This is a genomic window from Actinomadura sp. 6K520, from assembly GCF_004349245.1.
In the GTDB taxonomy this organism is placed as follows: domain Bacteria; phylum Actinomycetota; class Actinomycetes; order Streptosporangiales; family Streptosporangiaceae; genus Spirillospora.
Genome location: NZ_SMLC01000058.1, coordinates 1 through 40,705, shown reverse-complemented (window position 1 = coordinate 40,705; position 40,705 = coordinate 1). Strand labels below are relative to the sequence as shown.

The window sequence follows — 40,705 nt, the reverse complement described above, 5'->3', positions numbered from 1 at the left end:
CACGCAGCCTTCAAGGCCCACCCCGAACGATTCCGCGGCCGGTGCCCCACTCCGCCTCCACTACCGGACAAGGTGTGGATCAACCCACCACCCGCACCACTTCAGACCGACAACGAACCACAAACCACGCACGCAGCCTGACGTCTCACCAGCATTGACAGGTTCCGACCACGGCGAAGACCTCACCGACGTACTCAGTCGCCACGGCCATGCCCTGGCCGATGCAAGGCACCACACCCAAGCGCTCTGCACGGCCCTCAACGAGGCACACGCTGCCATCAACGCCGTCCACTCTCGCCCCGCCCCAGAACGAGAGTCTGCCTCCACAACCCAACACTGGGCAAGCGATCAAGATGCTGGCGTAGCTGCGGCGGCCGAAGACTTCCCGAGACCAATTAGCGATTTCACGCTCATCGAACGGCCTCCCCTCAGCGAACGGCACAGCCCGATCCGCTCCCGTAGCACGAACACCCCAGAGGCCTAAGCATGGAACCGATGAGCCGCGAGGAACTCGCCGCCCTTCCCACCACAACCACCATCGAGACCGCCGCCCGAGCCCTCGGCCTCGGCCGAACCCGTGCCTACCAACTGGCTCGCGAGAACCGCTTCCCCTGCAAGGTCATCCGAATCGGCACCAGCTACCGAGTCGTCACCGCCGACCTCCGGCACCTCATGTCGAGCAATGACGACCCTTGATTCCAGACAAGCCGCTTATCTTACGCACGCTTGCCAGCACCGACGCAGCGTGACAGCTTTGGCGTGGGTGTCGGCTTGGGGCAGCGGGCGGAACCCGGCACTGTGCGAAATTGCTGCTCAACCGCTGGCAACTCAACCAGGGCTAATCGCCAGCGGACACGAGAGGTCCTGATGGCCCGTGAAACTGACATTAATCCCGGCCCCGGACCCGCGATGCCAAACGGACATGCGAGAGCCAAGTCGAACAGACACCTGCCAAGCATGTGATGGGACAGATGTGTCGAGCATGTCCTGGATACGACGGCAGCGACCTCACCCGCTGGATGAGTCTTCGAGGGCGCCCGCTACGCGTTGTCGCCGGTCGGGGGCTGGGCCGGGCGGGCAGCCTCTCCGGGCCGATCCCGTCCCGGGCCGTCGGCAGTCCCCGCGAACACTACCGTCGGGCCAGATTCGGTCGGTCGTCAGTGGCATCATGTTTCGTGCTGCGCACTGCTTCCCCTGAGATCGTGAGACAGAACCTGTGGGAAGGTCGAATCCTTGGTACCAAAGGACCGTTCTATCCGGAGTTCCGGGGAGCGGTGTGTATTGTGAAGGAAACCGGATGGCCAGTTGCGCAGGTGGCTCGTGATCTGCGGCTCAACGAGTGCAGGTTGCACAACTGGGTGAAGAAGGATTGGCTGGCCGATTCTAGCGGGAACGGAGGCGTGCACGCTGTCGAAGTTGTCCAAGGACGCGTGGTTGAACGAGTCCGAACGCGAGGAGCTTGCACGGCTGCGTCGGCAGAAGGCCGAGATGGCCGGCTGGGCGTGATCCGCACCATGGGCCGAGTCGGCGAGCACTCGACAACGCTCCTGCCGAGGCGGTCAACTCCACGCTAAGAGTCGAGTGCGTACGCTGGCAACGGTTCGCGACCAAGGCCGAGTCCCGCTTGAAGATCGCGATTTGGAACACCGGGTTCTACAACGTCCGTCGGCGGCACAGCGCCAACGACAAGCGCACCGATGGTGTTCGAAGAACTCATGCTGGACAGAGAAAGACCGCAGAAGCCGGCTACGCCAGGGCGGAGGTGGGATACTATTATCCACATTATCAGGGGATTGATATACCAACTGGCAGAAGACGAAGCGGGCCACCCAAAGGAGCCATGTGAATAGGAAGGTCTACCCAGGTCTCAGCGATACGGCAGATACGGTTGATCATATTCCACACCTCGTGGAAGGAATCACAAGTCTGCAATCTGTTCGTTTCTACGTCCTGAGCAACGTCTCTTCTGGCGAACGTGTAGTCGACCTACCGCAAGTTCGTCCGATTGTGGACGAAGCACTAGACCTTAGAAGGAAGTATCGAGTGCCATTTTGGGAGGCGGTGCTCCTCCTTGCCCGCCGTGAAGGCGGGGAGACGCTAAGGCTAGTCCTGGATTCTGCAGCTCGGCACCAACCGATGTCCGAGCATGCAAAGCATATCGATGTGCCAGGCGTTGACCTGACCGTTAAAAATATAAGACGCCTGCTGGCTGAACGCAGTACGGATGAAATCCTAGCTCTATCTTCCCGGGTGCGGCTCAAGTCGCAATCTGAGTATGTCCATATCCCGATGTTGGACTTTCGTATCCGTCCGAGCGCCGAAAACGAGAAGCTCGCAGTCGATGTTCTCACACGAATGTCCGCAAGTGGGATATTGTTCAATTCTGGAAATTCGTATCACTTCTACGGCGACGATCCACTCACTGAGAAGCGGCTGCTAGAGTTCCTCGGCAAAGCGGCTCTATTTGCACCCTTCGTCGATCAGCGGTGGATTGCCCATCAAATGATTGAAGGCGCCTGCGCGCTACGCATTTCGAAGGGAAAAAAGTTTACGCATGGCCCCAGGTATGTTCGCACTGTTTCAGCGATCTCAGAAGCCGGCACCAACGCGACCTAAGCATCTCTGTGGGCTTCAAAGATTCGGCCAAATTGGAAGCTCTGGGCGCGCTGCTCCTTCCACAGCCTAAGGCTAAAATCGTTGTACCCGGGGTTTATGCGGCGACCAATCGCCACAATACCTACGACAGTTGCCCCCGCAAGTTGTAGCGCAGAGGCAGCGCTCTGGCTTCTCGCACCAGTGGTATAAACGTCGTCAACGAGAAGTATCCGGAGACCGCTGACTTCCTTGGACGTCTGATACCCGACGTCGCTCATGGTTCGATGCCCGAGAGGGACGTTCGTACGGATAAGCGGTCTCCCTAGATTGGCCCCTAACCCAGCGTTTCGCAACTGTGCTTCAAGTGGGTGGCTAGTACGCGCGAAGGTCGAAGGAACCACTGCAATCTCATCCCAGGGCCCCATAACGTTCTGCATAGCCGTTAAATTTCTCTGCACCCCCAATGCCAAAATGGCGGCGATATTATCGCAGTGACTTGGTGCAAACCCTTCAGAATTTGGCTTATAAAATTTAAGCCAGTCCCGAAGTTGTGAGGGCTTAATATATAGCGAGATGGGGAAAACTTTCAGGCACGGAAGTGTCAACTCTGCGACAACTTGGGCACAGTTACTACATACGGGCTTTTCTGGGAATTTCCAGCTTCGACATATATGACAGACGCCTTCTCCAGTGCTAGGCGTCGGTACCAGATGCGGTCTCAGTACGTCGACCCATCGGTCGAGTTCGGCATCATTCATAATGCGACCTCTCTGCAGCTGCCGAAACTTCGTGAACGACCTCGTCTTCAGTATCCACCAGCTTCACGAGCGGGTCACTAGAATATAGCCTGACCCAAGAAGTGTTATTAAAGTGAGGCCGCCAGAAAAGTACCTTACGTCCTTGTCTAAGCGAATGCTCTGCCTCATTACGCGTACCACTCCTTTCATCCGCCTCCACGATCAGACTCACGAGCGATAGTCCGGCTATAACACCGTTGCGCTGAAGATAGGAACTCCTGACCGGCGGCGAGCCGGGACGAAACTGCGAAACAATTGCGCCGCTCTTAATCATAGCCTCTGCGACATCGAGATCACTCTCACGACTGAGAGGGTGATCGATGCCGGCAGCGATAGCGGCGACTGTAGAACCGCCAGAATTTATTGCGCCACGATGACCAGCTGCATCGATCCCCCTGGCCAGACCGGAGACCACCGTAATGCCGCTTCGGACAGCAACTTGGGCAACGTTATAAGCCACGGCTATACCGGACGAGGTCGCTTTTCTGCTGCCCACGATCGCAAGAGCTTTTTCTTCGTTCTCGTGAAACTTGCCGCGCACAAACAAAAAGGGAGGGCAGCCATAAGCCGCTTTGAGGTTGGCGGGGTAGTCCTTGCTATCTACCGTTACAAAGCGAACATCAGGCATGACCTCGGCCAGTCTTTCAAAGTGCTGTTGCCAATGTATAACTCTTGCGGGATCAATCGCCGTGCGTATGTAATTGAGCAAATCCGCATCATGGCCGTGCCCGGCTGCACTCGTCGAAAGGAGAGCCTCAGGGCCTCCATAGCGCTTAAGGATTGCAGCGAGATCCCGCCAGTCGGCTGGGACTACCTCCGTGGCTGCCAGGACCGCAGCATGGGCGGCTGTCGTAGAGGTCATGGGTGAACCCTACTCTCCGCGTCCGACAGTCCTAGTCTGACGCTGCCAAGAACATCGTCCTACGTACTAGGTGAGACGCTGCCATTGCCACAATTTCTGGCTCGGAGTCGTTCAGGTTTTCCCAGTCCCTACGGTCCTCATCAGTGACATCTGCGCCCAGCAAATCCTCGATGCTTACCGTCTCGTATACTCGCGCCGCCGTGCCACCTGATGTAGGTACTGGAATTACTGGGATCTGCGCTTGCCGAGCCATTTCGACTTCCTCGGAAGTCCTGTCGCCGCCCCCGAGAACCAGAACCGCCCGACATTGTGGTAGTACATCAGCGAGCATTTCCTCTCTAGTCCAGCCGGTATAGACTGCCGTGCCCATACGACGAGGAAGTAGTGGCGGGGTTTCTTTCGACTCTCTAAAATAGAAACTGATCCGATCCGGCGAGTATCGAGAGTTCGCTTGCAGAGAGTGGCCGAAGGGGAAAGATACCGCGAAGCTTGCTGGCCCCGCTAGAGAAGCGAGGCGTAGATCTAGGTCGGCGAGCCGATGGCCTATTCTCTTTCCGATTTCCTTCACAGCAGAGGGGTTAGTTCCATCACTTCCGGAGACAAAGAGAAGAGGCTGTCGTGTGCGCCGTACCAACTGCTGGAGGAGAGGAACTATTTCGCTGTAATCCGCTATTTCGTGTACCCCGATCCCAGACTCCTCCAGATCCTTTACACGCAAATCATGCAATCTCTCCTCGTCTCCTCCATTTGGCCTCTTAAGGACAGTGAAGTGCTCAGGGCCGCCGACATCGAGCAGCGTGCGGGAGAGTCGTAGAAGGATCTCAATATTGGGATCCGAAAAGCTAAAACCAAGGAATAGAAATGCGCGAGTCATGTAACTAGCTCTGAGTGATGCCCATTTGCGTGGATGTTCTCTTTCGTATTTTTCGTAATCGGATCGCGTGATTGTAGGATTTTGTAGCCAGTTTATGGGAGTCTCTTTCGTCAGACTGCCATGCATCTTTGTAATTCGCTGTCGCGTCAGGATCTGCCGCTTCGTTAGATCCTCCTCGCGGGTAACTACCCGGGCATTCGGCATCGCTTCCTCTAGAAGACAGTCATAATTTGTAGTCCAGATATCGTCAATCGTCAGCTCCGCGACGAGTCGATGTCCTTCTGTAGGCGTAGTAGAAATGTGGCTCATCTGTGCCAGGATATGGCTTTCCAGTGCCTCTCTGCCGCCAGGTGTCAGAAGCACATAATACTGTGCCAGGAGTGGCATATCTGTCATGTTGGGGATATTAGCTTGCTTTTGTGGGACGGCGAGAAGCTGGCCCCAAGTCGCGAAGCCGGCGTCGAGACTCATCCCTGCCCCAACGAACAGCGAGGCGTTTCGCGACAACACGGCGGCCCCGTACTGGCTCAGAAGGTCGCGTTGAGGGATCGGCATGACCGTACTATATAGTACATTTCGGACTTTGTGGAGACCTGGCTATCTCCGCTCCAAGATCCAATTTTAGTAGCTTACGCCTTAGGGGCTCTTAGATGCCCCCCACATATACTCAAATTGTCGCCTCCAATGGGTAAACCATTGCGCGCTATCTTCTCGTCGAAGTTCGATAGGCATTCGCGTCGTCGTAACGTCGTGGTAGTAGCCGTGAAACTCAACTATGACGACGCCATCTGGAGAATTGGGGTCAATCGCTACGATACTGAACCCCGGGTTGTAGTCCAAGAGTCTATACTCGTACCTTCCGTTGACGTCCCAAGCCGCCATGCGCCTCAACTGGTTTATCGTCGCGTTGAGGGCTGTTCGAAAGAGTTGCATCGACGCACCCGCGGTGTCGTCAAGATGACGCGATGCCAGTTCGATAGCGGTGTTGTCTGAAGGATCAAGGACAACTATACGAACCACTCCGTTAGAATTGCTTAGTACGGTGTCACGAAGTTCATCGCAGTGGTGGGGGGCGAGTATGTTAACAGCCGATGGGGCAAAAATCCATACTTCTCGCGCGTTTCGAAGCCTTGACGCGAAAGGCGCAGCTTCGAAGGAGGTCCGATCTTGTAGTAGTGCTTCAAGATTTGTTTCAGGAAGAGTGGTCCTATACACCAGCAACCTATACCGGCAAGAACGACTGCCCAACGGGGTCCCTGAGGAAGAAGGTCTCCGATTACGGATAGGACGGCGAACACGCTAGCTAGGGCTGTGACTGCATATGCGTCGAGCTTACGTCGATTAGCGATGTCGCCTCTGATGCGACGAAACGTGCTTCGCAATATTCCTCGCTTTGTATGTCACCCATAGTTGCAGGGGATGTACAGGCCGACCTCCGCTGATCGCCTCCTGGGGCCCACCGAACGATCGGGATTAGATGGCTTGAAGGTGAATACGTGACGCGCAGCTTCCAGCACTTAGGACGTGGCCTGCCCTGTGTGCTGGGTCGGCTTACAGAGGATGCGGTTGTCGTACAGAAAAGAATTCGGGAGCGGTGGCGTACCGAGGCATCGGTGCTCATGACCTCACACACAGATCCAGCTGACGGGCAGGACGTTGCAGCAGAGCCCTGCCTTGATGTGTCCTCGAACCTGCACAACGTAGGCCCAGAGTCGGCGCCTGCCTGGCGGTATAGTGGCTGAGGGAAGCACTCTACGGGACCTGAGTCCGTCGGCTGGTTGGGGCTGAGGTCAAGGTGCTGACGCACCGCTTCCGGCGTTCGGGTCGTAGCTGGCCCTGGGCTCCGGTCGGCCTTTCCTCGGATTGTATGGGTTCCCGTCCTGCGCCAGCTGGCGCCCCTCGGCTACGTCGGAGGCGTGGATGAGGCGGAGGGAAGTGGACGAGTCTGTGAGGAGCAGGTGCGCAGCCGAGAGGTCGCCGAGTAGGACCGGGACGCATTGGCCTGTCTCATCGAGCACCACGCCGATCTCTTTGGAGGCAAATAGTACGAATTGGCAGCCGGTCCGCGGAAGTTGCTGCCCGACGGCGCTCAGCGATGCCGGGCCGGACAGGACGAACGGCACGTTCGGCGGTTGAAGGACGAGGCCGGTGGGCCGGCCCCTGACGACAATGGCAGCGGCCAAGCGCCATCACGGATGCACGTTGTGAACGACTTGGGGTCTCTGGGCCTGGTGCCGGTTCGGCCGATGTCTTGGACGGTTCCGGTGGTCGTGGGCGGCCTCCTTGAGCCGGTGACCTGCCGCGAGTCCGGCGGTTTTGGCTTCACTGTCGGCCAGCTGGGTGACCTGGGGAGGTCGGGGTGCGCATCGTGGATGCGGTGTGCATCTTCTGCACGCGTTCTGGGGCTGGGCTGGGTGTTTGGTTTACGGTCGAGGGTTGGGGTTTATGGGATGCCGCAGCGGGCGGCCAAGCCTCGTAGCTCCGGGGATGTCCGGCCGGAGACCAGGAGGCTGGTCACTAAGTCGCGGACGGCGGGGCGGGAGTGGGTTTCTTGAGGGGCCGCCCGTTCTGCGTGCAGGAGTGCCTGTAGGCACTCGTCGCGACGTCCCCACATCCCGTACGCGCGGGCGATGTCGGTGAAGTAGCGGGCTCGGCGTTCGAGTGTCGGCAGTGACCGGGGCGTGAGCCTACGGGCGGCTGCGATCGCGGCAGTGGGGTCGCCTGCGGCGTACTCGGCGGAGATGAGGTGGAGCTGGACCGCGGTGGTATTGAAGCCTCCACCGTGGTCGCGTAGGAGCACTCCTCTGCCGAGTTGCGCAGCGGTTGCTGCTGCTTGTTCTGTCAGCTGTCGCATGCCGGAGCGGTCGCCGGCGTGGGCGGCGGTGTAGGCGGCTGACATCACCAAGAGGCCGCGTTCGGCGGTGAGTGTGGAGTTGTGGCCCCGGAGCATCTCGTCTTCGGCCATGTCCAGTGCGATCTCCGTCGCTTGGGTGTGCCATCCCGCGCGGCGGGCCAGCACTGCGAGGTTGCGTGCTGCTTCGCCGGCCACCAGTGGGCTGCCGGACGTGGCAGCGAGGGTCCGGGCTCGGTCGGCGGCGATCCAGCCGAGCTGATCGTCCAGCTTGATCATGATTCTCGTGACGAGGTTGTACGTCTCGGCGAGTACGGAGCAAGCCGCTTCTCCCGCAGAGTGTCCGCTGTAGATCAGACGGGGCAGGGCGTTGGCGAGTCGGCTGTACTGGCAATCGTCGTAGTCACGGATTGTCGCTCTGAGCGCGGGACGGAGTTGGGGCGGCGATATGGGGCTGCCCGCGTGGCCAGTTCCGAGCATGGCGTCGCGGACACGAGCCAGAAGGAAGGCCCGCGTATTGGCTTCGGGTCCGGCCGCTGCTGCGACGGCGGCGCGGGCCGGTGTGCTGGCGGCGGCAGCGGTGACCGCGAGGCCGGTCAGCAGTTGGCGGCGCCGCACATCGTCCTCCGCGGGTGGGTGGATCGTCACCGTAGCGGTGATGCCCAGTGCGGTCGGGGTGATCTCTAGAACTTCGGCGAGGCGGCGGATGGTGGCTACGTCGTCCAGCGGTTGGGCGCCCGTCTCCAGGCGGGAGATGGTGGAGCGGGAGCAGTGGAGGCGGTTGGCCAGGTCGCGTTGCGTCCAGCCGTGGGCGACGCGGGCGGAGCGTACGAGCAACCCGAGGCTCGGGCTCATGGCGGCCCCCGTGATGAGAGGAACGAGCTCGGGAGAGTTATGCCCGTCGAGGGACTCGTCCGCAGCCAGGGTGAGGTGGCCGTGTTGGGTCGGTTACATCGCCCGGGGTCGTGTGCCGGAGGCGCTGCCAGCATTGGGAGCCTTCGACCGGTTTGGGTGCTGGACGGACGGTCGCCGTTTGAACGTTGGGCGGGCGATGAAAATATCTGTCGGTGCTGGTCCGGGACGGACCGTGTCGGCGAGTAGAAGGTAAGTCTCGCGGACGAATGACGGACAAAAGATCTTGAGGCCGGTCTCCGTGGGGGAGATCCGGCCTCTGACCTGGCGTTATGTGTCGGGGTGGCGGGATTTGAACCCACGACCTCTTCGTCCCGAACGAAGCGCGCTGCCAAGCTGCGCTACACCCCGGTGGTGGCTGCCCGGGAGGTGTACGTTCTCCCGGCGCCTAGTACACCTTAGCGGATGCCCGGGGGTGGTGCGTCCCTCATTTTGCGGGCTGTGAAGGCGGTCACGGCGCCGGAGTGGGTGAGGGTGGGGTCGGTCAGGGCGGCGTCTGTCAGCCAGGTGTGGAGGTCGGTGGCTGTGCCGGGGGAGCCGAAGATGCCCAGGCGTTGGAGGAGGGCTATCTGGGTGTCGTGGCGGCGGGAGGTGCCGCGGACGAGGGTTGTGCCCTGGAGGGTGCCGCCTGGGCGTAGGACTCGGGTGAGTTCGAGTAGGGCGGCGGCGGGGTCGGTCAGGCAGTGCAGGCCGTTGTAGGTGACGCAGGCGTCGAAGGTGGAGGTGGCGAAGGGGAGGGCGTAGATGTCCGCTTGGAGGAGGGTCTTTGTTCTGCGGCGGGCTCGGTTGAGCATTGTCCGGGAGAGGTCGGCGGCTATGTGGCGGGGGTTGCCGGTCGCTGCTATGCCGCCGCCGCAGGGGATGTCCAGGGTCAGGGCGGTCCGGTCTTGGGCCGCTATTGAGTCCCTGAGGCGATCGATGTCGTAGGACCAGAGGGTGCGGGCTCCCAGGCGGGAGAGCACGGGGTTCTGGACGGCTATGTCGTAGAGGGTCGCGATGCGCGGGTTCACTTGCGGGGGACGAGGGTGAGGAGGGAGGCCTCCGGGGGGCAGCAGAAGCGCACGGGGGCCTTGGGGGACGTGCCCAGGCCGGCGGAGACGTGGAGCCAGGAGTCCTGGTGCCTGTGCAGGCCCTTCACGCGGGGAGGGTCGATGCCGCAGTTGGTGGCCAGGGCGCCGTAGAAGGGGACGCAGACCTGGCCGCCGTGGGTGTGGCCCGCCAGGAGGAGGTCGTAGCCGTCGGCGGTGAAGCGGTCGAGGTTGCGGGGTTCCGGGGAGTGCATGACGCCCAGGTGGACGTCGGCCTGAGGGTCTACGGGGCCCGCGATCCTGTCGTACTGGTCGCGGTCGATGTGGGAGTCGTCGATGCCGCCGAACTCGACGTCCAGTTCGCCGACCTTGAGGCGGCCGATGCGGTTGTTGAGGTCGAGCCAGCCGGCGGCCTGGAGGGCGGAGCCGAGCTCGCGGTAGGGGAGGTCGGGTTCGCGGCCACTGCGGTTGTAGTCGGACTTGCTCGTCCGCCAGATGTAGCGCAGGGGGTTCTTCAGGACGGGTGTGAACAGGTCGTTGGAGCCGTAGACGAAGACGCCCGGACGGTCGAGGAGGGGGCCGAGGGCGTCCAGGAAGGGGCCGATGGCGTCGCGGTGGGAGATGGAGTCGCCGGTGTTGACGACGAGGTCGGGCTCCAGCGCGTCCAGGGAGCGGACCCAGTGGATGAGGCGGGCGCGGCCGGGGGTGAGGTGCGCGTCGGAGAGGTGCAGGATCTTCACCGCGGGGCGTCCGGGGGGCAGGACCGGGACGTCGAAGCGGCGCAGGCGGAACCAGTTCCGCTCGATCACCGAGGCGTACCCGAAGGTCGCGGCGCCCGCGCCCAGCAGCCCCAGGGGCACGGTGTAGCTTTTTCGCACGGCTCTCCCTTCCCAGGGCTCCATGTTTCCAGACATGGGCACCCCGCGGTAATCCCGATGAGGCTTCCGGTGCGGACGGGCATGATGTGACCATGACCCTGAAGGAGAAGCTGGAGACCGATCTCTCGGCCGCGATGAAGTCGCGGGACGAGCTGCGCACGCGCACGTTGCGGATGGCGCTGACGGCGGTGAAGAACGAGGAGGTCGCCGGGAAGCGGTCGCGTCAGCTGTCCGACGACGACGTCGTGAAGGTGCTCACGCGGGAGGCGAAGAAGCGCCGGGAGGCCGCGGCCGCGTTCGGGGACGCGGGACGCGAGGAGCAGGCGCGGGCGGAGCGGGACGAGGGCGAGGTGCTGGAGCAGTACCTTCCCGCGCCGCTCACCGACGAGGAGTTGACCGCGCTGGTGGCCGACGCGATCGCCGCGACCGGTGCGGCGGGGCCGCGGGCGATGGGGCAGGTCATGAAGGCCGTGAACCCGAAGGTCGCGGGGCGCGCCGAGGGCGGGCGGGTCGCGGCCGAGGTCCGGCGGCAGCTGGCGGAGTAAAGCTCAGTCGCCGTCCTCGTCGTCGCCTCCGCGGCCGCTGCTCAGGTAGAGGATGACGGTGGTGCCGGGCGGGACCTCGCTGCCGGCTCCGGGTGAGGTGGACACGACCGTCCCCTTGGGCTTGTCGGAGTCGACGGAGCCGGACGCGGCCCTGGCCTGCAGGTCCGCGGCCTTGAGCCGGGCGGTGGCGGCGGCGACGGTCCTGCCCTCCACGTCGGGGACCTCGGTGGTGTCGCCGAAGTCGCGGGACGGGGTCCGGAAGCCGGGGGCGGGTTCGCCGGCGAGTGCCCGCTGCATGGACGCCTGCCAGATGCCGCCGGGGATGTCCGCGCCGTACACGCCGTACACCTTGTACTGCCAGGGGCCCCGGAAGTCCCAGTAGGCGGTGGCGGCGGCGAGGTTCGGGGTGAAGCCGGCGAACACGGCGCAGGTGAACTCCTCGCAGGTGCCGGTCTTGCCGGCGGCCGGGCGGCCGATGCCGCGGCCCCGGGCGGTGCCCTGGGTGATGACGCCCTGCAGGATCGAGTTGACCTTGTCGGCGACGTCCTCGTCCAGGACCTGCTTGCACTCGTGCTTGGGCAGTTCCAGCCGCTTGCCCTGGTTGTCGATGACCTCCGTCACCGAGACGGGCGGGCAGTACTTGCCGCGGGCGGCGAAGCCCGCGTAGGCGGCGGCGAGGCTGACCATGTCGACGTCGTTTACGCCGAGCACCTGGGTGGGGTACGGCAGCAGCGGGTTGCCGTTGCCCTGCTTCATGCCGAACTTCTCAGCCATCTTCACGGAGTTGCAGACGCCGATGCGCTTTTCCAGGGCGGCGTAGAAGGTGTTGACCGAGTGCCAGGTGCCGGTCTTGAGGTTGAAGTTGCCCTCCTCGCTGTCACCGGCGTTGGAGACCGTCCAGGGGGCGCCTCCGCCGACCATCTTGTTCTTGACCATCTTGCCGTCGAGCATCCCCGTGTAGCGGCACGGCTGGAAGCCGCTGATCGTCGTCGTCTCCGGTGAGTTGATCGTCGTGCTGACCGGGATGCCCTGGTCGATGGCGGCGGCGAGCGTGAAGACCTTGAACGTCGAGCCCGCCGACACGCCGGTGCCGCCGCCGTGGAACTTGTTCGCCGGGATGTTGATGGTCGTCTTGCCCTTGCCGGGGCCGAACGGCTTGCTCAGCCCGATCGCCTTGACGTGGCCGGTACCGGGTTCGACCATCGCCTCGGCGGCGACGCGGTGGCCCTTGGGATTCACGGTGGAGCGCAGGGTCTTGTCGACGCCGCGCTGCGCCTTCGAGTCGAGCGTGGTGCGGATCGTGTAGCCGCCGCGGTTGAGCTCGTTGACGATGTTCTGCTGCTCGTCGGGGTCCATCTGCCAGTACTTGCCGTCCGAGAGGATGTCGAGCACGTCGTACTTCACGTACTCGCAGAAGTACGGCACCTTGCTGACCTGGCAGCCGCCGACGGGGTCGGTGCGGTTCAGCTCGATCGGCTTGGCGGCCTCCTCGTCGGCCTTGGCCTTGGATATCTCGCCGAGCTGGGCCATCCGGTAGAGGACGATGTCGCGCCGCTTCCGCGCGTCCCGCGGGTTGCGGATCGGGTCGTAGGCGGTGGGGTTCTGGGTGATGCCGGCGAGCAGCGCGGCCTGCCCGAGGTCCAGTTCGGACGCGGGGATGCTGAAGTAGCGCTTGGCCGCGGCCTGCACCCCGTATGCGCCCGCGCCGAAGTAGGCGATGTTCAGGTAGCCCTCAAGGATCTCGTCCTTCGACAGCCGCTGCTCGATGTCGAGGGCGTAGCGGAGTTCGCGGACCTTGCGCCCGACGGTGGGCGCGGTGGCCTCGCGGTACTCCTCCTTCGTCCGGGCGGCGTCGACGAGGAGGTTCTTCACGTACTGCTGGGTCAGGGTGGAGCCGCCCTGCGTCGTCTCGGACTCGACGTTGGACGCCAGTGCGCGGAGCGTGCCCTTGAGGTCGAGGGCGCCGTGCTCGTAGAAGCGCGAGTCCTCGATGCCGACGATCGCCTTCTTCATGATGGGGGCGACCTGGTCGAGCCGGACGGACTCGCGGTACTTGTCGAAGAACGTGGCGACCGGCTTGCCGTCCGAGTCGTACACCACGGTCTTCTCGGACGGCGGTGTGGTCTCCAGCTGGCCGTCCATGTCCTCGAAGTTGTTCGCGGCGTCGCGCGCGGTGATACCGGCGCTCCCGACCGCGGGCAGCGCGATGAACGCGACGAGGACGCCTGCGACGACTCCCGCCCCCAGCAGTCTGAACAGTGTGGAAGCGGCCTTGACCCGGTCCGAATTAGCAACGCGCACGTGGTCTAGGGTACGCCGGACGAGCAGTGCATTCGGGACAGGTCCCCCGGCGCCACCGTGTTCTGGCGCCGCTGACCGGGGCGTTCGTCCGTTATGCCCACTGGATGGCAGCCTGCGCCGTGTCTGGCGTGTCAACGACAGGTAACTAGTCCGTTCCGGCGCTATGGCCCCGGTGGGCTATATCCAGAATGGGCCCTCCGGGGACTGTTGAAACGTCCCTCGCTTCCGTAAGTTCTTCCCCACGGCTTTCGTTTGGCGGCCTGACGTCCGCGCCCGTCCGGCCAAGGAGCGCAAATCGACACAGACCCTAGGGGAGTGGGGCCAAGATGTGGATCACGGATTGGACCGCCCGCGCCGCCTGCCGTAACGCGGATCCGGATGCCCTGTTCGTGCAGGGAGCGGCGCAGAACCGAGCCAAGCTCATCTGCCGCGGCTGCCCAGTGCGGACGGAGTGTCTCGCCGACGCCCTCGACAACCGGATCGAATTCGGTGTCTGGGGCGGGATGACCGAGCGGGAGCGTCGTGCTCTGCTGCGGCGTCGGCCGGATGTGCGATCGTGGCGCGCGCTGCTGGAGACCGCGAAGGAGGAGTACGAGCGGTCGGTGGACGCCGACGAGGAGGAACTCGTCGCCAGCTGACCCGCCCGCCGAAGCGGCTCACCCGGCAGAGGTTCAAGGACCGGCAGGGTCCGAATAAGAAGCGTGGCAGGTAGGCCCGCACCGGACATCCCGGTGCGGGCCTACGGCCGTGCTCGGCTCCTCCGGCCGCCGGCGGCGGGCCCGTCCCGCCGGATCGGGACGAGCCTCCACCAGGTGAGGCAGCGCCACACCCATTCCAGCGGGCCGTAGCGGGCATACCGCAGCCACAGGGCGCTGAACGCGAGCTCGACGGCGAACACGCACAGGCCCAGGGACATGGCCGCCGCGTAGTCGGGTGCCCTGCCCAGGTGCAGCATCTGGTCGGCTGCGACGACCAGCACCGTGGCCCCGATGTAGCAGGTCAGCGCCATCCTGCCGACCGGTGCCAGCAGGCGCAGCGCGCGTTCGGCGGGGGTGCGCAGCAGCAGGAGGAGCCCCGCCAGGTAGGCCGTGGCGGTCACCAGGCCGGCCAGGGCGCCCAGCCAGGCTCCGGCGTCCGTCCCGATCTGCAGGGCGTTCAGGACGAGGGCGAGTGCGGCGCCGGCGGTGAAGGCGGCGGCGAGCCGGGGCGTCGGGAGGCCCAGCAGCCGCTCAGGGCCGTATCGCTGCACGGCGTACCCGAGCAGGAACAGGCCAGGGATGAACGCGATGCCCCCGCTGAGCGCCAGCGCCGCCGCCGTGGTGATGCCGCCCAGGGCCAGGAGCCAGCGCCGGGGCAGGTACGACGCGGGCAGCAGCACGATGATGCCGACGACCGCGTACGTGAGCAGGATCTCGCGGGGCTGCAGCAGGCGGTGCGCCGCGCCGAAGAGGATCAGGAAACCCAGCCTCGCCGCCATGATCGCCCTCGGGTCGCGGGCCGTCCTGGTGGCGGCCTCCAGGAACAGGCCGAAGCTCAGCCCGAACAGGAACGCGAAGATCGGGAAGAAGCGCTGGTTCAGCAGGGTCTCGTGGGCCCAGTACGCCGCGCCGGAGCCGCCCGTCGGCATCCCGGTGATGTCGATCGTGTTCGCGAGGGTGATGCCGAACAGGGCGAACCCGCGCAGGATGTCGATCTCGTCGATGCGCGGCGTCCCAGCCGTGGCGTCCCCGTCCCGCACCGCGGGGGCTCGTGGCGGCGTCGGCACCATCGACCTCCCTCGCGAAGCCGACCCGCAACCCACCCCATCACAGCCGGTGACGCCCGGCGACCAGCGGGGGCCGCGAGTTAGGCGGCCGCGGGCGGCGCGGTCGGCGCGGCGAGGTCCTCGCCCACCCGGCGCAGGCCGTCGAGGTCGTGGACGTCCTCGGCCTGGGCGGGGACGGCGGTCACCGGAACGTTCGGGTGGGCCGACGCGAAGTGGTCGCGGAGGCGGTCCTCGCGGGCGGCCACCTGCATGCGGTCGGTGTGCAGGCGGAGCAGCGCGGCGGTCAGCGCGTGCTCGCCGCGTTCCTCCAGCGTCTCGGCGGCGGCCTGGCTGCGCGCGGCGGACAGGACGCCGCCGTCCGCCTCGTGGACGCGGTTGACCACGAGCCCGGCCAGCGGCATCCGCTCCTCGGCGAGGCGTTCGACGAAGTAGGACGCCTCGCGCAGTGCGTCGGGCTCCGGGGCGGCGACGACGAGGAACGCGGTGCCGGGCGTCTGGAGCAGCTTGAACGTCTTCTCGGCGCGCTCGCGGAACCCGCCGAACATCGTGTCGAACGCGGCGATGAAGGTCTGCACGTCCCGCAGGAGCTGCACGCCGAGGACCTTGTTGATGACGCCGGTGAACATGCCGAACCCGGCGCTGATGACCTTGACGCCGAAGCGGCCGCCGGTCTTGGCGGGGGCGGCGAGGATCTTCATGAAGCGGCCGTCGAGGAAGCGGCCCATGCGCTCGGGGGCGTCCAGGAAGTCCAGGGCGTTCCGGGACGGCGGGGTGTCGACGATGATCAGGTCCCAGGCGCCGGACCGGTGCAGCTGGCCGAGCTTCTCCATCGCCATGTACTCCTGCGTCCCGGACAGGCTGGACGACAGCGACTGGTAGAAGGGGTTGGCGAGGATCTGCTTGGCCCGGTCGGGGTCGGCGTGCGCCTCGACGATCTCGTCGAAGGTGCGCTTCATGTCGAGCATCATGGCGTGCAGCTCGCCGTCGCCCTCGATCTCGATCTCGCGCGGGTTGTTGTCGAGTTCCGACAGGCCCATCGACTGGGCGAGGCGGCGGGCGGGGTCCACGGTGAGGACGACGGCGTCGCGGCCGCGTTCGGCGGCGCGGACGCCGAGGGCCGCGGCGGTGGTCGTCTTGCCGACGCCGCCTGAGCCGCAGCAGACGATGATCTTGGTGCGCGGGTCGTCGAGCAGCGCGTCGACGTCCAGCGCGGGCGGGGTCTTGCCGGTCGTCATCGGATCCCCTCGATGGTCGTGCGGCCCGGGCTCGGCGGGGCGGGGGTCATGCGGCTCCCTGCTCGCGCAGGGCGGCGGCCAGGTCGTAGAGGCCGGCGAGGTCCATGTCGTCCGGCAGCAACGGCAGCGTGTAGCGGGGCCGGTCGATCGACTCCAGGCGCTCCTTCTCGCGGCGCTGCAGCGCCGTGCGGAGCGCGTGGTCGGTGGCCTCGGCGGCGAGGGTCGCGGCGATCGACTCGGCGTCGTGTTCGAGACCGGCGGACTTCACCCCGCGGACGATCTCGTCGGTGTCGAGGGTGCCCGCCGCGGCGGCGGCGAGGTCGTCCTCGGCGAGCACGGGCGGATGCTCCATGTTGACGAAGACGCCGCCGATGGGCAGTTCCGCCTCGGTGAGGTCATGGATCCCGTCCATCGTCTCCTGGACGGGCATCTCCTCGAGGAGCGTGACGAAGTGCACGGCGGTCTCGGGGCTGCGCACGACCTTCATGACGGTGTCGGCGTGGTTGCGGATCGGCCCGACCTTCGCGAGGCCCGACACCTCGTGGTTGACGTTCAGGAACTTCGTGATGCGGCCGGTGGGCGGGGCGTCCATGACGACGGCGTCGTAGACGTACGAGCCGTCCTTCTTCTTGCGCCGCACCGACTCGCTGGTCTTGCCGGTGAGGATCACGTCGCGCAGGCCGGGCGCGATGGTGGTGACGAAGTCGATGACGCCGAGCCTGGTCATCGCCTTCCCGGCGCGCTTCAGGCTGTAGAACATCTCGAGGTACTCGATGAGCGCCTCTTCGGTGTCGATGGCGAGCGCGTACACGTCCCCGCCGTCGGGGGCCACGGCGACGCGCCGCTCCTCGTAGGGCAGCGGCGGGCAGTCGAAGAGCTGGGCGATGCCCTGGCGGCCCTCGACCTCCACGAGCAGGACCCTGCGGCCGCCCGCGGCCAGCGCGAGGGCGAGCGCCGCGGCGACGGTCGTCTTGCCCGTACCGCCCTTGCCGGTGACCACATGAAGGCGTACGCCGTCCCAGTCGGTGTCTCTCGCGCTCACCCGATCGACCATATCGTTCACTCGTCAAACACTTCCGAGTGCGGACGTCCTCATGCAAGTGATCCCTGACACGATGTCGTCCTCCCGTGGAGATCGTTCGGCGGACGTTGTCATTCGGCCTGCCCGCGCGGTTAGCTGGGAAACGTGGACCGACCGTGGCCGGTCGCCTGGATCTTCACGGGGTTCCAGCGCCTCAGCCGAGTTGCAGGCGGGCTCCCGGGCACGTCGTAACCGTCCGCGTGAGAAAGGTGCCCGTGATGGAACTAGTACTGGTCATCCTGCTCGTCGTCCTCGGCGTCGCAGGTCTGTTCCTCTTGTCGTCGATACGTGTGGTGCAGCAGTTCGAGCACGGCATCGTGTTCCGGCTCGGCAAGGTGCAGCGAGGCGGGGAGCTGCGTCCCGGCGCCGTGCGGGCTCCGGGGCTGACGGCGATCGTGCCGATCGTCGAACGGATGCAGAAGGTCAGCCGGCAGACGATCACCCTGGACGTCCCGGCGCAGGACGGCATCACCCAGGACAACGTGAGCGTCCGCGTCGACGCCGTCGTGTACTTCCGGGTGATCGACCCGGTGAAGGCGATCGTCAACGTGCAGCACTACGGCTACGCGGTCTCGCAGGTGTCGCAGACGTCGCTGCGCTCGGTCATCGGCCAGTCCGACATGCAGGAGCTGCTCGGTGAGCGCGCGAAGATCAACGCGTATCTCCGGGACATCATCGACGAGATCAGCCAGGGCCCGTGGGGGGTGCTGATCGAGCGGGTCGAGATCAAGGACGTCTCGCTGCCCGAGGGCATGAAGCGGTCCATGGCCCGGCAGGCCGAGGCGGAGCGTGAGCGGCGCGCCCGGATCATCACCGCGGACGGCGAGTTCCAGGCGTCCAAGCGCCTCGCCGCCGCCGGCGAGATCATGTCGGCGGACCCGGCCGCGCTCCAGCTGCGGCTGCTGCAGACGGTCGTGGAGGTGTCCGCCGAGAAGAACAGCACGCTGATCATGCCGCTGCCGGTCGAGATCCTGCGGTTCTTCGACCGCGCCGCCGGCGGCGCCGGCCGGGGCGGTGAGACCGAGGGCGAGGAGGAGGAGAAGCTCGCGCTCGGTGAACGGCTCGCGAAGGCCGAGGAGGAGCTGGCCAAGGCGGCGGAGACGTCGACGCTGGAGGCCCCGGACGACGTTCCGCCGGTCATCGGCCTGGATGAGCCGAAGCGCGAGGAGCCCGCGACCCAGGAGGTCTCCGGCCCGCCGGACGAGCGCCCGCGCGGCATCACCGACGGCGGCCCCCACCCCGGCGGTGCGACGTCGAGCGGCTGACCCTGCCACCACCCGGCCGGGCACCGGCACCCCGGGCCGCCGATCGCATGCGTGCCTGGGTGGCCGGTGGGTTCGAACAGGGTTCGGGTGGGGTGATCGCTAGGGTGAGGCCATGAAGAAGTGGGAGTACGCGACCGTTCCGCTGCTGGTGCACGCGACCAAGCAGATCCTCGACAACTGGGGCCAGGACGGGTGGGAGCTCGTCACCGTCCTGCCGGGGCCCAACCCGGAGAACCTTGTGGCCTACTTCAAGCGCGAGGTCCAGTCCTAGAGGTGCGCGGTCCTCGACCGCGCACTTCTACCCGATGAGCAGTCCCTCGACGAGGAGGAATGGCCATGAGCACACCCGAAGAACGGATGCGCGAGCTGGGGATCGAGCTGCCGGAGGCGATCGCGCCGGTGGCGTCGTACGTTTCCACCGCGCGGACGGGCTCGCTCGTCTACACCGCCGGGCAGATCCCGCTGGTCAAGGGTGAGCTGGGCGTCACCGGGAAGGTGGGGGCCGAGGTCAGCGCCGAGGAGGCCGCCCGGCAGGCGCGGATCTGCGCGCTGAACGCGGTCGCGGCGCTCAAGGCCGAGGTCGGCGAACTGTCGCGTGTCGTGCGGATCGTCAAGGTCGTCGGCTTCGTCGCCAGTGCCCCGGATTTCGACGGCCAGCCCCAGGTCATGAACGGGGCGAGCGACGTGCTCGTGGAGGTCTTCGGGGACGCGGGCAGGCACGCCCGCAGCGCCGTCGGCGTCGCCGTCCTCCCGCGCGACGTCCCCGTCGAGGTCGAACTCATCGCCGAGATCTCCTGACCTGGCGGCCGCGCCGGGTGGCCGGGCCTTGACGGAATGACGTTCGGTATGTCCGAATGGGCCGCCATGGGATCTGGGCCGGGCGTTGCTCGTCCCTTGGACGGCGGTGCGCGGGGGCTGGAGGACGATGGTGAACGGGCTCAGACTGCCGGCGGAGTTCCGGGAGCGGGTCGAGGACATCCTCGCGGGCCGGGCCGAGCCCGCCCCCGCGCGGCACGCGGCCACGGTCGCCGTGCTCCGCGATCACGACAGGCACGGGCTGCAGGCGTTCCTGCTGCGCCGCGTCCGGTCCATGGCGTTCGCGCCCGGCGCCTACGTGTTCCCCGGCGGCGCGGTCGACCCGCGCGACGGGGACGCGGCGCCGGCCTGGTCCGGGCGGCCGCCCGCCGAGTGGGGGGCGGTGTTCAAGGCCGACGAGACCCTCGCCCGCGAGCTGGTGTGCGCGGCCGTCCGGGAGACGTTCGAGGAGACGCTCGTCCTGCTGGCGGGTCCGACCGGGGAGACGGTCGTGGGCGACACGCGCGGCGACGAGTGGGAGGCCGACCGGCAGGCGCTGCTGGACCGGTCCCTGTCGTTCGGCGAGTTCCTCGACCGGCGCGGCCTCGTCCTGCGCGCGGACCTGCTCCGGCCGTGGGCGCACTGGATCACCCCGAAGATCGAGCCGAAGCGCTACGACACCCGCTTCTTCGTCGCGGCGATGCCGGAGGGGCAGCGGGCCCGGGACGTCAGCACCGAGGCGGACCGGGTGGCGTGGGTGCGTCCGGCGGAGGCCGCCGAGCGCGCGAGCACCGGCGAGTGGATGATGCTCCCGCCGACGATCGCGACGCTGGCCGAGCTGGCCGAGTACGACACCGTCGCGGACGTGCTGGCCGCGCGCCGCGAGATCGTCGTCCACGAGCCCGCCGCGGAGATCATCGACGGTGAGGCGTACCTCGTCCTGCCGGAGTCGATGACGCGCCACTACCCGGGCGGGTGAGCGGAGCGTGCGCGGCGGCAGGGCGCTGATGTGGCGGCTGGCGGGCACGTCGGCGCTGCGTCACCTGGAACGTCTCGGCTGGAACCCGGTCCGGCACCCGGATCGGGTGTCCGGCAGGATGGGGGATATGACCGAGATTGACGGGATGGGTACCGAGCGGGCGACCTGTGTGCTCGCGGAGAACCCCTCCGCCATGACGCTGGACGGCACCAACACGTGGCTCATCGCGGAGCCCGGCTCCGAAGAGGCCGTCATCGTCGACCCGGGGCCCAAGGACGGCAAGCACCTCAGGCGCGTCCTGGACACCGTGGAGGCCCAGAACCGCCGCATCGGCCTCATCCTGCTCACCCACGGCCACCCCGACCACTCCGCGGGGGCCGGCAGGCTGGCGAAGCTGGCGGGCGGCCAGATCAAGGTCCGCGCGCTCGACCCCAGGCACCGGCTCGGCGACGAGGGCCTCGCCGAGGGGGACGTCGTCACCACGGGCGGCCTGGAGCTGCGGATCATGGAGACGCCCGGCCACAGCGACGACTCGCTCACGTTCTGGCTTCCGGCGGACGGTGCCGTTCTCACCGGCGACACCATCCTCGGGTACGGGACGACCGTGCTGGAGGGCAGCCTCGGCGACTACCTCGGCTCGCTCGACCGGCTCCGCAGGTTCGCCACGGACGTCGAGGCCACGACGGTCCTCCCCGGCCACGGCCCGAAGCTGGACGACCCGATCGCCGTCCTCGACTACTACATCGACCACCGCCGCGAGCGCCTCGCCCAGGTGGAGTCCGCCGTCGCCGCGGGCGCGACCACCGCCCGCGAGGTCGTCGAACGCGTCTACGCCGACGTCGACAGGTCGCTCTGGCCCGCGGCCGAGCAATCCGTCCAGGCCCAGCTCGACTACCTCAACAGCCGCTGAGCGGCTGAGAGAGCGGGCCGGGTCACTTCGAGCGCTTGCGGAGGCGTTCGATGTCGAGGATCACGACGGCGCGGGCCTCGATGCGGAGCCAGTTCCGCTGCGCGAAGTCGGCGAGCGCCTTGTTGACCGTCTCGCGGGACGCGCCGACGAGCTGCGCCAGTTCCTCCTGCGTGAGGTCGTGGTGCACGTGCAGGCCGGCCTCGGACGGCTGGCCGAACCGCTCCGCGAGGTCGAGCAGCGCCTTGGCGACGCGCCCGGGAACGTCGGTGAACACGAGGTCGGCCATGACGTCGTTGGTCTTCCGCAGCCGCTGCGCGAGCGCGCGGAGCAGCTGGACGGCCACCTCGGGGTGCCCGGTCAGCCAGGGCCGCAGGTCGTCGTGGCCCAGGCCCGCCAGGCGCACCTCCGTGACCGCTATGGCGCTGGCGGTGCGGGGGCGCGGGTCGAACAGGGACAGCTCGCCGAACATCTCGCTGGGGCCGAGGACGCTCAGCAGGTTCTCCCGGCCGTCCGGCGCCGTGCGGGTCAGCTTGATCTTGCCTTCGAGAACGACGTAGAGCCGGTCTCCGGTCTCGCCCTCGTTGAACAGCGTCTGACCACGGGCGAGACGCACCTCGGTCACGTTGGCGCGCAGCGCCTTGGCGCCCTGCTCGTCGAGGGCCTCGAAGAGCGGGGCTCTGCTCAGAACGTCCACGTCGCGATCGGTCACGCTTCTCCTCCTCGAACACCTACATGCTTAGTGTGACGTACGTCCCACCGCGTACGTGAAGGCAGGGTCACGGCGCGCCGAAACGCGGGACCGGGCTCGTCCGGTCTCCCCGGGCCGCCGCGGTCCCGTTCGCCCAGTGTACGGACCATTCGGTGAATGGCATCACACCGGTCTCATCCCCCCTAACCGGACAACGCCCGGAGGTGTGGTGGCGGTGCCTTAACCTGATCGGATGGTCCAGTCGTCGCCGCGCAGGCTCCCCCGGGGGCGTCACGCGCTGTCGCGCGGGGAGGTCGAGCGGGTGCACCGCGACCGCCTCTGCGTGGCCATGGCGGCGGCGATGACGGAGAAGGGCTACGTGGGGACGTCCGTCGAGGACGTCCTGCGGCGGGCCAGGGTGTCCCGGCAGAGCTTCTACGGCCTGTTCTCGTCCAAGCTCGACTGCTTCATGGCGGCGTTCGACCAGGCGAGCGCGCTGCTGCGCCGCCAGCTGGAGGGCGCCGCGGAGGGCGGGGGCGACCCGGTGACGCGGTTCGAGCGGGCCTTCACCGCCTACCTGGAGGCGCTCGCGTCCGAACCGGGCTACGCGCGGCTCTTCCTGGTGGAGGTGTACGCGGCCGGGCCGGAGGCCATCCAGCGGCGTTCGGAGATCCAGCACGACCTCGCCGGGGCCCTCGCGGGCCTGATGGGGCTCAGCGGTGAGGCCGCCCAGTTCGCCTGCCAGATCGTCGTGTCGGCGGTGGGCGCGATGGTGACGCCCGCGGTCGCGGCGGGCGACATGGAGGCGCTGCGGGCGGTCGGCCCCCCGGTCGTCGAACACGTGCGCCTCCTCCTGCGCTCGGGCGCCCTGGACGCCTGAGCACGCCCGGAGGTCAGTGGCCCTCGGAGCCCGCGCGGGCGGGGCGGTCGGGCTGGACGCGCAGGGTGGTGATCACGGTGGCGAGCATCTCGTAGTGGCCGGCGAGCATCGTCAGCTCCACGCACTCCGCCTCGGTGAGGTGGGTGCGGAGCCGCGTCCAGGCGTCGTCGTCGATGTCCCGCAGGTGGTGGAGCTGGTCGGTCGCGGTGAGGATCGCCCGTTCGCGCGGGCTCCAGCCGTCCGCGTCCGGCCCCTCCTTGAGGCGCTCGACGTCCTGCTCGCGGACGCCGGCGCGGCGGCCGAGGCGGACGTGGTGGTCGAACTCGTAGCCGCAGTCGCGCAGGTGGGCGACGCGGAGGATGACCAGTTCGGTCTCCCGGCGCGGCAGGGTGCCGCCGGGCATCAGCCGTCCGGCGAAGAACAGCCAGCCGCGGAATAGGCCCCGGCGGCGCGCCAGGGTCATGAAGAGGTTGGGCGGTCCCGTCCCGGCGGCCCGGCCCGCGATCCGGCAGGCCAGCCAGTTCACCACGCCCACTTCGCGGAGCCCGCCGGGAGTGGCGCGGGGCGCCGTCACCGGTGCGACTCCGGTTGCGGCGTGGTCAGCTCCACCTGTTCCTTCCGCGCGATTTCGAGGATCTCGCTGAGGCCGCGCTGGACGACGCGGTCCACGACGGGCTGCGCGAGCATCCTGACGGGCAGGACGGCGCCGACCCACGAGGGCGCGACGACGCGCTTGGAGCGCCGGGCGATGCCGCGCTCCAGCGCGTCGATCCCCACTTGCAGCGGGGCGACCCTCGAGATCAGGCTGCCGCCGGCTCCCGCGTTCATGAGGGTCGAGGCGGCCTCGGTGCCGAATCCCCGGCTCGTCATGTCGGTGTCGAGTTCGGCGAAGTACGCCACGCCGGCCTTCGCGCCGTACGGGCGCAGTTCGGCCCTCAGCGTGTTGCCCATCGCCTCCACGGCGGCCTTGGACGCGCTGTAGGCGCCGAGAAGAGGCGCGTTGACGGCCGCCGCCAGGGACGCCACCGCCAGCGCGTAGCCGCGCTCATGGCTGATGTGGGGTCCGGCCGCGCGGAGGGTGTTGTAGACGCCCATCACGTTGACGCGGATGCTCTGATCCATGATGTAGGGGTCGCCGCCCACGATCGGCATCTGCGCGGCCACCCCGGCGTTGGCCACGACCACGTCCAGGCCGCCCAACTCCTGCACGGCGCCGTTCACGACCTCCTCGACCCTTCCGCGGTCGGTGACGTCACACGTCCACCACGGGGCATCGCCGCACTCGGCGGCGACGGAGGCGAGCCCGTCGGGCTCCAGGCCGGTGAGCGAAACCCGTGCACCGCGCTCGTGGAGCCTTTTCGCCAGGGCCGCGCCGATGCCGCGGGCGCCGCCGGTGATCAGCACGCGCCGGCCGGTGAGGGTCGCCGTCCACCGGGAGGAGTCGAAGATCATGCGGGAGACCCTAACACAAAAGAACATGCTCGTCTTTTTAAGGGAGCCTCTACCCTGGCGGCATGGCGACCAACGCGGCTCCGAAGGCCGGGCGTACATCGGGGGGCGGGCGCGCGGCCGGGGGCGGTGCGGCGCGCCGGCCCGAGACGCGGCTCGCGCTCGTGCGGCGGGCCCGGCGGATGAACCGGACCCTGGCCGAGACCTACCCCGACGCGCACTGCGAACTCGACTTCGGCACCCCCTTCCAGCTCCTCATCGCGACCGTCCTGTCGGCGCAGACCACCGACGCGCGGGTCAACCTGACCACGCCGGCGCTGTTCGCCAAGTACCCCACCCCGGAGGACCTCGCCGCCGCCGACCCCGAGGACGTCGAGGCCATCCTGAAGCCCACCGGGTTCTTCCGCGCCAAGACCAAGTCGGTCATGGGGCTGTCCGCCGCGCTCCGCGACCGGTTCGGCGGCGAGGTCCCGGGGCGGCTCGACGACCTCGTCACCCTGCCCGGTGTCGGACGCAAGACGGCCAACGTCGTCCTGGGCAACGCGTTCGACGTCCCAGGCATCACCGTCGACACCCACTTCGGACGCCTCGCGCGGCGATTCGGCTGGACGGCCGAGGACGACCCGGTCAAGGTCGAACAGGAAATCGGCTCCCTGTTCCCGCGCAAGGACTGGACGATGCTCTCCCACAGGCTGATCTGGCACGGCCGCCGCATCTGCCATGCGCGCCGCCCCGCCTGTGGCGCGTGCCCCCTCGCACAGCAGTGCCCGTCGTTCGGTGAAGGACCGACCGACGAGGAGACCGCGCGCAAGCTCGTCAAGCCCGGACCCTTCTCATGAGGGCGGATCTCATGAGGGCGGGCGTGCGGCGTGACCTGGCGGGAAGGAACGCGGGGATTCCGAGGTTGGGACGGACGTGACCGAGAACGCCCTTAGCTGCCCCCCGTGGCTCGCCAGGTTCCGCGCCGAGGGTCCGCGGATGCAGGTGCCGCCGATGTTCCGGGCCGCGTCCGCCGCCCGCTCCGCGGCCGTCCTGATCCTGTTCGGCGAGGGACCGGACGGCCCCGACGTCCTGCTCACCGAGCGCGCGGCCACGCTGAGCAACCACGCCGGGCAGCCGGCGTTCCCCGGCGGCCGCATCGACCCCGAGGACGACGGGCCCGTCTCGGCGGCGCTGCGCGAGGCGTGGGAGGAGGCGGGCGTCGAACCGTCCGGCGTGGACGTCCTCTGCTCCCTGCCCGAGCTGTACCTGTCGCGGAGCGAGTACCGGATCACGCCCGTCGCCGGCTGGTGGCGGGAGCCGTCGGAGGTCGCGCCCGGCCACCCCGGGGAGGTCGCGGCGGTCGCCCGCGTCCCGCTCGGCGAGCTCGTCGACCCGGCGAACCGGATGATGGTGCGGCACCCGTCCGGGATCAGGCTCGGCCCGGCGTTCGCCGTCCGGGGCATGCTCGTGTGGGGTTTCACCGCGGCGTTGCTCACGCAGGTCCTGGACGCCGGCGGCTGGAACCGACCGTGGGACACCGAACGCGTCGAGGACCTGCCGCCGGAGGTCCTGAGCCTCGCGTCCCGGGGCTGAGCGGCTCCCACGCAGGTCAGGCGGACACGTTCGGCCGGGGCGCTGGCGCAAGCGTGGCGGGGCGGGCCCGGCCTCACCCTGCACGGCTACCCGGCGCACCCCAATCTGGTACATCGAGGGGACGTTATCCGGGTGTGCGGCACTATACGGTTGAGCGGTGCTGCACGACCACGTTCTTGACCTGATCCTTCTGGTGCTCGTCGTGCTGTTCGGAGTCTCGGGGTACCGGCAGGGCTTCATCGTGAGCCTGCTGAGCTTCGCCGGCTTCGTCGGCGGCGGCGTCGCCGGGGTGCTGATCGCACCGCCGATCGCGGAGGCCGCGGTGGACGGCGCCGCGCAGCAGGCCCTCCTCGCCATCGTGATCGCCTTCCTGTCCGCCACCTTCGGGCAACTGGCCGCGTCCTCCCTCGGCGCCGTGCTCCGCAACCGGGTGACGGGGCTGAACGCGCGCACGGCCGACGCGGTCGGCGGCACCTTCGTCAGCGCGCTGTCGCTGCTCATCGTCGCGTGGTTCTTCGGGACGCTGGTCGCCAACTCCGAGTTCAAGCCCGTCCGGACGCAGGTCAAGGGCTCCACGGTCATCGGCGCGATCGACGACGTGATGCCCGAGCGGGCGCAGACGTGGTTCACCTCGTTCCAGGGGTTCGTGAAGGGCAGCGAGTTCCCGCAGGTCTTCAACGGCCTCGGCGGCGAGTCGGTGGTCCAGGTGCCGCCGCCGGACGAGTCGGTGCTGAACAACGCGGCGGTCAAGACCGCCCGCGCCAGCATCGTGAAGGTCGTCAGCACGGCGCCGCAGTGCCAGCGCCGGATCGAGGGCACGGGCTTCGTGTTCGCGCCGGAGCACATCATGACCAACGCGCACGTCGTCGCGGGCGCCCGCGGCCCGTCCAGCGTGGCGACCGTGAACGGCGAGACCGGCCGGGGACGGGTCGTGCTGTACGACCCCAAGCGCGACATCGCCGTCCTGTACGTGCCGGGGCTGCGGGCGCCCGCGCTGAAGTTCGCCGACGAGGCCCGCGTCCGCGACAACGCGATCATCGCCGGTTTCCCCAAGAACCAGCCGTTCACCGTGGACGCCGCCCGCATCCGCGCCAGGCAGACCGCCCGCGGCCCGGACATCTACCACACCGGCCAGGTCAGCCGTGAGATCTACGCCATCCGCGGCAAGGTCGAGCCGGGCAACTCCGGCGGGCCGCTGCTGACCACGGACGGTCGCGTCTACGGCGTCATCTTCGCCGCGGCGCTGGACAGCCCGACCACCGGTTACGCCCTCACCGCGGACGAGGTCGCGCCAGACGTGCGCGCAGGGCGGAACGCCACCCAGCCGGTGTCCACGCAGAGGTGCTCTGACTGAGCCGGTCCCGCTTTTGCTGGGGCGCTGCTCTTACTGGGGCGCTACGCCTTGGTGAGGCGTAGGGCTATCGGGCCGTTCTCCGGGCGTTCGGCGAGCTCCCGTGTGCGTTCGACGACGCCCTGGACGTCGATGCCATACGGAGGGACGGCTTCATAGGCGACGAGGCGTTCGGCAGCCCGGCTGAGAAGCGCCCCCGCGCCGCGTGCGTTCCCTCTTCGCAGGTGGGTTATCCCTACGGCGACCTGGGCCAGGCCCCGCCACAGCTCCCGTTCGGGTTCAGGCGAGGCTTTCCAGACCGCTTCCAGTACCTCGTGCGCATGAAACGGACGGTCGGCGTCCAGGAGGCGCTGGGCCTCGACCAGAGCCTCCTTGGGCGGCATGTCGAGGTCTTCCGGCATCGTCGGTATACCGGACGTGCCGTGCGGCAGAGGACGTCCGTAGGCGTCGCGTGGTCGTGCGTTACGTGGGCGTCCAGACTCGTCCCGATCCCGCATGCCTCCACGGTACGCGGACGACGTCCAAGGAGATGTGGGAGGGAGGCGGGGAGCTTCGGCGGCCCAGTGCTCAGGCCCAGTGCTCAGGGCTCAGTGCTCGGGTTCGGGGTCGGCGAGCCAGCCGAGGAGCTGCGTGTCGAACGCCCGGGGACGCTCCTGGTGTGGGAAGTGCCCCGTCCCCTCGATGAGCTTCCATCGGTAGGGGGCCGCCACGTAGCGGCCGGAGCCCTGAGCGCTTCCCGGGAGGGTGCACGTGTCGAGCGCGCCGTGCAACTGGAGCGTGGGCACCTGGATGGGGGCGCGCATACGGTGCGCGTAGCGGATGCCGTCCGGGCGGGCCAGCGAGCGGATGAGCCAGCGGTGGTACTCCAGTGCGCTGTGCGCGGCCCCCGGAATCTGCACGGCCTTCCTGACGAGCTGCTCTGTGCGTTCGTCCGGCCAGCCTGGGGCGGACCAGTCGTGCAGGAGCTTCCCCACAAGCGCGGCGTCCTCGCGGACAAGGCGCCGTTCAGGCCACAGCGGCAACTGGAAACCGAACGTGTGACGCGTCGCCCATCCCTGGCCGCGCGGGTCGGTGGCTATGGCCTGCCGCAGGCGCAGGGGGTGCGGGGCGCTGACCACGGCCAGCCGCTGGACCACCTTCGGGTGGTAGACGCCCATCGTCCAGGCCAGCAGCCCGCCCCAGTCGTGCCCGGCGACGACCGCGTTGGCCTCCCCAAGGGCGCGGATGAGCCCCGCGGCGTCCCCGGCCAGCGTGACCAGGTCGTAGCCGCGCGGCGGCTTGTCGCTGCCGCCGTATCCGCGCAGGTCCACGGCCGCCGCGCGGTAGCCCGCCGCGGGCAGCGACACGAGCTGGTTGTGCCACGACCACCAGAACTCGGGGAAACCGTGCAGCAGCAGGACGAGCGGCCCCTCACCGGCCTCGGCGACGTGGAACCGCGTCCCGCCGGCGCTGACCTGCCGGTGGGTCCACGGTCCGTCGACCTCGATCGGTGATGTGTCGTTCCCGGCCATGGCGTGGGTTCAGGCCGTCAGTTCGGGGGTGTCGGAGTCGCCGCGGCGCCGCAGGGGCGTGAAGTCGTCCTTCAGGGACCTGCGGGTCCGCTTCGCCCCTTCGATCTTCTTGATGAAGTGCCTGGCGATCCACATCAGGAGCCCCGCGAGGACCACGTACACGCCCGCGACGATGAGGAACGCGGCCCAGTGCCAGATACCGAGCCCCACCAGGCCGTACGCGAGCGAGATGGACAGCAGGATGACGACGATCCCGCCCATGACCGCCGCGATCGTGAACATCACGCTGCTGATCGCGGCCTTCTTGGCGTCGGCCTTGAGTTCCATCTTGGCCAGGTCCATCTCGGCCCTGACCAGGTTGGAGACGTTCTTCGACGCCATCCCGACCAGGGCACCGACGGACTTGTCCTCGATGCGCTCGCCCGGTAGAGCCTCCGTCATATCGCTCTCTCCTTAGCCCCGTGTGCGCGCGGGCGCGCCCTTCTCCGGATCGTCACTCTCTCGAATTGTGACGGGTCGGTATAGGCCAAACCGCCGATCAGCAGCGAAACGGTGGAACCCGCCCCTCGTGCGGACCACGACATCCGTGACCGCACGCCCGGTGCGGGTCCTAAGAACCTACCGATCATCGGTCACACGAGCACATTGAGGGCCACATGGTGGCGGAAACCGTCCCAGGCAGGACGTTAGGCGGGCATACCGGGTGACACGACGGCGGCCCGTGCCCGGTCGTTCCACCGGGCACGGGCCGCGTCGTTCGTGGGTCAGTCCACGGCCTGGACGTGGGCCTGGGCGTCGGGCCTGGGCGTCGGGCCTGGGCGTGGTCCTGGGCGTGGGCCGTGGTCAGTCGTCCGACTTGGCGGCGGGCAGCTTCTCGGAGATCAGGTCCATGACCGTGCTGTCGGCCAGCGTGGTCACGTCGCCGATGCTGCGGTTCTCCGCGACGTCCCGCAGCAGCCGCCGCATGATCTTGCCGGAGCGGGTCTTGGGCAGCTCCGGGACCATCATGATCTGCCGCGGCTTGGCGATCGGGCCCAGCACCTTGGCGACGTGGTCGCGCAGCTCCTTCAGGAACTCCTCGCCCTCGACGTCGCCGCCGGCGTCCCCGCGCGGGATGACGAACGCGACGATCGCCTGCCCGGTGACCGGGTCGGTCGCGCCGACCACCGCCGACTCGGCGACCTTCGGGTGCGCCACCAGGGCCGACTCCACCTCCGTGGTGGAGATGTTGTGCCCGGACACGAGCATGACGTCGTCGACGCGGCCGAGCAGCCACATGTCGCCGTCCGCGTCCTTCTTGGCGCCGTCACCGGCGAAGTACAGGCCCTCGAAACGCGACCAGTACGTCTTGACGTAGCGCTCGTCGTCGCCCCAGATCGTCCGGAGCATGCCCGGCCACGGCTCCTTGACGACCATGAAACCGCCGCCGCCGTCCGGCACCGGCTGCCCCTGGTCGTCCACCACGTCCGCGGCGATCCCGGGCAGCGGGCGCATCGCCGCGCCCGGCTTGCCCTCCGTCACGCCCGGCAGCGGGCTGATCATGATGGCGCCGGTCTCGGTCTGCCACCACGTGTCGACGACCGGGGTCCGGTCACCGCCGATGTGCTTGCGGTACCAGACGTATGCCTCGGGGTTGATCGGCTCACCGACCGACCCCAGTACGCGCAGGGACGACAGGTCGTACTGGGCCGGGATGTCGTCTCCCCACTTCATGAACGTGCGGATCGCCGTGGGCGCGGTGTAGAAGATGGACACCTTGTACTTCTGGATGACCTCCCACCAGCGACCCTTGTGGGGGGTGTCCGGGGTTCCCTCGTAGATGACGCTCGTCGCGCCGTTGGCGAGCGGCCCGTACACGATGTAGGAGTGCCCGGTGACCCAGCCGATGTCGGCCGAGCACCAGTAGACGTCCTTCTCCGGCTTGAGGTCGAACACCGCCCAGTGGGTGTACGCGCACTGCGTCAAGTACCCGCCCGTCGTGTGCAGGATGCCCTTCGGCTTACCCGTCGTCCCCGAGGTGTACAGGATGTAGAGCGGGTGCTCCGCGTCCATGGGCTCGGCGGTGTGCTGGTCGCTCTGCCTGTCGACGACGTCGCTCCACCACAGGTCGCGGTCGTGCTCCGTCACCTGCTCGCCCGTGCGGCGCACCACGAGGACGTGCTCGATCGTCGGCGTCTGCGCGACGGCCTCGTCCACGATCCCCTTCAGGTCGGACGGCTTGCCGCGCCGGAACCCGCCGTCCGCGGTGATGACGAGCTTGGCCTGCGCGTCGTCGATGCGGGTGCGGAGCGCCTCGGACGAGAAGCCGCCGAACACGACGGAGTGGGTCGCGCCGATGCGCGCGCACGCGAGCATCGAGATGGGCAGCTCCGGGATCATCGGCAGGTAGATCGCGACCCGGTCGCCCTTGCCGACACCCAGTTCCAGGAGGGCGTTCGCGGTCTTGTTCACCTCGCGCTGGAGGTCGGCGTAGGTGAGGGTACGGGAGTCGCCGGGCTCGCCCTCCCAGTGGTAGGCGACCTTCGCGCCGTTGCCGGCCTCCACGTGGCGGTCAACGCAGTTGTAGGCGACGTTCAACTCGCCGCCCACGAACCACTTGGCGAACGGCGGGTTACTCCAGTCCAGGACTTGGTCCCAGCGCTTCGTCCAGGTGAGCCTGTCCGCCTGCTCCGCCCAGAAGGCCAGGTGATCCTCCGCCGCCTGCTCGTACACCTCGGCCTTGACGTTGGCCGACTCGGCGAGCTCTGCGGGCGGGGAGAAGCGCCGTGTCTCCTGCAGCAGGTTCGACAGTGTTTCTTGGCTCTGGCTCAACGCGCACTCCTTGCTAGCTGAAGCGGGGGTCGCCCGGCATCCCCACTTCACCAGGAAGGTCCCCGGTCCCACAAGGCCACCCTTCCGGATGGCGGAGAAGAGCGTGACCGGCGACGGTGTTCTCTGAGGCCCAATACACCACTTCCCAGGCTGCCCCTCCGGAACCGCCTTCGTGGTCCCTGCCCGTGGGGCCTTGCATGGGTGTGGTGGGGGACCGCATAAAGTCGGGCCGTGACCGATGCCCTTGCTGATGTAGCGAACCTGCCCGGCGTCGCCGACGCCGTCGACGACGCGCGTCGCGCCGTGGACCGGCTGCTCGGCCACCGCATCCTGCGGCGGCGCAGCGCGGAGGTGTCCACGGAGTCGGCGCTGCGCGGCGCCCGGGCCTCGGCCGTCCTCGACGGCGGCTCGGTCACGCTCGACGAGCTGCGCACCACCGAGAACCCGTCCGATCCCGCCGTCCAGGGGGCGCTGCGCGTGTCGGCGGAGCTGGGGACGCTGACGGACACCTGGCGCAAGGCGCCCCGGCAGGCCCTCGCGCGGCTCCACGTCCTCGCGGCGGCGGACGCGGTGGACAGCGCGGAGCTCGGACGTCCGCGCTCAGCCGACGGGACCGTGAAGGACGTGCTGGGCCTCGGCGAGGCGCCGGCGCCGTCCGAAGTGGCATTGCGCCTGGACGCGCTGAGCGGGCTATTGATGGAGCCGACGAAGGCACCGGCATTGGTGGTCGGCGCCATCGTGCACGGCGAACTGCTCACTCTGCGTCCGTTCGGCTGGGGAGACGGGCTCGTCGCTCGGGCCGCCCAGCGGCTCACCTACGTCGCCCGTGGCCTGGACCCCAAATCACTGGTCGCCCCAGAGGTCGGGCACCTGGAACTCGCCGACGCCTATGCCGAGGCACTCCGGGGCTACTCGTCCGGCACTTCCCAGGGCGTGGCCCAGTGGATCGGGCATTGTGCGGAGGCGGTGGCCGCGGCGGCACGTGATTCGCAGGCCATCTGCGAAGCGCTCATGCGCGGCTAAGGTCCGACGTATGGCGGATCGGATGCATGGACGGCCGGCGGCGCCCACCGAGACGACCGTCTCGTCGGTGAACTGGGATTCGCGTGACCTGACGGGCGAGGAACATACAAGCGTTCTGTTCGTGGACGTTGACATGACCGAGGCCGGTGGGGCGGGTGCGGTCTTCACCGATTGCACGTTCCGCGGTGTGCGCTTCAACGCGTCCACTCATACGGATACCGCGTTCCTGAACTGCACGTTCGTCCGGTGCGGTTTCTTTGACGCCACCTTCAGCGGATGCAAGCTGGTGGGCAGCCTGTTCGACGGCTGTACGCACGACCTGTTGAAGGTGAAGGGCGGCGACTGGTCGTTCACGGGTCTTCCAGGTGCCGACCTACGCCGCGCTTCGTTCACCGACGTGCGGATGCGCGAAGCCGACCTCACCGGAGCGCGTTGCGCCGGGGCCTCCATTCGTGGCGTCGACCTGTCGGGTTCGTCGCTGCACAGGGCCGACTTCTCCGGCTGCGACCTACGTGGAAGCGACATCTCGGCCATGGACCCGTACACCGTCCAACTGGGGCGCGCGGTGATCGACCCGTACCAGGCCGTCACCCTGGCCAGGGCCCTGGGGGTGGAGGTCCGCGACTAGCGCGTGCCGGGGATCGCCTACGGCGCACAGCGAACGGCGCACAGCGAACGGCGCCCTTCAGCAGAGCGCCGCCGCCAGTCACGTCACACCGGGTTACCAAGCGTGCATCCTGTATTCGTCGGAGCGGGTCAAGCCCGTCTCGACGCGCCTCCCGCGGCTGGTCGCGCGTGGGTGCCCGGCTGCCGTGCTCGGACACTAGGTCCGTATGACCTGTCTACGCCTCATTTGGCCTGCTGACAAGCCCCCATTCGTAAATCCGGGCCCGCGCCCCACTGCCGCGCCGGACGGGACGCCCGTTACCTTGTGAGGTCAAGTCGGGATGTAACCCGCCATTCCGGACTATCCGTAACCGCCTCTCGGGTCGCGGAATTGATCACACACCGTGATCGCTTCCATTTGGCGGCCGGATCCGCGATGTGGCCGGAAAGATCTTTAGTTCTCCTGTACGCTCCCACTCCCGTCCCGATGCACTCCCCGTGCTCGCGGGAACCGGGCCCTCTGTCAAGGCGGCGGCGCCTTGCGGGTACGGTCTGGAGGGGATCATCCCAACCTGGTGAGAAAAATCGTCACCAAACGAAGCGCGATTGATCTCGACGGACCTCCCAAGCGTTGGGCAGCATATGTTGTAACTGCCTAGACTGGAGTCAGTAAGTTTGCCTCTGCTATAGAGCGAGCTTGCGTACTGCTTACGCCGAACTCCCCGAGACTTTCTTGGGAAAGCGGGCCGGCTCTACCCCCCCGGAGCCGGACCGTCCGGCGACCCCCGCTCTCCCCCCCGGCGGGGGTCGCCCAGCGTCAGCGGCCGGGGCGGTGGCGAGACCCCCCCACGCCACCGCCCCGCCGCCGACCCAGACCACGGCGCGCGGGCCGGGCGGTGGAGCCGCAGCGCCCGCGCCGAAGTTATCCACAGTTCACGGAACGTCTTCCGTGCTGTCACGCAGCGTCGCAAGGTGGGTGTCTCCGAACGTCGAAGGAGCCACCGATGAATCTCGCGGCACTGATCGTGACGGGCGACCCCGCCCTCGCCGACGGCCTGCTCCGGCTGGCGGCGGCCGCCGACGCCCACGCCGAAGTCGCCTACGGCGCCGACGAGGCCAGGGCCGCCTGGACGTGGCCGTCCCTCATCCTCGTGGGCGCCGACGCGGCCCAGGACGTGGCGTCCGCCGGCCTCCAGCGCCGCCCGGGGGTCGTCCTCGTCACCGGCGACGCCACGGCCGACGCCTACCGGCTGGCCGTCGAGGCGGGAGCCCAGGACGTCGCCCTCCTGCCCGACCACGAGGACTGGCTGATCAACGCGTTCGCCGCCGCCGGCGAACCCGAGAGCGGCTGGGCCACCACACTCTGCGTGGTCGGCTCCCGGGGCGGTGCCGGAGCCAGCGTGCTCGCCGCCGCGCTCGGTCTGGCCGCCGCGGGCCAGGGCCTACGTACCCTCCTCGTGGACGCGGACCCGTACGGCGGTGGCGTCGACCTCATGCTCGGGCTGGAGGAGCATGAGGGCGTCCGCTGGCACGACCTCGCCGAGCGGCGGGGCCGGCTGAGCACCGCGACGCTGCGGGAGACGCTGCCGCGGTCAGGCGACCTGTCCGTCCTGTCGTGGCGGCGCGGGGAACCGGTGCCGGTCTCCGACGACGCGGTCCGCTCCCTGTTCGACGCCGCCGTCCGCGGCTTCGACCTGGTCGTGGTGGACGTCCCCCGCTACCCGGGCGACGTCGGCCGCGCGGCGCTGCGGTCGGCCGACACCACCCTCCTCCTCGTCCCCGCGGAGGTCCGCGCGACGGTCGCGGCCGACGGCCTCGCCGCCACCCTCCGCCGCGACACCGCCGACGTACGCCTGGTCGTCCAGGGCCCGGCGCCCGGCGGCCTGACCGCCGACGCCGTCACCCGGGCACTGGACCTGCCCTCCGCCGGCACGTTCGAACGCGACCGCCGTCTTCCCGCCGCCATCGACGATGGCGACCTGGCGCGAGCCTGCCGCCGAGGTCCACTCTCCGAGTTCTGCTCCGGCATCCTCGCCGACCTGGCCCTGCAGCCCTACGCCTACCGAGAAGAAGCCGCCTGACGCCCACGGGCCACGGAGGGCCGCTCCCCTGAGACGCGGCGCCCTGGCCACTCCCCGGTACCGGGCGAAGCCGCCTGCCCCGCCGCACCGCGCGGCCGACCCGCACCGCGAGGCCGACCCACACCGCGAGGCCGACCGGCCCGCCCGCGGGGCGAAGCCGACCGCCCGCAGCACGCTGCCCCGCCCGCACGGCGAGGCCGACAGCCCCGCCCCGGACCCTCCCACCAGCAGTTGCTCCCGTAGCAGAAACGACCGACTCGCCCAGGCCCGAGCGGCTGGCCTTCCGCCGTTACCCCATCACCCAGACCCAGATCAGGAGGACAAGACCGTATGACGAGGCTGTCCGATGTCATCCGGGATCGCCTGGCCGACTCCGGTGCCGAGCCGACCACCGGCCGGGTCGCCGCCGCCCTGCGCGCGGAGGAACGGCTCCTCGGCGATCGCGAGGTCCTGACGCTCGCCGACGAACTGCACGCCGAGTTCGTCGGCGCCGGGCCGCTGGAACCCTTACTGCGTAGCCCGGACGTCACCGACGTTCTCGTGAACGGCCCGGAGGAGGTCTGGGTGGACACGGGCTCCGGCCTCGTCCGCACCGCCCTGCGCTTCCCGGACGAGCCGTCCCTGCGCCGCTTGGCCCAGCGCCTCACCGCCGCCGCCGGACGCCGCCTCGACGACTCCGCCCCCTACGCCGACGCCCGGCTCCCCGGCGGAGTGCGGCTGCACGCGGTCCTGCCGCCCGTGGCCGCGACCGGAACCTGCCTCTCCCTGCGGCTTCCCCGCCGCCGCGCCTTCACGCTGGACGAGCTGGTCGCCGCCGAAACCGTCCCGCCCGAAGGCGCCGACCTGCTCGCCGACCTGATCAGGTCCCGAGCAGCCTTCCTCATCACCGGCGGAACGGGAACGGGCAAAACAACCCTTCTGAGCTCACTGCTCTCCCTGGCCGACCCAGCCGAACGACTCCTCCTGGTCGAAGACTCCGCCGAGCTGAGACCGTCCCACCCTCACGTGGTCCGGTTGGAGGCACGACCGCCCAACATGGAAGGCGCGGGTGGCGTGAACTTGCACGACCTCGTCCGCCAAGCCCTCCGCATGCGCCCCGACCGCCTCGTCGTCGGCGAGGTCCGAGGCCCGGAGGTAGTGGTCCTGCTGCAGGCGCTGAACACGGGCCACGAGGGCGGCTGCGGCACCCTCCACGCCAACACGGCCGCCGACGTGCCGGCCCGCCTCGAAGCCCTGGCCTGCGCGGCGGGCCTGACCCGCGAGGCCGTCCACAGTCAACTCGCCGCGGCTCTGGACTTCGTGGTGCACCTGGTGCGCGACCCGGGCGGAGGCCGCCGCCGCGTAGCGGAGATCTGCCGCCTCCGCCGGGCACCCGACGGCCTGGTCGGTGTCGTCCCCGCGGTCTCGTTCGGCCCGTCCGGCGGAATCGTCCGGGCTCCCGACGCGGAGTCCCTGTTCACCAGGCTGCGAGGCACCAGGTGATCAACGCTCTGGCGGTCCTCTGCTCAGCGGCCGCCGCCTGGACCCTTATGACCCCTTCTCCCGCGGTCATCCGCCTGGACCGCCTCACAACCCGCCCCACCGACAGCCTGCTCCACCTCGTAATGTCCAAAGCCGAAGGGCTCAGGGAACGCAGGACCAGTCCACAGCGATGGCGTACGTCCGTCATCGAACTGTGCGACGGCATGGCCGCCGAACTGGCCGCAGGGCGAACCCCGGACGAGGCGTTCACAGCAGCCGCGGCAGTCCTCGCCCCACACGTCTCCAGGGAACTGCTCAACATCCCACGCCCGCCTCCCGACCATCTGGAGGAACTGGCGGCCCGCCCGGGGGCGGAAGGGCTGCGACTCCTGGCGGCCTGCTGGCGCATCGGCTCCGAACGCGGCGGCACCCTCGCGGCCGTCCTGGACGGCCTGGCCGCCGCTCTCCGCGACGAAGAGGCACAGCGCCAGGAGGTATCGGTTCAACTGGCCGGCCCCCGCGCGACAGCCCGCCTGCTCGCCGCACTACCCCTGCTGGGCCTGGCGATGGCATCAGCCCTGGGCGCGCACCCGATCCCGTTCCTCTTCGGCACCCTCCCCGGCCTGGCTTGCCTGATCACTGGCACGACCCTGAACCTGACCGGCCTCTACTGGACCCACCACCTGGCCCAATCCACCGAATCCGGCCTGACGGGCAAGCCGGCGCGGGCTCGATCTCCGGCTCATCCTTGAGGCGGTCGAGTCCTCCCGCGTGTCGGTGAAGCCGGCGAGACAGGGACTTGAGAGCACGGCTGTTCTCCGGATGGACGCCGTCAAGCGGCCTCGTGGCGTGGTGGGGCGAACGGCTGGTCGGTGCCGCCGGTGTGCAGGTCGAGCGTCAGCCCGATCCGTCCCGACCCCAGCCCACCTACCCCGGACCTCTCGACCGAGGCGACGCGCTGCGTCTCGTCCACCCCTGAAGGCGGGCAATACCAAGGAGTCCCGATGACGATGTTCATGGCCGTGCTCTGTGCAGCAGCGTCGGCCTTCCTGCTCCCGCGAGGTCCGATCCCAGCCGCACAACGCCTGAAAGGCCAGTTCCGAACCGCCAAGCGGCCGTCACGAGCGCCTCACCCTGCGGGCGACCGCGGCAGCACACAGAAGCCCCCTCACGGGCGCCCATACGAAAAGGAACAGCACACAGGCCAGGTCACCCCGGAGACATGGACGTCCTCCAGGGCCCCGGCCGCCACCAAGCCGAACTCCGACTTTGCGGAACCGGCGTACGCACGGCGTCGTACAGCCACAAACGAACCATCGAAGAGGGCAGGGCGTCCGCGGTCCCGAAGATCTGGGCACGGCAACGACGATTCCCAGGAGGAGGGACGAGAGACTGACTGGCCCGCCACCTGCGGTGGGACCATGTCGGCGCCCACGGATCAGGCCCTGCGACCCGGTCCCTGGGAAGGGGCGAATGCGGGGCGTGGAGGGCGGTCGTCGTCGTCCGGAGCGCCCGTCCTCCGAACGTACCGTTCGAACGAATCACCCGGTCATCGCCCTGAGCAGGCGGCTGGCGCACGGAAGCGCAACGCCGAAGTAGGCACGGGAAGGACGCGGCGGAGCGACGTCCTCCTTCGGCGCGTAGCGGCGGGCGCGACGGGAGTGCTGTGCATGGTGACGCTGGGCGGGCTACCCGGCGCACTCATCGGTGTCCTGGCTGCGGTGGCCGTCTGGTTCTCTTTCGGCCGCTTAGGAAACGCGGAACGCAAGCGCAGGCGGGCACGCCTCATCGCCGACCTGCCCGTGGCAGTGGACCTTCTCGCTGCCTGCCTGCGCGGAGGCGCCCCATGGCACGACGCGGTCGCAGCGGTCGCGGAAGCGGTGGGCGGCCCGCTCGGGGACGAGTTGACCGCCGTCTCCGTCCAGATTCGGCTAGGGGCCGACCCGGCCGACGCGTGGCTCGCGCCAGCGGAGGAGCCGATGCTCGCTCCGCTGGCTCGGGCAGCCACACGCGCGGCGTCCTCCGGCGCGGCGCTGGCGCCGTCCTTGAGCCGCCTCGCACGAGACCAGCGACGCGTAGCACGCTCCGCGGCGGCGGCCAGGGCGCGGGCGGCGGGCATCCGCGCGCTCGCCCCACTGGGCCTGTGCTTCCTTCCCGCCTTCGTCCTGCTGGGCGTCGTCCCGGCCATCGCCGGGATCGCCTCGACGATCCTCCTCCCGCGGTGAACCCGGAGTTATCCACAATGCGGCGTTCCCCCGTCACCCAACCCTGGGGCTCAGCAGCCTCTAGGGAGAACCACAAGCGAAAGGAGCCCCATGCGGGCGATACAGATGGTGAAGCGGCGATGGACCGGCAGCCGCGGAGACCGGGGCATGTCCACCGCCGAGTACGCGGTCGGCACCATCGCCGCGGCGGCGTTCGCCGGCCTCCTGTTCAAGATCGTGACCAGCCCGCAGGTGAAGGAGCTGCTCTTACAGATCATCGAGAAGGCCCTCAAGCTGGCGGGCTGAGGGATCGCGGGATGGCCACGGCGGAGATCGCCGTGGCGCTCCCCACGCTCGTCCTGGTCACCGCGATCGCGCTGTGGGGTCTGACGGCCGCGTCCGTCCAGCTCACCTGCACGGACGCGGCCCGAACCGGTGCCCGTGCCGCGGCCAGGGGCGAGTCCCTGGCCGCCGTGCGCGAACGCGTCGCGGAGGCGGTCCCAAAGGGCGCCACGATCCGGGTCAGCCGAGACGGAGCCACCGTCCACGTGGACGTCTCCGTCCCCGTCAGACCCCCTGCGGCAGCCGGGCTTCCACCGCTTACCGTCCAGGCCCACGTAGCCGCCGCAACAGAACCGGGCGTCCCACCCGACAAGGCCCGACCAGCCACCCCAGACCCCTGACAGGAGGCACCGTCACCGACCAGGCCCCTAAACCAGGTCCTCCGGGCAGCTCAAGCTGAAGCCGGCCCGTTGGGTCAGGCTCCTACGGAGTCGGTGCAGCCAGAGCTCGTGCGGTGCGTCGCATGGACCTCCAGCAGCGCAGGACGGGCAGCCGCCCCACAGCGATGGACCACAGCAGCCCCCCAAGCGCTGCCATCGCCCTGGGAGCCCGCCACCCGAGGGTCTGCGGTCCGTACTGACGGACGGTGGACGCGGCAATTCCGGCAGGAAGCCGGATCCGCAACGCCAGCGCCCCAACGGGCCACGCCGAGCAGTCAAGGATCGAGCAGAGGAGCCACACCCAGGGGCGAGCCTGAGCAAGTCGAGGGACAAGCCGAGGGGGAGCCGAGTTCGAATGCGGAGTTGAGGGTCAGACCGGGGAGCCGCGCTGGGGAGCCATGCCGGTGAGTCGTGTCGAGAGGGCGAGTCGGACAGGCGAGGGTCGGCGGCGTAGCTACGAGTGCCGCAGCTGGATTTGTTCTGCGCTGGGTGGTGGCGTCGGTGGGGTGGGGCTGCCGCGTCGAAGGACCGTCCTGGCCAGGAATGGGGTTCGGGATGTGGGAGTGCATCTGAGTTGGTGAGCCGGGTCGTTCGTGGGGCTGATGGAAAGGGGCAGAGGCGTTGAGGGGGAGGGTTGCTGGGCCGGTGCGGGGACTGGTCGGCGGGGATC

The 40,705-nt window shown here is 68.4% G+C and carries 38 protein-coding genes and 1 tRNA gene; 21 read left to right on the top strand and 18 right to left on the bottom strand.

Going from position 1 to position 40,705, the window contains the following annotated elements; translation table 11 throughout:
* Positions 1-495 precede the first annotated feature (495 nt).
* Both E1289_RS17515 and E1289_RS17500 read left to right on the top strand, forming a co-directional pair.
* A complete protein-coding gene (locus E1289_RS17515; protein WP_131981399.1) occupies positions 496-696 on the top strand; it encodes a helix-turn-helix domain-containing protein in 201 nt (66 codons plus the stop codon).
* A 1,146-nt stretch (positions 697-1,842) separates the two neighbouring features.
* The gene (locus E1289_RS17500) at positions 1,843-2,616 is read left to right on the top strand and encodes a hypothetical protein (protein ID WP_131981393.1); all 774 of its coding nucleotides are present in this window, start codon (positions 1,843-1,845) and stop codon (positions 2,614-2,616) included.
* A 729-nt stretch (positions 2,617-3,345) separates the two neighbouring features.
* On the opposite strand, the gene E1289_RS17490 is transcribed toward E1289_RS17500, so the two are convergent.
* From E1289_RS17490 to E1289_RS17465, 6 genes are all read right to left on the bottom strand, one after another.
* Entirely contained in the window at positions 3,346-4,254 is a 909-nt protein-coding gene (locus tag E1289_RS17490; protein WP_131981389.1) for a DNA-processing protein DprA, read from the bottom strand.
* A gap of 31 nt (positions 4,255-4,285) precedes the next feature.
* The gene (locus E1289_RS17485; protein ID WP_131981387.1) at positions 4,286-5,683 is read right to left on the bottom strand and encodes an SIR2 family protein; all 1,398 of its coding nucleotides are present in this window, start codon (positions 5,681-5,683) and stop codon (positions 4,286-4,288) included.
* A 1,888-nt stretch (positions 5,684-7,571) separates the two neighbouring features.
* Positions 7,572-8,834 (bottom strand): helix-turn-helix transcriptional regulator, encoded by a 1,263-nt coding sequence (locus tag E1289_RS17480; RefSeq protein ID WP_131981385.1) that lies wholly within the window; start codon positions 8,832-8,834, stop codon positions 7,572-7,574.
* Positions 8,835-9,168: 334 nt separating this feature from the next.
* Positions 9,169-9,242: transfer RNA gene (locus E1289_RS17475), tRNA-Pro, on the bottom strand.
* Between the two features lie 47 nt (positions 9,243-9,289).
* Entirely contained in the window at positions 9,290-9,901 is a 612-nt protein-coding gene (locus E1289_RS17470; RefSeq protein ID WP_207929012.1) for a class I SAM-dependent methyltransferase, read from the bottom strand.
* Positions 9,898-10,797: a metallophosphoesterase gene (locus E1289_RS17465; protein ID WP_207929011.1), complete on the bottom strand. Its 900-nt coding sequence runs from the start codon at positions 10,795-10,797 to the stop codon at positions 9,898-9,900. Before E1289_RS17465 ends, E1289_RS17470 begins: the two co-directional genes overlap by 4 nt.
* Before the next feature lie 92 nt (positions 10,798-10,889).
* Here E1289_RS17465 and E1289_RS17460 point away from each other — a divergent pair, with 92 nt between their 5' ends.
* Complete coding sequence (locus E1289_RS17460) at positions 10,890-11,342, top strand: GatB/YqeY domain-containing protein (RefSeq protein ID WP_131981381.1); 453 nt, start codon at positions 10,890-10,892, stop codon at positions 11,340-11,342.
* Positions 11,343-11,345: 3 nt separating this feature from the next.
* Here the strand turns inward: E1289_RS17460 and E1289_RS17455 are convergent, their stop codons facing one another.
* Positions 11,346-13,643, bottom strand: a complete 2,298-nt coding sequence (locus tag E1289_RS17455; RefSeq protein ID WP_131981379.1) for a transglycosylase domain-containing protein — start codon at positions 13,641-13,643, stop codon at positions 11,346-11,348.
* Positions 13,644-13,969: 326 nt separating this feature from the next.
* Between E1289_RS17455 and E1289_RS17450 the strand changes: the two genes are divergently transcribed.
* Positions 13,970-14,281 carry a WhiB family transcriptional regulator gene (locus E1289_RS17450; RefSeq protein WP_131951883.1) on the top strand — a complete coding sequence of 104 codons (312 nt, stop codon included), beginning with the start codon at positions 13,970-13,972 and terminating at the stop codon, positions 14,279-14,281.
* Between the two features lie 101 nt (positions 14,282-14,382).
* Here the strand turns inward: E1289_RS17450 and E1289_RS17445 are convergent, their stop codons facing one another.
* The 3 genes from E1289_RS17445 to E1289_RS17435 all read right to left on the bottom strand — a co-directional run bounded on the left by E1289_RS17445 (position 14,383) and on the right by E1289_RS17435 (position 17,685).
* The gene (locus E1289_RS17445; RefSeq protein ID WP_131981377.1) at positions 14,383-15,411 is read right to left on the bottom strand and encodes a DUF418 domain-containing protein; all 1,029 of its coding nucleotides are present in this window, start codon (positions 15,409-15,411) and stop codon (positions 14,383-14,385) included.
* Between the two features lie 77 nt (positions 15,412-15,488).
* Positions 15,489-16,643: an ArsA family ATPase gene (locus E1289_RS17440; RefSeq protein WP_131981375.1), complete on the bottom strand. Its 1,155-nt coding sequence runs from the start codon at positions 16,641-16,643 to the stop codon at positions 15,489-15,491.
* A 46-nt stretch (positions 16,644-16,689) separates the two neighbouring features.
* A complete protein-coding gene (locus E1289_RS17435; RefSeq protein ID WP_131981373.1) occupies positions 16,690-17,685 on the bottom strand; it encodes an ArsA-related P-loop ATPase in 996 nt (331 codons plus the stop codon).
* Positions 17,686-17,942: 257 nt separating this feature from the next.
* Between E1289_RS17435 and E1289_RS17430 the strand changes: the two genes are divergently transcribed.
* The 5 genes from E1289_RS17430 to E1289_RS17410 all read left to right on the top strand — a co-directional run bounded on the left by E1289_RS17430 (position 17,943) and on the right by E1289_RS17410 (position 21,673).
* On the top strand, positions 17,943-18,989 hold the full coding sequence (locus E1289_RS17430; RefSeq protein WP_131981371.1) for a slipin family protein: 1,047 nt from the start codon (positions 17,943-17,945) through the stop codon (positions 18,987-18,989).
* Positions 18,990-19,101: 112 nt separating this feature from the next.
* The gene (locus E1289_RS17425) at positions 19,102-19,260 is read left to right on the top strand and encodes a DUF4177 domain-containing protein (protein ID WP_021591512.1); all 159 of its coding nucleotides are present in this window, start codon (positions 19,102-19,104) and stop codon (positions 19,258-19,260) included.
* 65 nt (positions 19,261-19,325) lie between these two features.
* Positions 19,326-19,787 carry a RidA family protein gene (locus E1289_RS17420; RefSeq protein WP_131981369.1) on the top strand — a complete coding sequence of 154 codons (462 nt, stop codon included), beginning with the start codon at positions 19,326-19,328 and terminating at the stop codon, positions 19,785-19,787.
* A gap of 127 nt (positions 19,788-19,914) precedes the next feature.
* On the top strand, positions 19,915-20,763 hold the full coding sequence (locus tag E1289_RS17415) for an NUDIX hydrolase (RefSeq protein ID WP_131981367.1): 849 nt from the start codon (positions 19,915-19,917) through the stop codon (positions 20,761-20,763).
* Between the two features lie 118 nt (positions 20,764-20,881).
* Positions 20,882-21,673 carry an MBL fold metallo-hydrolase gene (locus E1289_RS17410; RefSeq protein WP_243712885.1) on the top strand — a complete coding sequence of 264 codons (792 nt, stop codon included), beginning with the start codon at positions 20,882-20,884 and terminating at the stop codon, positions 21,671-21,673.
* Between the two features lie 22 nt (positions 21,674-21,695).
* On the opposite strand, the gene E1289_RS17405 is transcribed toward E1289_RS17410, so the two are convergent.
* Positions 21,696-22,382 carry a Crp/Fnr family transcriptional regulator gene (locus tag E1289_RS17405; protein WP_131981365.1) on the bottom strand — a complete coding sequence of 229 codons (687 nt, stop codon included), beginning with the start codon at positions 22,380-22,382 and terminating at the stop codon, positions 21,696-21,698.
* A gap of 232 nt (positions 22,383-22,614) precedes the next feature.
* Between E1289_RS17405 and E1289_RS17400 the strand changes: the two genes are divergently transcribed.
* A complete protein-coding gene (locus E1289_RS17400; protein WP_131981363.1) occupies positions 22,615-23,241 on the top strand; it encodes a TetR/AcrR family transcriptional regulator in 627 nt (208 codons plus the stop codon).
* A 13-nt stretch (positions 23,242-23,254) separates the two neighbouring features.
* On the opposite strand, the gene E1289_RS17395 is transcribed toward E1289_RS17400, so the two are convergent.
* Entirely contained in the window at positions 23,255-23,815 is a 561-nt protein-coding gene (locus E1289_RS17395; protein ID WP_131981361.1) for a carboxymuconolactone decarboxylase family protein, read from the bottom strand.
* Entirely contained in the window at positions 23,812-24,693 is an 882-nt protein-coding gene (locus tag E1289_RS17390) for an SDR family NAD(P)-dependent oxidoreductase (RefSeq protein WP_131981359.1), read from the bottom strand. The genes E1289_RS17395 and E1289_RS17390 overlap by 4 nt, the downstream gene beginning before the upstream one ends.
* A gap of 62 nt (positions 24,694-24,755) precedes the next feature.
* On the opposite strand from E1289_RS17390, the gene nth reads away from it, so the two are divergent.
* The 3 genes from nth to E1289_RS17375 all read left to right on the top strand — a co-directional run bounded on the left by nth (position 24,756) and on the right by E1289_RS17375 (position 27,619).
* Positions 24,756-25,529 (top strand): endonuclease III, encoded by a 774-nt coding sequence (gene nth, locus E1289_RS17385; RefSeq protein ID WP_131981357.1) that lies wholly within the window; start codon positions 24,756-24,758, stop codon positions 25,527-25,529.
* A 139-nt stretch (positions 25,530-25,668) separates the two neighbouring features.
* Positions 25,669-26,265, top strand: a complete 597-nt coding sequence (locus tag E1289_RS17380) for a CoA pyrophosphatase (protein ID WP_131981405.1) — start codon at positions 25,669-25,671, stop codon at positions 26,263-26,265.
* Positions 26,266-26,422: 157 nt separating this feature from the next.
* Positions 26,423-27,619, top strand: a complete 1,197-nt coding sequence (locus E1289_RS17375) for a MarP family serine protease (RefSeq protein ID WP_207929010.1) — start codon at positions 26,423-26,425, stop codon at positions 27,617-27,619.
* A 41-nt stretch (positions 27,620-27,660) separates the two neighbouring features.
* Here the strand turns inward: E1289_RS17375 and E1289_RS17370 are convergent, their stop codons facing one another.
* The 4 genes from E1289_RS17370 to acs all read right to left on the bottom strand — a co-directional run bounded on the left by E1289_RS17370 (position 27,661) and on the right by acs (position 31,938).
* On the bottom strand, positions 27,661-28,017 hold the full coding sequence (locus tag E1289_RS17370) for a DUF309 domain-containing protein (protein WP_347813583.1): 357 nt from the start codon (positions 28,015-28,017) through the stop codon (positions 27,661-27,663).
* A gap of 186 nt (positions 28,018-28,203) precedes the next feature.
* A complete protein-coding gene (locus E1289_RS17365; RefSeq protein ID WP_131981353.1) occupies positions 28,204-29,127 on the bottom strand; it encodes an alpha/beta hydrolase in 924 nt (307 codons plus the stop codon).
* 9 nt (positions 29,128-29,136) lie between these two features.
* Positions 29,137-29,568, bottom strand: coding sequence for a phage holin family protein (locus E1289_RS17360; RefSeq protein WP_131981351.1), 432 nt, complete (start codon positions 29,566-29,568; stop codon positions 29,137-29,139).
* A gap of 402 nt (positions 29,569-29,970) precedes the next feature.
* Positions 29,971-31,938, bottom strand: a complete 1,968-nt coding sequence (gene acs, locus E1289_RS17355; RefSeq protein ID WP_131981350.1) for an acetate--CoA ligase — start codon at positions 31,936-31,938, stop codon at positions 29,971-29,973.
* Positions 31,939-32,169: 231 nt separating this feature from the next.
* Between acs and E1289_RS17350 the strand changes: the two genes are divergently transcribed.
* The 5 genes from E1289_RS17350 to E1289_RS17330 all read left to right on the top strand — a co-directional run bounded on the left by E1289_RS17350 (position 32,170) and on the right by E1289_RS17330 (position 37,861).
* Positions 32,170-32,961, top strand: a complete 792-nt coding sequence (locus tag E1289_RS17350; protein ID WP_131981348.1) for an oxidoreductase — start codon at positions 32,170-32,172, stop codon at positions 32,959-32,961.
* 10 nt (positions 32,962-32,971) lie between these two features.
* Positions 32,972-33,589 (top strand): pentapeptide repeat-containing protein, encoded by a 618-nt coding sequence (locus tag E1289_RS17345; RefSeq protein WP_131981346.1) that lies wholly within the window; start codon positions 32,972-32,974, stop codon positions 33,587-33,589.
* Positions 33,590-34,571: 982 nt separating this feature from the next.
* Positions 34,572-35,648 (top strand): septum site-determining protein Ssd, encoded by a 1,077-nt coding sequence (ssd, locus tag E1289_RS17340; RefSeq protein ID WP_131981344.1) that lies wholly within the window; start codon positions 34,572-34,574, stop codon positions 35,646-35,648.
* Between the two features lie 330 nt (positions 35,649-35,978).
* Positions 35,979-37,130, top strand: coding sequence for a TadA family conjugal transfer-associated ATPase (locus E1289_RS17335; RefSeq protein WP_131981342.1), 1,152 nt, complete (start codon positions 35,979-35,981; stop codon positions 37,128-37,130).
* Positions 37,131-37,252: 122 nt separating this feature from the next.
* Positions 37,253-37,861 (top strand): type II secretion system F family protein, encoded by a 609-nt coding sequence (locus tag E1289_RS17330; RefSeq protein WP_243712883.1) that lies wholly within the window; start codon positions 37,253-37,255, stop codon positions 37,859-37,861.
* An 80-nt stretch (positions 37,862-37,941) separates the two neighbouring features.
* On the opposite strand, the gene E1289_RS38255 is transcribed toward E1289_RS17330, so the two are convergent.
* Complete coding sequence (locus E1289_RS38255) at positions 37,942-38,082, bottom strand: hypothetical protein (protein WP_165970521.1); 141 nt, start codon at positions 38,080-38,082, stop codon at positions 37,942-37,944.
* Positions 38,083-38,779: 697 nt separating this feature from the next.
* On the opposite strand from E1289_RS38255, the gene E1289_RS17325 reads away from it, so the two are divergent.
* From E1289_RS17325 to E1289_RS17315, 3 genes are all read left to right on the top strand, one after another.
* Complete coding sequence (locus tag E1289_RS17325) at positions 38,780-39,334, top strand: type II secretion system F family protein (RefSeq protein ID WP_131981338.1); 555 nt, start codon at positions 38,780-38,782, stop codon at positions 39,332-39,334.
* Positions 39,335-39,424: 90 nt separating this feature from the next.
* Positions 39,425-39,619, top strand: a complete 195-nt coding sequence (locus E1289_RS17320; RefSeq protein WP_243712881.1) for a DUF4244 domain-containing protein — start codon at positions 39,425-39,427, stop codon at positions 39,617-39,619.
* Between the two features lie 11 nt (positions 39,620-39,630).
* On the top strand, positions 39,631-39,996 hold the full coding sequence (locus E1289_RS17315) for a TadE family type IV pilus minor pilin (RefSeq protein WP_131981336.1): 366 nt from the start codon (positions 39,631-39,633) through the stop codon (positions 39,994-39,996).
* Positions 39,997-40,705 lie beyond the last annotated feature (709 nt).

What these genes read in the sequence shown, in the direction of transcription:
- E1289_RS17515 (WP_131981399.1), top strand. Translation starts at nt 496, where the DNA reads ATGAGCCGCGAGGAACTCGCCGCCCTTCCCACCACAACCACCATCGAG.
- E1289_RS17490 (WP_131981389.1), bottom strand. Translation starts at nt 4,254, where the DNA reads ATGACCTCTACGACAGCCGCCCATGCTGCGGTCCTGGCAGCCACGGAG.
- E1289_RS17485 (WP_131981387.1), bottom strand. Translation starts at nt 5,683, where the DNA reads ATGCCGATCCCTCAACGCGACCTTCTGAGCCAGTACGGGGCCGCCGTG.
- E1289_RS17480 (WP_131981385.1), bottom strand. Translation starts at nt 8,834, where the DNA reads ATGAGCCCGAGCCTCGGGTTGCTCGTACGCTCCGCCCGCGTCGCCCAC.
- E1289_RS17460 (WP_131981381.1), top strand. Translation starts at nt 10,890, where the DNA reads ATGACCCTGAAGGAGAAGCTGGAGACCGATCTCTCGGCCGCGATGAAG.
- E1289_RS17450 (WP_131951883.1), top strand. Translation starts at nt 13,970, where the DNA reads ATGTGGATCACGGATTGGACCGCCCGCGCCGCCTGCCGTAACGCGGAT.
- E1289_RS17445 (WP_131981377.1), bottom strand. Translation starts at nt 15,411, where the DNA reads ATGGTGCCGACGCCGCCACGAGCCCCCGCGGTGCGGGACGGGGACGCC.
- E1289_RS17440 (WP_131981375.1), bottom strand. Translation starts at nt 16,643, where the DNA reads ATGACGACCGGCAAGACCCCGCCCGCGCTGGACGTCGACGCGCTGCTC.
- E1289_RS17430 (WP_131981371.1), top strand. Translation starts at nt 17,943, where the DNA reads ATGGAACTAGTACTGGTCATCCTGCTCGTCGTCCTCGGCGTCGCAGGT.
- E1289_RS17425 (WP_021591512.1), top strand. Translation starts at nt 19,102, where the DNA reads ATGAAGAAGTGGGAGTACGCGACCGTTCCGCTGCTGGTGCACGCGACC.
- E1289_RS17420 (WP_131981369.1), top strand. Translation starts at nt 19,326, where the DNA reads ATGAGCACACCCGAAGAACGGATGCGCGAGCTGGGGATCGAGCTGCCG.
- E1289_RS17415 (WP_131981367.1), top strand. Translation starts at nt 19,915, where the DNA reads ATGGTGAACGGGCTCAGACTGCCGGCGGAGTTCCGGGAGCGGGTCGAG.
- E1289_RS17410 (WP_243712885.1), top strand. Translation starts at nt 20,882, where the DNA reads ATGGGGGATATGACCGAGATTGACGGGATGGGTACCGAGCGGGCGACC.
- E1289_RS17400 (WP_131981363.1), top strand. Translation starts at nt 22,615, where the DNA reads ATGGTCCAGTCGTCGCCGCGCAGGCTCCCCCGGGGGCGTCACGCGCTG.
- E1289_RS17390 (WP_131981359.1), bottom strand. Translation starts at nt 24,693, where the DNA reads ATGATCTTCGACTCCTCCCGGTGGACGGCGACCCTCACCGGCCGGCGC.
- nth (WP_131981357.1), top strand. Translation starts at nt 24,756, where the DNA reads ATGGCGACCAACGCGGCTCCGAAGGCCGGGCGTACATCGGGGGGCGGG.
- E1289_RS17380 (WP_131981405.1), top strand. Translation starts at nt 25,669, where the DNA reads ATGCAGGTGCCGCCGATGTTCCGGGCCGCGTCCGCCGCCCGCTCCGCG.
- E1289_RS17370 (WP_347813583.1), bottom strand. Translation starts at nt 28,017, where the DNA reads ATGCCGGAAGACCTCGACATGCCGCCCAAGGAGGCTCTGGTCGAGGCC.
- E1289_RS17365 (WP_131981353.1), bottom strand. Translation starts at nt 29,127, where the DNA reads ATGGCCGGGAACGACACATCACCGATCGAGGTCGACGGACCGTGGACC.
- E1289_RS17360 (WP_131981351.1), bottom strand. Translation starts at nt 29,568, where the DNA reads ATGACGGAGGCTCTACCGGGCGAGCGCATCGAGGACAAGTCCGTCGGT.
- E1289_RS17345 (WP_131981346.1), top strand. Translation starts at nt 32,972, where the DNA reads ATGGCGGATCGGATGCATGGACGGCCGGCGGCGCCCACCGAGACGACC.
- ssd (WP_131981344.1), top strand. Translation starts at nt 34,572, where the DNA reads ATGAATCTCGCGGCACTGATCGTGACGGGCGACCCCGCCCTCGCCGAC.
- E1289_RS17335 (WP_131981342.1), top strand. Translation starts at nt 35,979, where the DNA reads ATGACGAGGCTGTCCGATGTCATCCGGGATCGCCTGGCCGACTCCGGT.
- E1289_RS17330 (WP_243712883.1), top strand. Translation starts at nt 37,253, where the DNA reads ATGTCCAAAGCCGAAGGGCTCAGGGAACGCAGGACCAGTCCACAGCGA.
- E1289_RS17325 (WP_131981338.1), top strand. Translation starts at nt 38,780, where the DNA reads ATGGTGACGCTGGGCGGGCTACCCGGCGCACTCATCGGTGTCCTGGCT.
- E1289_RS17320 (WP_243712881.1), top strand. Translation starts at nt 39,425, where the DNA reads ATGCGGGCGATACAGATGGTGAAGCGGCGATGGACCGGCAGCCGCGGA.
- E1289_RS17315 (WP_131981336.1), top strand. Translation starts at nt 39,631, where the DNA reads ATGGCCACGGCGGAGATCGCCGTGGCGCTCCCCACGCTCGTCCTGGTC.